Genomic DNA, 57,671 nt, shown 5'->3' with positions numbered 1-57,671 from the left:
GCCACTACTTCAGCGACGGGTCGGCGCAGGCGCTGGTGCCGGGCGTGCCCACGGAACGCGTTCTGGCGCTGGGCGCCGAGGAGAACCCGGGCATGTTCAACATGGCCCACATGGGCCTGCGGCTCGCCCAGCGCGCCAACGGCGTCTCCCAGCTGCACGGCGGGGTCAGCCGCAAGATGTTCCGCGGCCTGTGGCCGGGGTTCGGGACCGAGGAGGTCCCGATCTCGTCGGTCACCAACGGCGTGCACGGACCCACCTGGTCGGCGCGCGAGCTGGGCAAGCTGCTCGGCGAGTCCGAAATGGACAGCGGAGCCGGGCTGCGCGGCATGGAACCGGTCAGCGACTCGCTGCTGTGGGAGCTGCGCTGCTCGCTGCGGCAGCGGCTGGTCGACGAGGTCCGCCGCAGGCTGCGCCACGCCTGGCGGCAGCGCGGTGCCTCGGATCTCGAGCTGGGCTGGTGCGACTCGGTCTTCGACCCCGACGTGCTGACGATCGGCTTCGCCCGCCGGGTGCCGACCTACAAGCGGCTGACGCTGATGCTGCGCGACACCGAGCTGCTCCGGGAGCTGCTGCTCGACTCCGAGCGCCCGGTGCAGGTGGTCGTCGCGGGCAAGTCGCACCCCGCCGACGAGGGCGGCAAGGTGATGATCCAGAAGATCGTCCAGTTCGCCGACCAGGCCGACGTCCGCCACCGCATCGTGTTCCTGCCCGATTACGACATGGCGCTCGCCAGGTACCTGGTGTCGGGCTGCGACGTCTGGCTGAACAACCCGGTGCGCCCGCTGGAGGCGTGCGGCACGTCGGGCATGAAGGCCGCGCTCAACGGCGGACTCAACCTGTCGGTGCGCGACGGCTGGTGGGACGAGATGTTCGACGGCCACAACGGGTGGGCGATCCCCAACGCCGACGGCGTCACCGACCCGAACCGCCGCGACGACCTGGAGGCCGCGGCGCTCTACGAGCTGATCTCCACCCAGGTCGCCCCGGCCTTCTACGAGCGCAACACCGACGGCGTGCCGGGCAAGTGGATGTCGATGGTGCGCCACACCCTCGCCACGCTCGGGCCGCGCGTGCAGTCGTCGCGGATGGTGCGGGAGTACGTCGACCACCACTACGTGCCCGCCGCGCGCTCGGCCGCCGCGGTGGCGGTGCAGGGCTACAGCGGTGCCAAGGAGATCGCCGACTACCGCAGCAGGCTCTCGGCGGCGTGGACCTGGGTGCGCATCCGCGACACCGAGATGGCCGTCGAGGACGGCGGCACGCCGCTGCTGGGCGGTCAGGTGGTCGTGCGGGCGCAGGTCGACCTCGCAGGCCTCGACCCGTCGGACGTCAACGTCGAGGTCGTGGTCGGCAGGGTCGACGACTCCGACGAGCTGCACGACTTCGTCACCGAGCCGATGGAGCTGGCGGAGGAGGGGCACTACTCGGCGACGGTGACCCTGCCGCACGCCGGGCCCGCGGGCTACACGGTGCGGGTGCTGCCGAAGCACCCGCTGCTGTCGGGCCCGGCGGAGCTCGGCAAGGTCGTCCTCGCGGGGTCGTGAGGGCGGTTCTCGGGCTTTTCCGGGGTTTCACAGCAGGCCGAGCAGGATCGGGGCGGAGTTCGTGAGGCCGTGGACGGTGAGGATCGGCCACATCAGGCGGTGCTTGCTGTAGAGGTAGCCGAGGAACAGGCCCTGGACGCCCTGGTTGACGAACACCGAGGCGAGGTCGTCCGCCAGCGTTCCGGTGCCCTGGATGCCGACGTGCCAGGAGGCCCACAGCAGTGCGGCCAGCACGATCGCGGGCCGGCGGCCGAGGACGGCCTCGCAGGTGGACTGCAACCAGCGACGGTAGAAGACCTCCTCGAGCAAGCTGTTCACCAGGAACACGACGGCGATGGTGACCAGCAGCGTGACGGGATCGACCGTGCGGCCGTAGTCGCTGGGCGGAATCGCGAACGGGCCGGTGAAGCTGAGCGCGAACCAGGCGGCGACGGGGATCAGCGGCCCGTAGCGACGCCAGGAGGCCGTTTCCGCGTCGCCCGGCGCGGAAGCGTCAGGCTGTGGCGCTGTGTTCCGGCGGTGGCCGGGCTGCGTCGCGTCGCCCCTGCGGCGCAGCAGCCAGAACGCCACGGCCGGGACGCAGAGCAGCAGCGCGAGCTTGAGGAGCGTGTGCGCCGGTTCCCCGCCGCCGGCCAGTCGCAGCGATGCGGCGAAAGCGACGGCCGCGGTGATCAGGACCACCGCCTGCGGATAGGGCGGTGTCCGCCCTGCCGCGGGCGGCTGCGGCGTGGCCGCGCGGCTTCCGCCGGGGATCAGCAGAGCCAGGAGGAGCCCGGCGAGGGCTGGCACCCACCGGGTCCACATCGGCACCGTGCCGGTGTGGTCCGCGGAGTACCTGATGCCGGTGTTTCCGGTCAGCACCAGGTATGTCGCCGATGCCACGATCAACGCCACTCCGGTGATCAGGACGGCTCGTCCCCATCTGGCGGGTAACAGGTCGTGGGTGAGGTCGTCGGGCTTATTTCGCACAGGCGTACTGTAATGGAAATCGCACGTGTGTGCGGTGAAGATGTGGGACCACCTGGCGCGGTGCTATAAACGGCCCGTGCCGAAGCTCGTCGATCACGACCAGCGGCGGGCGGAGCTCACCCGCGTCGTCTGGCAGCTCATCGCCCGCGACGGCATCGAGGGCGCCACGGTCCGCAAGGTCGCGGAGGAAGCAGGTGTCTCCGTCGGCGGCCTGCGGCACTACTTCGACAGCCAGCGCGGCTTGCTGCGGTTCGCCGCGCAGGAGATGGGCAAGCGCGTGGCCGCCCGGGTCGCGGACCACCTGCGAGCGGAGCTGCCGGGCCAGGAGCGGGCGCAACGGGTGCTCGAGGAACTGCTTCCGCTGGATGCGGACCGCCGTCGCGAGGTGGACGTGTGGCTGGCATTCCTCGTGCGCAGCCGTGTCGACGACTCGCTCGCCGAGATGTGCCGGGCGAGCTGGAACGGTGAGCGCCACCTCTGCCGCATCGCCGTCGCCTGCTGCTGTGGTGTGCGCCCGCCGGAGGCGGTCGGCGATCAGCTGCCGGACCCCGCCCTGGAGGAGCGGTCTGCGCGCCTGCACGTGTTCATGGACGGCCTGACGCTCCAGGCGGCGGTGTTCCCCGGAGAGCTGGCGGTGGAGCGGACCCGCGAACTCGTGCGGGACGAGCTGGCGGCGATCGCGGCCGGTGCGGAGGGTTCCGGCGGTTCGGCGGACTTCCGCGGTTCGGCGGGGACTTTCGGCGGTTCGGCGGAGACGTTCGGCGGTTCGGCGGGGACTTTCGGTGGTTCGGCGGGAAGCTTCAGCTGACCTGGAGGCGTGCGCGCGTCTCGCGGACGCGGGGCCACCAAGCGGCGAGTTCCTCGGCCCTGGCGAGCGCTTCACGTGCCGCGGCGTTGTCATGCTGGGCCATGTGGGCGCGGGCCAGCGTCGCGTAGCAGTCGGCGCGGGCCAGCGGCGAGGTGTTGTGGTCCGAGCCGACGGCCGCCAGCCGGGCGGCTTCGTCCACGTCGCCCTCCACGAGTGCCAGCAGTCCCCGCGTACCGCTGAGGTCGAACGACGGGAACCCGAGCTTCACGGCGTCGTCGAGCGCCTTCTTCGACAGGGGGAGCAGGTCGTCGCCGGGCAACTGCCCGGCCTCCACGGCGGCGAAGCCCAGTCCCGCCATCCCCGCCAGCGTGTAGGACATCTCGCGCGGCGGGATGTCGGCGGCGGAGATGTGCTGGAGCAGCATCATCACGGCCTGCGCGTACTCACCGCGCGCCTCGTGCATCGAGACCCGGCACGACACCGTCGTGTTCAGCTCGGGGTGCTCGGCGGCGAGTTCGTCGGTGAGCGACTGGGCCCGGTCGAGGTCGCCCTCGCGCAACGCCTCGTAGGCGCGGGCGGCCATCGGCCCGGCGCAGAACTCCGTCCGCTTGGGTTCCGGCATGCGGGGCAGCCCGAACAGCAGCCAGCCGGTGGAGGTGGCCAGCGGAACCCGCCGGGGCCACAGCTTGTAGAGCATCAGCGGAGTCGCGGCGAGCACGAACCCGCGCCAGAACGGCCCGTCGGCCAGCAGCCACGACGCCACGACGACGCCGATGCCGGTGAGAGCCGACACCACACCCGCAAGCCAGCACCGCAGGATCACCGGCTTGCGCCACGGGCCGATCTCGGAGCCGATGGTCACCGGCAGCGCGCGGAGCGTGAACGTGATCCTGCCGACCGTCCACGAACCCAGCGACCGCATCGCCCCGAACACGATGTGGCGGACTCGCAGCCCGAAGACGAACGAGCCGGCGAGCAACCCGAGCTGGGTGGCCATCGGCAGCAGGACCACTCCCACCAGCGCCCCCAGGACACCGAGGACGTACCCGGCCGGGCCGCCGCCCGCGATCACCTCGACGACACCGACCGCGAGCAGCCCCGCGACGGCGACGACCATCCACGGCCGGACGAACCGGCGCAGCCCTTGCAACCAGGGGAGCTCTCGCAGCCCGCGGAGCCGTTGCAGTCCGGGGAGCCCTTGCAGCCTTCGCACGAGGCCAGGACTTTAGGCGATCGGGTGAGGGGGTAGGGGCGGTTTGGCGCAGGTGTGATGAGGCCGGGGTGGGGCAGTCGCACCAGGGGTGGGTTGGGATGGCGGGTCGCATTGGGGTGGTGGTGCGGGGTTTTCGGGGCGTCGCCCTGGCTTTGCGGGTCACCTTTGAGGGTGGGGGCGCAGGGGTTTTCGACGTATCCAGCGGGGTTGGCGGGTCGCTTTGAGGGCGGGGTGCGGGGTTTTCGAGGCATCCAGCGGGGCTGGCGGCTTACTTTGAGGGCGGGGACGCGTGGGTTTTCGACGTACTCACCCTGGCTTTGCGGGTCGCTTTGGGTGGGTGGTTTCTGGGGCGCTCGCCGCCCCCAGGCCCCCGGCAGGTCTCCGGGATGAGTGGGTTTTCGGGGGATGCTGCGGTGGGGCGGTTGGTGGTTCTCATCCCGTCGGCCTCCACGAGGGCTAAGGGCTGGCGCCAGGTCGACGGGATGAGAACCACGGCACCGCCCGTGTGTGGCGAAGTTGCTTGGTGGTGTTGTCAGTCGAGGTTTCCGCGTTGGGCTGTGGTTAGGAAGTGCCGCCATTGCGTGGGGGTGAAGATCAGTTTCGGGCCGTCGGGTTCCTTGGAGTCGCGGACCGCCGTCACCGTGCCTGTGAATGCGACCTCGACGCAGTTGCCGCCGCTGCCGGTGTCGCTTCGGCTGCTCTTGCGCCAGCGGGCCTGGGAGAGATCCACGGCGAACATGACCACCCACCACGCTTCCGTTTCACAACGCGTTCATCACCTCGCCGACCATGGCCGTCGAATCCGCTGGGGAGAGTGCGATGGCGCGGAGGTGCTCGAATTTGACCCTACAGGCGTGGACTTCCGATGGCTTGTCCGTGTGAATCGCTCCTAGCGTGTTCGGCGTACACGACTACGCCGTCCTCGGGGTCTGCGAAGTGCAGCATCGTGAACGGGCCGTTCAGCCCGTCATGCATTCCGGCGGTCGATGGGAGTACCCGGAAGTCGACGCTGGGTAGCGATGCCAGCTCCAAGAGCCGTTGCATCTGCCTTCGGAGGGCGCATGCGTCGCCGATGAGCTGGTGCAACGCGGAGTCGGTGGTCACGGCGTTGAGCCGAAGCGGGTTCGCCGCGTCGTGCAGTCGTCGCTGACGGTGGGCGCGCACGGTTACCTGGCTGCTTATCCACTCCTCGGAACGTCGCACGTGCGATCCCTCGAACACCGCCCTCGCGTATTCGTCGCTCTGCAGCAGGCCCGGGATCAAGGTCGCGTAGAAGCACTGGACCAGTACGGCCTCGGTCTCCAGCCCGACATAGCCCTGGTCGTTGAACCCGTGCTTGTGCCACCAGCCCTTCTGCTTGGACCTCCGCGCCATCTCGACGAGTTCGTCGTCGCGCTGGTCGTAGACGTCCATCATCGAGCGCACCCAGTGGACGTCGATGCCCTGGCCACCGGCTTCGAGGCGGGCGAGTTTGCTGCTGGAGAAGTCGAGCGCGACCGCGGCCGCTTCCAACGTGAGACCGGCGCTTTCGCGCATCGCTCGCACGCGGCGTCCGAGTTTGCGGCGCCACCAGGTCGGGCTGTTCCCGCTGCTCATGATCATCCCTGCACATCGTCGACCGCCTCACTGTCCACATGGGATCGCGAATCCGGGATCCCACGGCCGGAACGGCCGGGATCTCCCTGCCGTTGGCTTGAACATCGGTGACGATGGGGGTGAACTGAACAGAGGTTCGAGGGAATTATTCGATCAGGTGATATTCGACGGTATTGGGAACCGTGGGGCCTCCTTGGTGTTGGCGGAGGCCCCACGGTTTACGTCAGGCCCCTGCGGGGGCGGTGGTGACGGGAAGGCCGGCGGCCTTCCAGGCGCGGAAGCCGCCGTCGAGGTCGGTCGCGCGGGTCAGGCCCAGCTCGCGGGCCTGGGCGGCGGCGAGGCTGGAGGCGTAGCCCTCGTTGCAGACCAGCACGACCGGTTGGTGCGGGCGGAGCCCGGACAGCCGGTGCGGGCTGGCCGGGTCGAGCCGCCACTCCAGGACGATCCGCTCGACGGTGAGCGCCCCCGGGATCTCGCCCTCCGCGAGGCGGTTGGCGTCCGGGCGGATGTCGATGATCAGCCCGCCCTGCCGTTGCAGCTCCGCCGCCTCCTGCGGGCTCACCCGCTCCAGTTCCGTGCGGGAATCCGCCAGCAGGTGCTCGACGCCGTAGGGGCCGGTGGTGGGTGCGCTCATCGGACGACCTCCGGTTGGAACGGGTGCCGCTGCGGCGGGACCGGCGGCACGTCGGCCAGGTCGGCGTAGTGCCGCACCGGCAGCAGGGGCGGCGAGTAGGCGTGCACGCTGGCCGCGTTGACGGAGCTGACGTTGCGCACCTGGTGCGCGCGCCCGCTGCCGAAGCCCATCGCCGAGCCGATGTCGTGCCGGGCGGTGCGCACGGGTCCGCCGGGGTAGACGTAGTCCTCGCGCAGTTCGCCGAACAGCACCGCGAACGAGCCGGAGGCACCGCCGTGGTCGTGCGGCTTGGTGCCCTGCCCCGGTGCCCACGACAGCAGCCACAGCTCGACGCCCGCGGTCAGGCCGAGTCGCGCCCACCAGCGCTCCTCGTCGTCGACGCGGACGACGTCCAGCAGCAGCCCGGTGAGCTCGGAGGTGACGGCGCTGGTCAGGTCTCGCAGCTCGCGAGGTGTCCACAGTGTGCGGTCGGCCGGGACGAGGTCGCGTAGCAGGCGCACGTCGAGGTCGGGGTGCAGCTGCACCCCGCCGACGGCGGGCAGTTCTCCGGTGGGGGTGTACTGGGAGACGTGCGGGTGCACGGAGGTCATGGAAGGCTCCAGATTTCGTGTCATACCGGTGGAATCGGCGCGACACGGCACACCCATCGCGATGTGGGTGGGCGAGGTCGTGCTTGGTTCGCTGTGCCGCGCGTTGGGACCCGGAAGAGGGGTCAGCAGGACGAACGCGTCAGCGACACGCAGAGGTGACGACCATCAGCAGGTCGACCACGCGATCACGTGTGAGCAACGAACCGGACACGTCGCCGATCCTGGCACGTGCGGCTGGGCCGCGGCCACCGCTGCGGCCGGCGTCCCGGATGCTGGGCGGGGTGTGCGACCTAGATCACCCGGCCAGGTGAAACCCCGCCGCAGGCGCCCGGCGCCGAGGCGGAAGAATGGGCGGCGGAGGGGCTCGCCGGTAGCCGCGGCGGTCGCATGCGCGACGACCGGGCCGCTAGCCGCGGGCAATCACGGCTGGGAGGTAGACGTGGACGACCTGGTCATCCGGATGGATGGCGTCGGCGTCCGGCGGGGCGAGACCACGCTGGTGGCCGACGTGAACTGGTCGGTCGAGCTCGACGAGCGATGGGTCGTGCTGGGCCCCAACGGCGCGGGCAAGACGACCCTGCTGAAGATGGCGGCCGCCGAGATGCACCCGAGCGAGGGCACCGTCGACGTGCTCTCCGAACGCATGGGCCGCACCAACGTGTTCGAGCTGCGCCCGCGCATCGGGCTGTGCTCGGCCGCGCTGGCGGCGCGCGTGCCCGGCGAGGAGCTGGTGCTCGACGTGGTGGTCAGCGCGGGCTGGTCGGTGGTCGGCCGCTGGCGGGAGCAGTACGACGAGATGGACACCGACCGGGCCGCGGAGCTGCTGGACCTGCTCGGCGTCGCCCACCTCGCCGACCGCGCCTTCGGGACGCTGTCGGAGGGCGAGCGCAAGCGCGCCGTGATCGCCCGCGCCCTGATGACCGATCCCGAGCTGCTGCTGCTGGACGAGCCGGCCGCCGGGCTCGACCTCGGCGGCCGGGAGGACCTGGTCGCCCGGCTCTCGGCGCTGGCCATGGACCCCGACGCCCCGGCATCGGTGCTGGTCACCCACCATGTCGAGGAGATCCCGCCGGGCTTCACCCACGCCCTGCTGCTGCGCGACGGCTCGGCCGTCGCCCAGGGCCTGCTCGGCGACGTGATCACCGAGGACAACCTGTCCAAGACCTTCGACCAGGACCTGGAGCTGACGCGCAGCGGCGACCGCTACTTCGCCCGCAGGCGTTAGGCGCACCTGGAACAGGGCGGCTCGGCGGGTCATCGCGCCGGCTGAGATACAGAACACTGACGTTTCGGTGTGACGCGCGATAACCTGCCGCGCAAGCGGCAGTTCGACGAGGAGGTTGCGGCGTGGGCGAGTTCGTCAGGCTTGAGGTTGACGGTGCGATCGGCACGATCCGGCTGGATCGGCCGCCGATGAACGCGCTGAACAGGCAGATCGAGCGGGAACTGCACGATGTCGCGATCGAGGCCGCCGAGCGCGACGACGTCCGCGCCGTGATCGTCTACGGCGGCGAGAAGGTCTTCGCGGCGGGCGCCGACATCAAGGAGATGGCCGAGATGTCCTACGGGGACATGGCGGCCAAGGAGCAGCGCGGCCTGTCGGCGGCGATGAGCGCGGTCGCGGCGATCCCGAAGCCGACGGTGGCCGCGCTGACCGGCTACGCCCTCGGCGGCGGGTTCGAGCTGGCCCTGACCTGCGACCGCCGCATCGCCGGCGACAACGTCAAGGTCGGCCAGCCCGAGATCCTGCTCGGCGTGATCCCCGGCGCAGGCGGCACCCAGCGGCTGGCCCGGCTCGTCGGTCCCAGCAAGGCCAAGGACATCGTCTACTCCGGACGGTTCGTCGAGGCCCGGGAGGCGCTGGAGCTGGGCATGGTCGACGAGGTCGTCGCGCCCGACGACGTCTACGCGGCGGCCCGGCGCTGGGCCGAGCAGTTCGCCAACGGCGCCGCGCGAGCCCTGGCCGCGGCCAAGGCCGCCATCGACGGCGGTCTCGACGTCGACCTCGACAGCGGGCTGAAGCTGGAGACGCACCTGTTCGCGGGCACGTTCGCCACCGAGGACCAGAAGATCGGGATGCGCTCGTTCGTCGAGAACGGTCCCGGCAAGGCGAAGTTCACCGGCAAGTAGCAGCCGATCCCACGGCAATCCGCCCACCACCGACAGGAACCACCGACGTGACGACCGACCGTGACCCGGCGCCGAACCCGCACGCCACCGCAGAGCAGGTGCAGGCGGCCTACGCGGACCCCAAGCTCGCCAACGTGCTCTACCACGACTGGGAAGCGGGCACCTACGACGAGAAGTGGTCCATCTCCTACGACGAGCGCTGCATCGACTACGCGGTGGACCGGTTCCGGGTCGCCACCGGCGGCACCGGCCGCTACGGGCGGGCTCTGGAGCTGGGTTGCGGCACCGGGTTCTTCCTGCTGAACCTGATGCAGGGCGGGCTCATCGAGCGCGGTTCGGTCACCGACCTGTCGCCGGGCATGGTCGAGGTCGCGTTGCGCAACGCGAAGTCGCTGGACCTCGAGGTGGACGGCCGGGTCACCGACGCCGAGACGATCCCCTACGACGACGACACCTTCGACCTTGTCGTCGGCCACGCCGTGCTGCACCACATCCCGGACGTGCCCGCCGCGATGCGGGAGGTGCTGCGGGTGCTCAAGCCCGGCGGCCGGTTCGTCTTCGCGGGCGACCCGACGAAGGTGGGCGACTACTACGCCCGCAGGCTCGGCCGCCTGACCTGGTGGCTGACCACCAACGTCACCAAGCTCGGGCCGCTGTCGCAGTGGCGCCGCCCGCAGGAGGAGCTCGACGAGTCCTCCCGGGCGGCTGCGCTGGAGGCCGTCGTCGACCTGCACACCTTCGAGCCGTCGAAGCTGGAGGGCATGGCGCTGGGCGCGGGCGCGGTCGACGTCCGCGCGGTGACCGAGGAGCTGTCGGCGGCGCTGTTCGGCTGGCCGGTGCGCACGTTCGAGGCGGCGGTGCCCAAGGAGCGGCTGGGCTTCGGCTGGGGCATGTTCGCCTACCGGACCTGGCAGAAGCTGGCGAAGTTCGACCAGGACGTGCTGTCGAAGGTCGTGCCGCGGGACCTGTTCTACAACGTGCTGGTCACCGGCCGGAAGCCGGACGGCACGGCGGGCAGGCCCGCGAGCTGAGCCGGGCGCGGCCTCCGGCATCCCGCGGGCGGCGGTCCAGTGCCGTGCGCGGATACTGGAGGCGACCGCGAACAGGGAGGAACGCCGCAGTTGGGGTACGACTTCGACCTCGATGACGTGGCGTTCCTGCGTTCCCAGGAGGGCGCGGGCGCGGTGGCCGAGCTGTCCCGGCTGCCGCTGACCGCCTCGTCGCGGCTGGCCGACGTGGCCGCCGCGCGCAAGCTGGTCGGGGCCCGCTTCGCCGCCGCCGCGCTGGAGACCGCGGTGCTGCGGCGCAAGGCAGGGTCCAAGCTGGACGACGCGGGCGGGTGGCTGTTCACCGCCGACGCCCTGCAGCAGGCGACGGCGAGCGAGGTGGCGCGGCACCGGGCGGCCCGCCTGGCCGGCCGGGACGTCCACGACGTGACCTGCTCGATCGGTGCCGACCTGCACGAGACCGCGAAGGTCGCCGCGCGCTGCGTCGGTTCCGACCTCGACCCGGTGCGGCTGGAGATGGCACGCCACAACCTCGGCGGGGCGGCGGCGATCGTGCGGGCCGACGCGCTGCGCCCGGTCACCACGGGGACCGCGGTCGTCGCGGACCCGGCTCGCCGGGACGACGCGGGCAGGCGGCGCTGGAACCCCGCCGACCTGGTCCCGCCGCTGGACGAGTTGCTGGCCGTCTACGCGGGACGCGACCTGGTGGTCAAGTGCGCGCCGGGGCTGGACTTCGAGCAGGTGCCGCAGGAGGCCGAGGCCGAGGTCGTGTCGCTGGCCGGCCAGGTCCGGGAGGCGGCGCTGTGGCTCGGCGGGCTCGCCGGTGGCGTCCGGCGCCGGGCGAGCGTGCTCAGCACGGGCGAGACCTTCACCGACGCCGAGTCCGACGACTGCCCCGTGCTGGAGGTCGGGCAGTGGATCGTCGATCCGGACGGTGCGGTCGTGCGGGCGGGGCTCGTGCGCCACTACGCCGCACGCCACGGGCTCGCGCAGCTCGACCGCCGCATCGCCTACCTGACCGGCGACACCCCGTCGCCCGGCATCCGGGCGTTCCGCGTGATCGACCACGGCCACTACAACGAGAAGGCCCTGCGCGCGCTGCTGCGCCGCCACGACGTCGGGCGTCTGGAGATCCTGGTGCGCGGGCTCGACGTCGACCCGGACGCCCTGCGCCGCAGGCTCAAGCTCAAGGGCGCGCAGGAGGCGACCGCGGTGCTGACCAGGATCGGCGACTCCCCGACGATGGTCCTCACCCGCGCGGAGCGGGTCTAGCGCGAGCGCTTACGTCGGCCGGTCTGGTCTGCGCGGACTGCGGCTACTTGCACCTGTCAGCCGGGGAGGTCAAGCCCAGGCTGTGGGCGGTCGCGGGCGGCTACCCCGAGGGAGCCGAGTAGTCGCTGCGCCCCCGCTCAGCCGTGGCAGGGGTCGCGCAGCGTGCGTGCGCACCGGTCTTTACGCTCGGTTTCCATGTGGTCATGGCTGCGCGCGCTGGTGCGTCGTGATCCGCGGCAGGCCAGGTTCCTGACCGCGGCATCGCTGCGCTGGGTGCTGCGCCACCGCGCGTTCACGCCCTGGTACCTGCTGCGCTACTGGCGGCTGCTGAAGCTGCGCGTCACCCAGCCGCACATCGTGCTGCGCGGCATGGTGTTCCTCGGCCGCGGCGTGGAGATCACCTGCAGCCCCGGGTTCGGCCGGATGGAGATCGGCCGCTGGGCGCACATCGGCGACGGCACCGCCCTGCGCTGCCACGAGGGTTCGATGCGCATCGGCGACAAGGTGGTCTTCGGCCGGGACAACACGGTCAACTGCTGGCTCGACGTGGAGATCGGCGCGTCGACGCTGGTCGCGGACTGGATATACGTGTGCGACTTCGACCACGTCACCGAGGACGTCGGCGTGCCGATCAAGGACCAGGGCATCGTCAAGACCCCCGTTCGCATCGGTCCCGACTGCTGGCTGGGGGCGAAGGTGACGGTGCTGCGCGGCACCCGCGTCGGCCGCGGATCGGTGCTTGGCGCCAACGCGGTGGTGCGCGGCGAGATCCCGGAGTACTCGATCGCCGTGGGGTCTCCGGCCCGCGTGGTGCGCAGGCGGGCGGGTGACGACGACCACGCCGGAGCGTGATCTCGGGAATGCCGCGACGCCCCGGCCGCGTTGGGCTGCCGGCGGCCGGGTCACGGCCCGGGCCGCCCGCTGACGCGGGGCGGTGTGAGGCGGGCGAAAAGCGGAGGCGGTCGCCGCGCCGGCGACTTTATCCTGGACGGAGTATGGGCACCTCATCTGTGGAATCACCGCTCGGCGCGCTGCGCGAGCGGCTGCCGGACCTGATGCTGCACGACCAGCGGCGGCTGCGCCGCCGCATCGAGGGCGCCCGCAAGATCCGCGACGCGCAGGCGCTGGAACCGGTCGTCGCCGAGATCTCCGCCGACCTCACCGCCGCCGAGCAGCGCGTCCAGCAGCGCCGCGGCGCGGTCCCGGAGATCCGCTACCCGCGGGAGCTGCCGGTCAGCCGGCGGCGGGACGACCTGCTGGAGGCGATCCGCGACAACCAGGTCGTGATCGTGGCCGGCGAGACCGGTTCGGGCAAGACGACGCAGATCCCCAAGATGTGCCTGGAACTCGGGCGGGGCGTGCAGGGCGTGATCGGCCACACCCAGCCGCGGCGGCTGGCCGCGCGCACGGTGGCGGAGCGGGTCGCCGAGGAGCTGGGCACCGAGCTGGGCGAGGCCATCGGCTACCAGGTCCGCTTCACCGACCGCGCCGGGTCGAACACGCTCGTCAAGCTGATGACCGACGGCATCCTGCTGGCCGAGATCCAGCAGGACCGGCTGCTGCGCCGCTACGACACGCTGATCATCGACGAGGCGCACGAGCGCAGCCTCAACATCGACTTCATCCTCGGCTACCTCAAGCAGCTCCTGCCGCGCCGCCCCGACCTGAAGGTGATCATCACCTCCGCGACGATCGACCCGGAGCGCTTCTCACGGCACTTCGAGGACGCCCCGGTGGTCGAGGTGTCCGGGCGCACCTACCCGGTGGAGGTGCGGTACCGGCCCCTGGTCGACGACTCCGGGGAGGAGGACGTCGAGCGCGACCAGGTCCAGGCGATCTGCGACGCGGTCGACGAGCTGGCCGTCGAAGGCCCCGGCGACGTCCTGGTCTTCCTCAGCGGTGAGCGGGAGATCCGCGACACCGCCGAGGCGTTGCAGCAGCAGAACCTGCGCAACACCGAGATCCTGCCGCTGTACGCGCGGTTGTCGGCCGCCGAGCAGCACCGGGTGTTCCAGCGGCACGCGGGCAGGCGGATCGTGCTGGCCACCAACGTCGCCGAGACCTCGCTGACGGTGCCGGGCATCAAGTACGTCATCGACCCGGGCACCGCGCGCATCTCCCGCTACAGCTTCCGCACCAAGGTGCAGCGGCTGCCGATCGAACCGGTTTCGCAGGCCTCGGCGAACCAGCGCAAGGGCCGCTGCGGCCGGGTGTCGGAGGGCATCTGCATCCGGCTGTACTCCGAGCAGGACTTCGAGTCGCGGCCGGAGTTCACCGACCCGGAGATCCTGCGCACCAACCTCGCCTCGGTCATCCTGCAGATGACCTCGCTGGGCCTCGGCGACATCGCGTCGTTCCCGTTCATCGAGCCGCCGGACCGCAGGCAGGTCACCGACGGCGTCAACCTGCTGCACGAGCTCGGCGCCATCGACCCGGCGCAGAAGGACGTGCACAAGCGGCTGACCTCCACCGGCCGCAAGCTCGCGCAGCTGCCTGTCGACCCCCGGCTGGCGCGCATGGTGCTGGAGGCCGAACGCAACGGCTGCGTGCGCGAGACGCTGGTCATCGCCGCCGCGCTGTCCATCCAGGACCCCCGCGAGCGGCCGGCCGACAAGCAGCAGGCGGCGGGGGAGAAGCACGCGCGCTTCGCCGACAAGGAGTCGGACTTCCTGTCCTACCTGAACCTGTGGCAGTACCTGCGGGAGCAGCAGCAGGAGCTGTCCGGCAACCAGTTCCGCAAGCTGTGCAAGGCGGAGTTCCTCAACTACCTGCGGGTGCGGGAGTGGCAGGACCTCTACGCGCAGCTGCGGCAGATGACCAAGTCCATGGGCATCACGCCGAACAGCCATCCCGCCGACCCCGCCCACATCCACCAGTCGCTGCTGGCGGGCCTGCTGTCGCACATCGGGCTCAAGGACACCGACAAGAAGCAGGGTCCGCAGAATCGGGGCGGTGGCAACGAGTACCTGGGCGCGCGCAACGCGAAGTTCGCAGTGTTCCCGGGTTCGGCGCTGTTCAAGAAGCCGCCGCGGTGGGTGATGGCCGCCGAGCTGGTGGAGACCTCGCGGCTGTGGGCGCGCATCGCCGCCCGCGTCGAGCCGGAGTGGATCGAGAAGCTCGCGCAGCACCTGGTCAAGCGCAGCTACAGCGAGCCGCACTGGGAGAAGGACCGGGCCGCGGTCGTGGCCTGCGAGACGGTCACGCTCTACGGCGTGCCGCTGGTGGCCGGCCGCAAGGTCCAGTACGGGCGCATCGAGCCGGAGCTGTCGCGGGAGCTGTTCATCCGGCACGCACTGGTCGAGGGCGACTGGAACACCAGGCACGAGTTCTTCCACGCCAACCGCGCGCTGCTGGAGGAGGTCGAGGACCTCGAGGAGCGGGCGCGGCGGCGCGACATCCTCGTCGACGACCAGACCCTGTTCGACTTCTACGACCAGCGGGTCGGCGCGGAGGTCGTCTCCGGGGCGCACTTCGACTCGTGGTGGAAGAAGACCCGCCGCGAGCAGCCCGACCTGCTCAACTTCGAGAAGTCGATGCTGATCAACCAGGAGTCGGCGGCGGTCAGCGACCGCGACTACCCCGACGCCTGGCAGCAGGGCGGCCACCACCTGCCGCTTTCCTACCAGTTCGAGCCCGGTGCCGACGCCGACGGCGTCACCGTGCACATCCCGCTGCAGGTGCTCAACCAGATCGACCCGGAGGGCTTCGACCGCCAGATCCCCGGCATGCGGGAGGAACTGGTCACCGCGCTGATCAAGTCGCTGCCGAAGCAGCTGCGCCGCAACTTCGTCCCCGTCCCCGACCACGCCCGCGCGGCGCTGGCCCGGATGGATCCCGGCGCCGATCTGCTGGAGTCCCTGGAGCAGGAGCTGCGGCGGATGACCGGCGTCACGGTACCGCGCGAGTCCTGGGACTTCGACCGGATTCCCGACCACCTGCGGATGACCTTCCGTGTCGTCGACGGCAAGGGCCGCAAGCTCGCCGAGTCCAAGGACCTCGGCGCGCTCAAGCAGCGCCTGAAGCCGAAGGTGCGGGCCGAGATCTCCAAGGCGGCCGACGAGGTCGAGAAGTCCGGTCTGCGCGAGTGGGACTTCGGCGAGCTGCCGCGGACCTTCCAGACGCAGCGATCCGGGCACGCGGTCAAGGCGTACCCGGCGCTGGTCGACGAGGGCGAGAGCGTCGCGGTGCGCATCTTCGACACCGAGGAGGAGCAGCGCGAGGCGCACTGGCGGGGAACCCGGCGGTTGCTGCTGCTCAACCTGCCCTCGCCGCTGAAGTCCATCCAGCGCGGCATGGGCGGCGCCACCCGGCTGGTGTTCGGCGCGAGCCCGCACGGCGACGTGGCCGGTGTCCTCGACGACTGCCTGAAGTGCGCGGTGGACAAGCTGGTCGCCGACCACGGCGGTCCGGTCTGGGACCAGGCGTCGTTCACGACGCTGCTGGGCAAGGTGCGCTCCCAGCTCGGCAGCGCCACCGCCGACACGGTGTCCAAGGTGGAGCGGGTGCTGACGGCCCGCCAGCAGGTCGACGCCCTGCTGGCCGACCGCACGCGCCACATCCCGGCGGAGTCGATGGCCGACATCGCCGACCAGCTTTCCGGCCTGCTGCAACCGGGTTTCGTGACCGGCACGGGGTGGACGCGGCTGCTCGACGTGGTGCGCTACCTCAAGGCCGTCGAGCAGCGGGTGGACAAGCTCCAGTTCCACCCGCAGCGCGACCAGGACTGGATGTATCAGGTGTTCGAGGTGCAGGACCGCTACCGGGACCTGCTCGACGAGGTGCCGGCGGGACGGCCGGTGCCCGAGGAGCTGCGGCAGGTCGGATGGATGATCGAGGAGCTGCGCGTGAGCCTGTTCGCCCAGACCCTCGGCACCCCGCACCCCGTTTCGGTCAAGCGCGTCCACCGCGCGATGGACAAGGCGCGGAAGAAGAGCTGACGCCCGGTCTGTTGCCGAGGGCGCGATCGGCTTCGCGTCAGTTGACGCGGTCGGCGTAGCCCTCGGGCAGGTCGGCGGGGCCGACGGCGATCACGGACTCGTCGTCGGGGCCGCGGTCCTCCAGGAACGTGATGTCGGCGAACTCCGGCACGACGTGGACCGGGTAGGTCGGGCCTGCCTCGCGGTAGGCGGCCATCCGCGCCAGGTGGTCGTTCTGGAAGCAGACCGTGCGCTCGGGGTGTTCGTGCACCCAGCGCGGGAAGAAGATCACGCCGTGCAGCCGGCGGCTGCCGGGCAGCACGGTGACGCTCACCGAGGTGCCGGTGGGCTCGTTCCAGGACACCTTGTAGACGTCGTCACCGAGGCGGACCAGATCGACCTGCTGGTCGCGGACCCAGCGCCCGCCGACCATGCCGCTGTGGATCCGGTAGTCGATCGTGCCGGCGTTCTTCACGTACATCTCGTACCGCCAGCCGTTGGCGTAGGTGTAGATGAAGTGCTTGCCGACGATGCCCCGCAGCTCGTCCTGGCCGGCCGGGGTCGCGATGGTGGTCACGTGCGCACCTCCTCGCACAATTAGTTTTGCAACAAAATAACTTTGGCACAAAACTACTTCGATTGGCAAGATGGCCTGGTGGACACCGCCGCCGACCTCGGCCGCCTGCTCGGCCCGCTGCGCAGGGCGCTGCTGCGCTCGACCCGCGCCGCGGAGGAACTGCCCGACCTGCCCGAAGCGCAGATCGAAGTGCTGCGGGTACTGGCCGCCGAAGGGCCGCTGGGCACCAGCGCCGTCGCCGAGCGGTTGCGGATCTCGCCGTCGACGGTCAGCAACCTCGTGCGTTCGATGATGTCGGCGGGCCTGGTGCAGCGCCGCCGCTCGGAGTCGGACCTGCGGGCGGTGGGCCTGTCGGCCACACCAGAGGCGCTGGACCTTCTGGAGCGCTACGACCAGGCGAGCCGGGAGATCCTGCGGACGGCGATGGACCGGCTCGGCGCCGATGACCGGGCCAGGCTCGCCGACGCCGTCCCGGCGCTGGAGAACCTGGTGTCCAACCTCAGCCGCTGAACGCGGCCCGAGCGCGCTACTCGTCGCGTCCCAGGACGTTGCCGGTGGCGATCTTCGGGCGGGGCAGCTCCCGGTGCTCGCCGCGGCGCGCGCCCGCGTAGACGGCGGCGGTGCCCTCCGCGATGCGTTCCCAGTCGAAGTCGCTGCTCAGCCGGGCCTTGGCCGCCTCGGCGCGGTGCTCGGCCGCCTCCGGGTCGCAAAGCACCCGGTCGACCGCGTCGGCGAGGCCGGCCACGTCCCCCGGTGCGAACGCCAGCCCGGTACTCCCGTCGAGCACGATCTCGCCGAGGCCGCCCGCGGTGGAGGCGACCAGCGGCGCGCTCGCCGCAGCGGCTTCCAGGGCGACGATGCCGAACGGCTCGTAGCGGCTGGGCAGCACCACCGCGTCCGCGGCCGCCAGCAGGGAGGCCAGCTCGGTGTCGGGCAGGTGCCCGGTGAAGCGCGCGGCATCGGAGACGCCGTGCTCGGCGGCCTGCTCGAGGAGCCAGTCCTGGTGCGTCCCGCAGCCCGCGATCGCCACGGTCGTGCCGGGGTGGCGCTCCCGGATCGAGGGCAGCGCGGCGAGCAGGTCCTGGACGCCCTTCTCCCACTCCAGTCTGCCGAAGTAGAGCAGCAGCGGTGCGCCGTCGCGCCCGTGCGAGCGCCGCGCCGCGGCGACGTCGTCGGCGCGGACCTGCCAGGTCCGCGTCTCGATGCCGTTGTGCAGCACCGTGATCGACGCCTGATCGACGTCGAACAGCTCGGCCGCCTCGGCCCGCATCGCCGCCGAGCAGGTGATCAGCTTGTCCGCCCGGTTCGCCAGCCACCACTCGACCGAGTGGATCTGCTGGCTGTGGATCTGCGACAGCCAGCCGCTGTGCCGTCCCGCCTCGGTGGCGTGGATGGTGGCGACCAGCGGCACCTCGGCGGCGTCGGCCAGCGCGATGGCCGGGTGGGTGACCAGCCAGTCGTGGGCGTGCACGACGTCCGGCCGCCAGCCGCGCAGCAGGCGGTGGCCCGCGCGGACCATCGCGTGGCCCATCGCCAGCGTCCAGGCGACGAGGTCGCGTTCGAAGGTCAGGTGCGGCGGGTCCTCGGCGACCCGCACCAGCCGGACGCCGTCGACGACGGTGTCGCAGGCGGGGTGCGTCTCGGGGTCGGTCCCGGCGGGCTGGCGGCACAGCACGACGACGTCGTGGCCCTGCCCGGCCAGGGTGCGGGCCAGCGCGTGGACATGGCGGCCGAGCCCGCCGACCACGACCGGCGGGTATTCCCAGGACAGCATCAGCACGCGCATACGAGGCGAATCCTTCCAAAGACCCCCAGCGAGGTTACCGCCCGGTACGGTACGGCGCGGCACTTGCGCGGAGCCAGCAGGTGCCAGTGGATCTCCGCGGGCCGCGCTGGCATGCCAACGGCCCAGGTGGGCATGGCTTCGGAGATCAACAGAGTCGGTGCCCGAGGATTTGGCCGGCAGGCCACGGTCGTGCCCGTGGCCGGGGCTCAGCGGGGCAGCAGCCGGGCGTCGAGGTGGCCGAACACGCCGTCGCGCCCGCGCAGCTCGCGGGCCAGCGCGTCGGCTTCGGCGTACCGGCCCGACTCCAGCAGGTCGAGCAGCCGATGGGCGCGCGAGCCGTGGTCGTGGGCGCGCTCGCGGGCGTAGCCCGCGCCCGCGTCGTGGGTGACCATGAACGCCCAGTCGCTGGCCAGCGCGAGCACGGTCTCGCGCAGGAGCTGGTCGAGGACGTGGTCGCGCGCGGCGCCCGCCCGTGGTGCCCGGCGCAGCACGCGTTCCTGGAGGCGCTGGTTCGCGGCGGCGATGTCGGCGACCGGCTCACCTGCCCACACCCGCCAGTCGCCGCCGACGCCCCACGAGGTCTCCGGCAGCTCGACCGGTTCGCCGAGGTGGCCGACGGCCAGCGCGCCGCGCAGCGTCGTCACCCGGACACCGGCATCGGGCAGCGTGCGCAGCACCCGTTCCAGCCAGCGGGGCCCCTCGAACCACCAGTGCCCGAACAGCTCGGTGTCGAAGGCCGCGACCACGAGTCCCGGGCGGCCGGCGCGTTCGCGGTGCTCCTCCAGCCGCTGCCGCACGGCGGCCACGAAGTCGTCGGCGTGCTCGTCGGCCACCGCCGCCGCCGGGCCGAGCGCATAGGGCTGCTTGTCCTCCGGCGCGACGTCCTTGCCGGTGATGCGCGACGGCTTGAGGCCCACGGCGTGGTCGAAGGTGTGGAAGTCGCGATAGGCCGGGTGCGAGGGGTAGCCGCCGTCGGACCACACCAGGTCGCTGATCGACACGTCCCGACCGAAGCACACGATGTCGGTGCAGCCGACGGTGTGCGCGGCGGAGACGTCGTCCAGCGCGCTGCCGTCGACCAGGAAGCGCCGCACTCCCGTCGTGGCGTACTCGCGCTCCACGCCCGGGCCGTAGGCGCACTCCGGAGCCCAGATGCCCTCCGGCGCGCTGCCCAGCCGCAGCCGGGTGTCGGCCAGCCCGAGCCGGAGCGCGAACTCGCGCATCCGCGGGTCGAGCAGCGGCTGGAACGGGTGCGTGGCGGGCCCGCCGATCAGCTCGACCACGCCCGTGTCGACCAGCGGCCGCAGCACCGGCGAAGCGCCGTGGCGCCACCGCAGCTCGAACTCCTCCAGCGCTCGCGAGGCGGCGCGGCACTCGGTGGCGGCCAGCTCGTCGCCCGAGCCGCGCCAGCGCGCCGCGGCCTCCTCGGCGCGCAGCCGCCAGTTGCCGAGCCAGTGGTGGAAGCCGCGCAGGCAGTGCGGGTCGTCGAGCTGCGCGGCCAGCACCGGGGTGAGACCGAAGGTCAGCACGTCGCGGTGGCCCTCGGCGGCCAGCCGCTCCAGCATCCCCGCCACGGGCAGGTAGGAGGCGGCCCACGCCTGGTAGAGCCACTCCTCGCCGACCGGCCACCTGCCGTGCCCGGCTAGCCATGGCAGGTGGCTGTGCAGGACCAGGGCGAAGTCGCCCACCGGTTCGTTCACGTCGCGGGCGAGACGGTCACGCCGAGCGCGCCGGGACCGGCGTGCGCGCCCAGCACCGCGCTGGTCTCCTCCAGCGTGATCCGCCGGGCCTGCGGCAGCGCGTCGCGCAGGCCGTGCAGCAGCTTCTCCGCCCGCTCGGCGAACTGGAAGTGCTCGACCCCGATGTCGACCGAACCGCCGCCGGCCTTCTGGATGGCGTGGCCGAGCGCCTTCCTGAGCGCGCGGTCGGGACCGAGCGCCTTGCCGAGCTGGTCTATCACGCCGTCCTTGAGCTGCAGGACGGGCTTGATCGACAGCGTCTGGCCGAGCCACGCCTGCGCCCGCCCGATCCGGCCGCCGCGCTGGAGGTACTCCAGGGTGTCGACGTAGAGCAGCTGCGTCGTGGTGCGAAGGCGCTGGTCGAGCACGCCCATCACGCCCTGCATGGTGGCCCCGGCCCTGGCCGCCTCGGCGGCGGCGATGACCGGGAAGCCCAGGCCGAGCCCGACCAGCCGCGAGTCGACGACGTAGACCGGGATGCCGATCTCGGCGGCGGCCTTGCGCGCGGAGGCGCAGGTCTGGGACAGGCCCTCGGAGATGTGGATGGAGATGATCGCCTCGGCGCCCGCCGCGGCGGCGTCCATGTAGTTCCAGAAGAACGCCGGAGCCGGCGGCTCGGAGGTGGCCACCGGCACGCCGGAGCGCATGGCCTCGGCCATCTCGGGATGTGGAACGCGGCGCTCGTCGTTGTACTCCTCGCCGACCTTCAGCTCGAGCTGGACGATCGAGATGCCGAGCTGCTCGGCGACTTTGAGCGGGATCGAGGCGGTGGAGTCCGTCACGATGGCGACGCGTTGGCTCATGCCGGTCAGGCTACTAACCGGTATTGCCATTTCATACCGGCCCTGCTGAAGGTCGTCCGGGGCGGTTCGCGGCCGGACCGGCGCTCCCGCGCGCCCGGAGGTGAGTACTGTCACGCACGTACCCCGGTTGCGCTGGGGCTACCGGCCGGTAACATCGGCCGTGGTTGGCGTCACTGTGCTATTGCCGTACTCACGTGGCAAGGTCAACCATCCCGGTGATAAGCCGGGAGGGAACAAGCTTTCCAACGTCAGAGCCGTCAGTCCGCAGGAGGTCGAAGAGGACCCATGAACATCGTCGTCCTGGTCAAGCAGGTGCCCGACACGTGGTCCGAGCGCAAGCTCACGGACTCGGACCACACTCTCGACCGCGAGTCGGCGGACGCTGTGCTGGATGAGATCAACGAGCGTGCCGTCGAGGAGGCCTTGCTGATCAAGGAGGCCCAGGGCGGTGAGGTGACGGTCGTGGCGATGGGCCCGGACCGCACCACCGACGCCATCCGCAAGGCGTTGTCGATGGGCGCGGACAAGGCGATCCACCTCTCCGACGAGGCGCTGCACGGCTCGGATGCGGTGCAGACCGCCCGGGCGCTGGCCAAGGTCGTGGGCACCGTGGAGTCGGTCGACCTGGTCATCGCGGGTAACGAGGCCACCGACGGCCGCACCGGCGCGGTGCCGGCGATGCTGGCCGAGGTGCTGGGCCTGCCGCAGCTGACCTACGCCCGCAAGGTCGAGACCGACGGCTCGACGATCAAGGTCGAGCGGGAGACCGACGCCGGCATCGTGCACGTCGAGGCGAGCCTGCCCGCGGTGGTCTCCGTGACCGAGAAGATCAACGAGCCGCGGTACCCCTCGTTCAAGGGCATCATGGCGGCCAAGAAGAAGCCGGTGACCGTGCTGTCGCTGGCCGACGCCGGGATTGAGGCGTCCGAGGTCGGTTTGGCCAACGCCGGTTCGAAGGTCGTGGAGTCCGCGCCGAAGCCGCCGAAGCAGGCCGGTCAGCGCGTGACCGACGAGGGCGAGGGCGGCGTGCAGATCGTCGAGTTCCTGGCCGGTCAGAAGCTGGTCTGAGAAGTCCCCACTGGTTTCGCGAGGAGAAGTCGTTATGTCTGAGGTCCTGGTCCTCGTCGACCACGTGGACGGCGAGGTCAAGAAGGTCACGCTGGAGCTGTTGACCGCGGCGCGCCGCATCGGCGAGCCGTCGGCGGTGGTCGTGGGCGAGCCGGGTACGACCGGCAAGCTCAAGGACGCGCTGGCTTCCTACGGCGCGGCGAAGGTGTATGCGGCGGAGTCGGCCGAGGCCGCCCAGTTCCTGGTGACCCCGCAGGTGGACGTGCTGGCCAAGCTGGTCGGCGAGGTGTCGCCGGCGGCGGTGCTGGTACCGGCGTCGGTGGACGGCAAGGAGGTCGCCGGCCGGCTGGCGGTGCGCCTGGGTTCGGGTCTGCTGTCGGAGGTCGTGGACCTGGACGGCGAGGGTGTGGGTTCGCACTCGCTGTTCGGTGGCACCTACGACGCCAAGGCCAAGGTCGTCACGGGCACCCCGGTGATCACGGTGCTGCCGGGTGCGGTCGAGGCCGAGCAGGCCGAGGGCGCGGCGGCCGAGCAGGCCGTGGAGGTCCCCGCGGTGGATGCCGGCAAGAACGCCAAGATCACCGGTACGCAGCCGGTGGAGGCCGGTGACCGTCCCGAGCTGACCGAGGCGAGCGTGGTGGTCTCCGGTGGTCGTGGTGTCGGCTCCGCCGAGTCGTTCGACGTGGTGGAGAAGCTGGCCGACTCGCTGGGTGCGGCCGTGGGTGCCTCGCGTGCGGCGGTGGACTCCGGCTACTACCCGCACCAGTTCCAGGTCGGCCAGACCGGCAAGACCGTCTCGCCGCAGCTCTACATCGCCCTCGGTATCTCCGGTGCCATCCAGCACCGCGCCGGCATGCAGACCTCGAAGACGATCGTCGCGGTGAACAAGGACGCCGAGGCGCCGATCTTCGAGATCGCCGACTTCGGTGTCGTGGGTGACCTGTTCAAGGTCGCCCCGCAGCTCACCGAGGAGATCAGCAAGCGCAAGGGCTGATCGCGCAGTCGCGGAAGAGGCCGTGGGTCCGCCGGGCCCACGGCCTCTTCCGCGACTCAGGCTTCCTGGCGGGCCTCGTAGTGGCCCACGGCCGCTCGACGCCTCAGGGCTTCTTCGCCTCGTCGCGGCCCTTGCAGGCGAGCTTGTCGGCGCGCTCGTTCTCCGGGTGCCCGGCGTGGCCCTTGACCCACTCCCACGTGATCTCGCCGTGCCTGCCGCACTCCTGGTCCAGCCTGCGCCACAGGTCGGCGTTCTTGACCGGTTGCTTGGCCGAGGTCAGCCAGCCGTTGCGCTTCCAGCCGCGCATCCACTCGGTGATCCCCTTGAGCACGTAGGTGCTGTCGGTGTGGATCCGCACCAGCGGCACCGGGCGCGTCAGCGCGGCCAGGCCCTCGATGACGGCGGTCAGCTCCATCTTGTTGTTGGTGGTGGCGGCCTCGCTGCCGTACATCTCGCGTTCGTGGTTCCCATAGCGCAGCACGACGCCCCAGCCGCCCGGGCCGGGGTTGCCGCTGCACGCGCCGTCGGTGTAGAGGTCAACGGCGTTCTGGGCGGAGCTGTGCTGCGTCATGCCGCAAAATCTACTGCGCCAGATCTGAGCCTTCTGCCAAGCTCCCCGCTGTGCGAATTCTCTTCACGTCCGCGCCTGGTTACGGGCTGATGCTGCCCGTCGTCCCGCTGATCTGGGCGGCCAGGGCGGCCGGTCACGAGGTGCTGCTCGCAACCGCGTCGGAGATGACCGACGTGGGCGCGCGGGCGGGCCTGCCGGTGGTCGACGTGTTCCCGGACCGCGACGTCTGGCAGGAGCTGATGCGCGGCGTCGTCGGCGACGACCGCGCCGGGCTCTCCGCGGAGTACGCCAGGGCCGCCGAGTCGGGCAACCCGTTCGGCCTGTTCACCCTCACCATGACCGAGGGGACGATCGAGGCGGGCCGGGCGTTCGGCGCGGACCTGGTCGTGTTCACCTCCGACCACGCCGCGGGACGGATCACCGCGCAGGCGCTCGGGGTTCCCGGTCTGGAGGTGGGCAACCGCGTCTCCTGGTCGCTGCGCGACACCGAATTCCGCGAGAACCACAACTCCTTCGACGGCGAGCTGGAGCGCAGCGTCATGCGCGAGCTGGGCGTCGCCGACGGCGATCCGCGACTGGTCGCCCGCATCGACCCCCGGCCGGCGAGCATGGGCGGTCTCAAGGCCGACGAGCCGGACTCGCGCGACGGTGTCCCGTGGTGGCCGATGCGGTTCGTGCCGTTCAACGGTGGCGCGGTGCTCCCGGCCTGGGCGATGCGGGCCCCGCAGCGGCCGAGGGTGTGCGTGACCCTTGGGAGGGTCGTGCCGGCGATCAGCGGGACGACCAACCTCGAGATGGTGGTCGAGGCGCTCGGCGGGATGGACCTCGACGTCGTGCTCGCGGCCGGCACCGCGGACCTGACGGCGTTGGGGACGCTGCCGGAGAACGTGCGCTCGGTGGGCTTCCTGCCGCTGTCGGCGTTCCTGCCGTCGTGCTCGCTGATCGTCCACCACGGGGGCTCGGGCACCACCGCCGCACCGCTGCACTACGGCGTGCCGCAACTGGTCCTGCCCGCCTTCGCCGACAACCCGCTGTCGGCGAAGCGGGTCGCCGATCGCGGCGTGGGGTTGTCGCTCGATCCGGCGACCGCGGACGTCGCGACGGTGCGGGAGATGGTGCGCCGCCTGCTCGATGAGCCCGGGTTCTCCTCGGCGGCGGCCGAGGTCGCCGAGGAGATGGCCGGGCAGCCGAGCCCGTCCGAGGTCGTGGAACGGGTGGCGGCCGCACTGAGTTGAGTGCGCGTGGCGAGCCGCCGCCGGGCCCGGCGCGTCAGCGGGCCGGGTCGTCGACCGCGAGGCGGACGGCCAGCCCCGCGTAGACGGCGGCCGAGATCCGGTCCAGCCACCGCCGCACGCCGCGGCGGCTGACCAGCACGTCCGAAAGGCGGCCGGACGCGAAGCCGGCCAGCCCGTCCACGGTGAGCCCGACCGCGATGAAAGTCGCGCCCAGCACCATGAACTGCACCGGCACCGGCCACCCGGAGCCGGGCGTGACGAACTGCGGGAAGAACGCCAGGAAGAACAGGATCACCTTGGGGTTGGCCAGGTTCGTCAGCACCGCCATCCCGAAGACCCGCCGCAGCGAGCGCGCGGGCACCGCGTCTCCGGTCGTCCCGTGGTCGGAGCCCGGCGACCGCAACGCGTCGAACGCGAGGTAGGCCAGGAACACCACGCCGAAGATCCGCACCAGCTCCAGCATCACCGGAGCCGCCTGGAGCAGGGCGCTGAGCCCGAGCGCGGCGGCGGTGGTGTGCACCGCCAGCCCCGTGGACATCCCGACCGCCGCGACGACTCCCGCCCGCGCCCCGGACGCGATGCCGTTGGCCATGATGAAGAACATGTCGGGGCCGGGCACGATGCTGATGATCGCCGCCGCCCCCATGAACGTGACCAGAACTGCCAGGTCCACCTGCGTCTCCCGTGGCTCGAAGATCATCCCGCTGAGCTGCGAAACACCGGTCATTAACCGAAAATTCCTGCTTCGTGTCATCCTCCGGCCTTCTGGACGTTCGCCGCGCGGGGATACACCTGGCAGCATGTCCGAGTCGCAAGTGCTTGTCAGCACCGCGCCCACGGGGACGGCCGCTTCGGCCGACGTCGCCCACTACTCGCTGCTCGTAGCCCGCGACACCGACGAGGTGCGGGCCGCGCAGCGCCTGCGCTACCAGGTGTTCGCCGAGGAGATGGGCGCCACCGTCACCGGGGACCGGCCCGGCGTCGACAGCGACGCCTTCGACGACTTCTGCGATCACCTGATCGTCCGTGACGACCGCACCGGCGAGATCGTCGGCACCTACCGGATGCTGCCGCCGGAACGCGCGCAGGCCGCCGGGAAGCTCTATTCGGAGACCGAGTTCGACCTTTCCGCGCTGCACGCGCTGCGCCCCGCCCTGGTCGAGACCGGCCGTTCCTGCGTGCACCGCGACCACCGCAGCGGAGCCGTGGTGAGCCTGGTCTGGGCGGGCATCGCCCGCTACATGCTGCTGTACGGGCACTCCTGGCTGGCCGGCTGCGCCTCGGTGCCGCTGGAGGACGGCGGGCCGTTGGCCGCGCGGGTGTGGGACGAGGTGTCGGCCAAGCACTTCGCGCCGGAGGAGTACCGGGTCCACCCGTACCAGCCGTGGAACCCGGAGCCGGTCAAGCGCACCGGCCGCGGTCCGCTGCCGCCGCTGCTGAAGGGCTACCTCCGGCTCGGCGCGTGGGTCTGCGGCAGGCCCGCGCACGACCCGGACTTCGGGGTCGCCGACTTCTTCGTGCTGCTCGACCTCAAGGCCGTCGACCAGCGCTACCTGCGGTTCTTCCTGGGCGCGGCGGCATGACGCACCCGTGGATGCCGACCTCGCCGTGCGGGCCGGGCTGCCTACCGCAGCGGCCTAGCAGGGTCGCGGCGCCGCGCGTCGCGCTGCGACTCGGCCGCGCGCTGTGCGTGCTGGTGGGCGGAATCGGCATCGCGGTGGTCATCGCCGTGCTCCCCGGCCCCGCCAGGCGGCGGCTGCTCCGGGAGTGGTTCCGCGCGCTGCTGCGGGCTTTCGGCGTCCGGCTCGTCGTGCGCGGCGAGCACGGCGCGGGCGGTGCGCTGGTGGTCAGCAACCACGTGTCGTGGCTCGACGTGGTGGCCATGCAGGCGGTGTGCCCGATGCGGCTGCTGGCCAAGACCGAGGTGCGGACGTGGCCGGTGATCGGCCCGCTTGCCGGCCGGGCGGGCACCCTCTACATCGACCGCGACCGGCTCGCGACGCTGCCCGACGCGGTGCGGACCATCGCGGGCGCGCTGCGCGGCGGCGCGGTCGTCGGTGCCTTCCCCGAAGGCACCACGTGGTGCGGGCGGTCCTCCGGCGCCTACCGGCCCGCGGTGTTCCAGGCGGCGGTCGACGCCGGGGCGCCGGTGCGGCCGATGGCGTTGCGCTTCCACACCGCCGACGGTGAGCCGACCACGGCGGCGGCCTTCGTCGGGGAGGCCACCCTGCTGGAGTCCGTGCTGGCGGTGGCGCGCTTCCGCGGTCTGGTGATCGAGCTGTCGCTGCTGCCGGAACTGGACGCCGCGCGGATCACCGACCGCCGGGAACTGGCGCGCCTGGCCGAAACCTCCGTCGCGGACGCGACGACAGCGTCGACTCCGCCTGCCCCGGTCGCCGAGCCGATCGCGGCCTGAGATCCACACCGGACACCCACTCCGGCCCGCGGTCGCGGTCAGCGACCGCGGGCCGAATACGTTGTGGCGCAACGTCGTCGTGCTCGTCCGCTACTCCCGCATCAGCGAGTTCCACCGTCTCAACCCCTGGTCGGCGAAGAGCGAGTGCGGCAGTTCCTGGAGCGCGCCGTGGGACGCCCGCTGGTTCCCTTTCCGTGCGATCGCTCGCAGCACTCGCCACCACGACTCGGCGGGGAGCAACGCCTAGAGTCCGCGCCACCGCCGGTCCGGCGCCATTGCGCCGCGTCCGCCGGATCGGGGCGGATCGAACCGTTGACATGCCGGTGACCGCCGCCTACGTTTGCCGCAATTCGCTCTCGTAACAAGTGTTCGCAGTGCGAACAATGGTGAAGGGAAGTGCGATGGCAACACCGGATTGCGGCGACGGCCGCGCGACGAGGCCGCACGCCCGCCGCGCCGCGCTGGCGGCCGGCATCGGCGCGCTGGTGGACTGGTACGACTTCTTCCTCTACGGGATGATGGGCGCGCTGGTGTTCAAACCGGCTCTTCTTCCCCGAGTTCTCCTCCGCGGCGGGCACGCTGGCCGCGTTCGCCACCTTCGCGATCGGGTTCCTGTTCCGCCCGCTCGGCAGCGTCGTGTTCGGCCACTTCGGTGACAAGCTGGGCCGCAAGGCGATGCTCGTACTGACGCTGCTGCTGATGGGCACGGCCAGCACCCTGATCGGAGTGCTGCCGACCTACGGGTCCGCGGGCATCGCGGCGCCCGTCCTGCTCGTCGTCCTGCGTGCGGTGCAGGGGTTCGCCGTGGGCGGCGAGTGGGGTGGTGCGGCGCTGATGGCCGTCGAGCACGCGCCCGACGGCAAGAAGGGCCTGTACGGCAGCTGGGTGCAGGTTGGTGCTTCGGGTGGGCTCCTGCTGGCGAGCGGTCTCTACTCGCTGTCGGCCGCGCTGACCACACCCGAGCAGTTCATGGCGTGGGGCTGGCGGATTCCGTTCCTGGCCAGCGCCGTCGTCGTGGCCATCGGGTTCGTGGTGCGCAGCAAGGTCGAGGAGACGCCGGTGTTCGAGGAGGCCAGGTGCCGCGGCGACGAGCCGAAGATGCCGCTTCTGGCCGCGATCCGGGACAACCCGCGCGGGTTCGTGCTGATCTTCCTGATGCGGCTGGCCGAACTGGTCAGCTTCTACGTCGTCACCACGTTCGCCCTGTCCTACGCCACGACACACCTCGGTGTCGCCGAATCGGTCATGCTCACCGGCAACACCCTGGTCGCCGCGCTCGGGATCGTGGTGATCCCGCTGGCGGCGGCGCTGTCGGACCGGATCGGCAGGCGCCGGGTCTTCCTCGGCGGCGCGGCGGCCGGCGTCGTGCTGTCGGTGCCGCTGTTCTGGGGCATGCAGTCCGCGGTTCCCGCGCTGATCTGGCTCGCCGCCATCGGCGTGATCAACCTGTGCCACGACCCGGTGGTCAGCGTGCAACAACCGCTGTTCACCGAGATGTTCGGCGCCCGCTTCCGCTACAGCGGCGCGGGCGTGGGGTACCAGGTCGCGGGTGCGCTCGGCGGCGGGTTCACGCCGCTGGTCGCGGGGGTGCTGGTGAACGCCAGCGGCGGCGGCTGGACGCTGGTGGCCCTCTTCCTCGCGCTGTCCTGCGGCGCCTCGCTGGTCGCGGGCCTGATGATGGCCAAGGACGCGCCGGCGCGCGAGCCGGTGGTGAGCGCGGCCTGAGATCCGCACCCCCCGCGACCGCCGACGGTGGTCGCGGGCCGGGTGCGTTGCGTCATGCGGATGACTCGCCACGAACCGCTGGACTTCCACCGGGGTGGAGGTTGCAGGCTCGCCGGGTGAGCACCGAGACGAGAGCGAAGACCAGCGCCCTGTGGGCACCCGAACGCCGCAACTTCACGATCGGCCTGATCCTGATCATCACGCTCGCCGCGTTCGAGGCGATGGGGCTGGGCACGGCTCTGCCGACGATCGTCACCGAGCTCGACGGGCACCGCTACTACTCCTGGCCCTTCACGGTGTTCATGGCCGCCAGCGCCATCGGGACGGTGCTCGGCGGCCGCCTCGCCGACCGCCGGGGCCCGGCCGTCCCGCTGCTGCTGGCGCTGCCCACCTTCGCGCTCGGGCTGGTCGTGGCCGGTGTCGCGCAGGACATGCCGACGCTGCTGGTCGCCCGCGTGCTGCAGGGTCTCGGAGGCGGGACGCAGATCGTCGCGCTGTACGTGATGATCGCCCGCGCCTATCCCGAGGAGCACCGGCCGAAGGCGTTCGGGGCGATCTCCTCGGCGTGGGTGGTCCCGGCGCTGGTCGGGCCCGCGATCGCCGGGTTCCTCACCGAGTACCTGAGCTGGCGCTGGGTCTTCCTGGGCCTGGCGCCGCTGGTGCTGCTCGGCGCGGTGCTCCTCGCGCCGACGGTCCGCCGCTTCGGGGCCGGCGCGGAGGAGGGCACCGCGCCCAGGCGGAAGGGGCTGCCGCTGGCCGCGTTCGGTGCGTCGGCGGGCGTGGTCGCGCTGACCTGGTCGGCGCAGAACCCGTCGCTGTTCTCGCTCGTCCTCGGCGTGGCGGCGGTCGTCGCGCTCGGAACGTCGATCCGCGTGCTGGTGCCCGCCGGGACACTGCTCGCGCGGCCGGGGCTGCCGGTGATGGTGCTCGCGCGGGGGCTGATGGCCGGGGTCTTCTTCACCGCGCAGGCGTTCGTGCCGCTGACGCTGTCGGCGGTGCACCACTACTCGCCGACGATGGCGGGCGTGCCGCTGACCGTCGGTTCGCTCGGCTGGTCGGTCGGCGCCCTGTGGCAGGGCGGGCAGCGCGCCCTGAGCCGGGAGGCGGTGGTGGCCACCGGGCTGGTGCTGGTGGGCGCCGGAGTGGCCGGACTCACGCTGATCGCCCCGGAGTGGGGACCGCACTGGCTGGTCTTCGGGCTGTGGTTCGTCGCGGGCTCGGGCATGGGGCTGGGCATGGCGAGCACCTCGGTGCGGGTGCTGGAGCTGTCGCCCGCCGACGAGCGCGGGTTCAACTCCTCGGCGCTGCAGCTCTCCGACATGCTCGGCCAGGCCGCGATGGTGGGGCTCGGCGGTGTTCTGGTGACCTCGCTCGCCGCCTCGGGGTCCCCGGCGGCCGGGGTCGTCCCGCTGGATCTGCTGCTCACGGCCGCCGCGTGCTGCGCCGCGCCGCTGGTCCTGCGCTCGCGGCGGGAACAAATGGCCTGACCAGCGCGTTCCGCTTGCGGACCACGGCAGGCACGGCCATCCGGCTGCATTACCCTGGAACGGCGATGACTTACCTTGACCACGCTGCCACCACTCCGATGCGGCCGGAGGCGGTCGCGGTGATGAGCGAGGCGTTGGCCCGGCTGGGCAACGCCTCCTCCCTGCACACTTCGGGCAGGCGGGCGCGGCGCGCGGTCGAGGAGTCCCGGGAGGCGCTGGCCGCCGCGCTGGGCGCGCGGCCGTCGGAGGTGCTGTTCACCGCGGGCGGCACCGAGAGCGACAACCTCGCGGTCAAGGGCATCTTCTGGGCCCGTAGGGCCGCCGACCCGGCCCGCCGCCGCATCCTGGCCTCCACCGTCGAGCACCACGCCGTGCTCGACGCCGTGGAGTGGCTGGCCGAGCACGAGGCGGCCGAGGTGACCTGGCTGGAGGTCGACTCCCTGGGGCGGGTGCGGCCCGAGACGCTGGAGGCGGCGCTGCGCGCGACGCCCGGCGAGGTCGCCCTGGTCACGGTGATGTGGGCCAACAACGAGGTGGGCACGGTCAACGACATGGCCGAGCTGGCCGCGGTGGCCGACCGCCACGGTGTGCCGCTGCACACCGACGCGGTGCAGGCGGTCGAGACGCTGCCGGTGGACTTCGCGGCCTCCGGCGTCTCGGCGCTGACGATGACCGGGCACAAGGTCGGTGGCCCCTACGGCGTCGGCGCGCTGCTGCTGTCCCGCGAGGTCGCCTGCACGCCGCTGCTGCACGGCGGCGGCCAGGAGCGCGAGGTGCGCTCCGGCACCCTCGACGTGCCCGCGGTGCTGGGGTTCGCGAGCGCGGTGCGGGAGGCCGTCGACGGCAGGACCTCGCACGTGCCGGAGCTGACCGCGCTGCGCGACGACCTGGTCCGCGGTGTCCGCGAGGTGGTGCCGGACGCCGTGCTCAACGGCGACCCCGGTGACGGTGCGATCGGCGGCGGGCCGTCGCGGCTGCCGGGCAACGCGCACTTCACCTTCCCCGGCTGCGAGGGCGACAGCCTGCTGATGCTGCTAGACGCCAAGGGCATCGAGTGCTCCACCGGCTCGGCCTGCACCGCGGGCGTCGCCGAACCCAGCCACGTGCTGCTGGCGATGGGTGCCGAGCCGAAGGCGGCGCGGGGTTCGCTGCGGTTCTCCCTCGGCCACGACTCCACGGTGGCCGACGTCAAGGCGCTGACCGAGGCGATCGGGCCGGTGGTGCAACGAGCGCGCGGCGCCGGTACGGCCGGGCTGCGCAGGACTTCGGTGCGGGCGTCCGCGCCGACGGAGGTGTGAGGCGTGCGAGTACTGGCTGCCATGAGCGGCGGGGTGGACTCCGCCGTGGCCGCCGCCCGGGCGGTGGAAGCCGGCCACGAGGTGGTCGGCGTGCACCTGGCGCTGTCGGCCAAACCCGGCACGCTGCGCACCGGCGCCCGCGGCTGCTGCACGATCGAGGACTCCCACGACGCTCGGCGGGCGGCAGACATCCTGGGCATCCCCTTCTACGTCTGGGACTTCGCCGAGCGGTTCACCGAGGAGGTCATCGAGACCTTCGTCGGCGAGTACGCCGCGGGGCGCACTCCCAACCCGTGCCTGACCTGCAACGAGAAGATCAAGTTCGAGGCGTTGCTGGAAAAGGCGATGACGCTGGGCTTCGACGCGGTCTGCACCGGCCACTACGCGAGGCTCACCGCCGAGGACGGCGTGCCGGTGCTGCGGCGCAGCCGGGACGAGGGCAAGGACCAGTCCTACGTGCTGGCCTCGCTGACCGCCGAGCAGCTGCGGCACTCGATGTTCCCGCTCGGCGACTCGCTCAAGTCGCAGGTGCGTGAGGAAGCCGCCGAGCGCGGGCTCGCGGTCGCCAAGAAGCCCGACAGCCACGACATCTGCTTCATCCCCGACGGCGACACGAAGAAGTTCCTGGAGTCGAAGCTGGGGCAGAAGCCCGGGCAGCTTGTCGACGCCGAGAGCGGCGCGGTGCTCGGTGAGCACACCGGCGTGCACGGCTTCACCGTCGGCCAGCGCAAGGGCCTCGGCATCGACGCGCCCGCGCCCGACGGCCGGCCGCGCTACGTGCTGTCGCTGGAGCCGGTGTCGGGCACGGTCACGGTCGGCTCGGCCGACCACCTCGGCGTCACCGAGATCGACGCCAAGCGCCCGATCTGGCCGTCGGAGCGGGAGCTCGACGGCCCCACCGAGTGCGTCGTGCAGGTCCGGGCCCACGGCGGCACCGCGGACGCCGTCGCCGAGGTCGCCGACGGCGGCATGTCGATCAGGCTCCGCCAGCCGCTGCGTGGCGTCGCGCCGGGGCAGGCCGTCGTGCTGTACCGGCCGGAAGACGAGGGCGACCTCGTCCTCGGCAGCGCCCTGATCGCCGCGACGCGCTAGGGGCGTCCTGCGCCGTAGTCGGGAAGCTCGATCGCGTTGGCGGCGCGCTGGATTCCGCCGGAGAGCCTGCCGAGCGCGGGGAACCTCGACATGAACCGCATGACCTGGTTGCGCAGCCAGATCCGGGTCCTGCTGGCCGGCATCAGCACCTCCGCGCCCGACTCGGCGATCTTCTGGTTCTGCCGCACGTACTCACGCATCCGGTCCTCGTAGCGCGCGAACGCGGTGCGGTGGTCGCCGCCTGCCGCCCGCAGTTCGCCCGCGAGCACGTACGCGCCCACCAGCGCGAGGCTGGTGCCCTGGCCGGACAACGGCGACGGGCAGTACCCCGCGTCGCCCACCAGCGCGACCCGGCCCCGGGACCAGCGGTCCAGGTGGATCTGGCTCACCGAGTCGAAGTAGAAGTCCGGCGCGTGCTCCATCTCCTCGAGCAGCCGCGGCACCTCCCACCCCACGCCGGTGAACGCCTCGCGCAGAATCCGCTTCTGCTGCCCGGTATCGCGGTGGTCGAAGGGGATTTCCCCCGACGCGAAGCCGAGGATCGCCGTGGCACCGAGCTCACCGTCGGAGGCGTGGACGCCCGCGAGCTTGCCGGGCACGTTGTGCAGCAGCGTCCAGCGGTCCGCAGCGAGGTGGCCGCCGACGCTGAAGATCGAGATGTGGTGCCCGAGGTGGCGCCGGAACCGCGACTCCGCGCCGAAGGCCAGCGCCCGCACCTGCGAGTGCAGGCCGTCGGCGCCGATCACCAGGTGGAACCGCCGGGGTGCGGTGTGCTCGAAGGTCACGAGCACGCCGTCGTCGTCGGGTTCGAGGCCGGTGACGGAGTCGCCGAAGACGTACTCGACGCCGTCCGCGGTGGCATCGTGGAGGATGCGGCTGAGCGCTCCGCGCATGATCTCCAGGTCGCGGCCGTTGCCGCGCCCGTCGAACTGCTCGGTGCTGATCTCGGCCAGCGGCCGGTTCGAGCCGTCGACGTAGGTGATGCCGCGCATGTCGATCCCGCTGCCGCGGACCTGCGCCAGCACGCCCATCCGCTCGACGACGTCGACCGCTGCGCCGCGGACGTCCACGCCGTAGCCGCCTTCGCGCGGCGCGGGCGCCCGCTCGACCACGGTCGGGTTGAAGCCGTGCGCGCGCAGCCAGTGGGCGAGCGCCGGTCCGGCGACGCTCGCGCCGGAGATGAGGACGTCGGTGTTGTCCATGTGCTCTTCCCGTGTTCGCAGGGATGTCGTTCGGCGCCGTGAGCACGAAGGTATGAACACTACTTACCGGTCGTCAAGTAAATTACCGGTCGGCAGGCAGGTGGGTACCATGTCGCGAGCGGACGGCGAGAGGAGCAGCGGCATGCCCAGGGCCAGGACCGACACCAGGAGCGAGATCCGCCGGGTCGCCGCGGAGCTGTTCGCCGCGCAGGGCTTCGAGAAGACCAGCCTGCGCGAGGTCGCCGAACGCCTCGGCATCACCAAGGCGGCGCTGTACTACCACTACCCGTCCAAGGCGGAGCTGGCGCGCGGCATCGTGCAGCCGCTGGCCGACGACGTCGTGGCGCTGCTGTCGTCGGCGGAGTCGACGGCCGAGGTGGACCGGCGCGCGCTGCTGGAGTCCTACTTCGACGTCATGGCAGGCCACCGCGAGGTGCTGTGGATGATCCTGCGAGACGTGAGCGTGCTGGCCGACCTGGAGCTGTTCCAGGACATGCTCGACTGGCGACGCAGGCTCAACCTGCTGCTCATCGGCGCCGACGCCACGCCCGAGCAGTGGGCGCGGGCCACCGTCGCAGTCGGCGGTCTGCAGGACTGCGTCACGAACGAGGGCGACGTGAGCGTGTTCCGCACTGCTGCGGTCGATGCGGCTCACGCCGCCCTCGTGTCGGGCCCGCGCTAGCGCGGTTGCAGCGGGCCGGTGGAATGGCCTTCGGGGTCCGCCGCCCCGGGATTCGCCGTCGTTCTGGTCCATTCGGCCGCCATGTGCGGTGGACCGACCGGGCGAATCCTTTCGCGAAACGGTCTTGCCTCGTTTCGCCGCGGCTGCGGGAATTGCGATCTGGATGGGTCGAAATCGCGTCCCCCGGATGGAGGCGGCAATTCCGGGTCAATTGCTCGGTTCCGCCAGGATTCAGGTCGTGGCGTCGTACCGCGTGGGCAGCAACGCCCGGAACTCGACCCACGCTGCGCTGAGCAGCAGCCGAGCCGGGCTCGTCCGGCGTGCGGACCCGGTCCGGTGGCCGGAGATCCGCACCCCCCTGGTTCGTTCGTGTTGCTCGATCTGTCGGTCCTGGATCACAGCGCCCCTTTCGCCTGTGCCCCCCGTCCGGCCCCAGTCCGGCTGTTGTTCCGGGCGGGCGGCCCCCGACAGCCGCCCGTCCCGATACCCGCCTGGCCCCGACTCCAGGAAGGTGCCCCCCGCTGTTCCCGTTTTCCCAATTGCAGCGGTGTGGGATAGAAACATTGGGGGTTACTCGCCAGTTGCACAAGGCCCGGATGAAAAAATTTCCCGAACCGCGATCGATCTTGTCCTGCCGTTGCGAAACTGCGGCGTTCCTTTGGTGCGCAGGGAGTTCGCCCGCGGAGCAATGGATGAGTTCCTTCGGCGGACAGCGGTCTGGTGCCGGGTGCGCGGAGCCGATAGTGTCTTGCGATCACAGCGCTGTGGGAGGGTTGCGATGCTCGATCCGCGTGCCAGCACGGTGGGCGACGTGTTGCGGCGCACCGCCGCGCGGGTGCCCGGCAGGGTCGCGCTGCGGTTCGCCGACGGGTCGGGCGAGGAACGGGAGTGGACCTACGCCGAGCTCGACGACGCGGTCTCCCGTGCCGCGGGCGTGCTGCTGGCCGCCGGGGCCTCGAAGGGCGACCGGGTCGCCGCCTACGGCAGGAACTCCGACGCCTACCTGATCGGCTTCCTCGCCTGCGCGCGGGCCGGCCTGGTGCACGTGCCGATCAACTACAACCTCACCGGTTCCGAGCTCGGCTACCTGGTCGAGCAGTCCGGCAGCACCATCGCGCTGGCCGATCCGGCGCTCGCGGGCGCGCTCTCCGGCGTCGACCGCGTGATCCCGTTGCGCGGCGCGGAGAAGTCGCTGCTGGAGCTGAGCACGTCGGGTGAAGTCCCGGCGCTGCCGGGAGATGTCGCCGATGACGACCTGGTGCAGCTGCTCTACACGTCCGGCACGACCTCCCGCCCCAAGGGTGCGATGATGACGCACCGCGCGCTGCTGCACGAGTACGTCTCCTGCGTCGTGGCCCTGGACTTCACCGACGGCGACGACCCACTGCACGCGATGCCGCTCTACCACTCCGCGCAGATGCACGTCTTCCTGTTGCCGCACCTGATGATCGGCTCCACCAACCGGCTGGTGGAGGCGCCCGATCCGCAGGACGTGCTGCGCCGCGTCGAGGAAGAGCGCATCGGCGCGTTCTTCGCCGCACCGACGGTGTGGGTGGCGCTGTCCAACCACGACGACTTCGGCAGGCGCGACCTCGGCTCGCTGCGCAAGGCCTACTACGGTGCGTCCATCATGCCCGGTCCGGTGCTCAGCAGGTTGCGGGAGTCGTTGCCGGGACTGGGTTTCTACAACTGCTTCGGCCAGTCGGAGATCGCTCCACTCGCGACGGTGCTGCGTCCCGAGGAACACGACGAGCGCCCGGACTCGGCGGGCCGCCCGGTGCTGTTCGTGGAATCCAAGGTCGTCGACGAGCAGGGGAACGAGGTCGCGCCGGGCGAGCTGGGCGAGATCGTCTACCGCTCGCCGCAGCTCTGCACGGGCTACTGGGACAAGCCCGAGGAGACCGCGGAGGCGTTCCGGGACGGCTGGTTCCACTCCGGTGACCTGGTGCGGCAGGACGAGCAGGGCTACGTCACCGTGGTCGACCGGATCAAGGACGTGATCAACACCGGTGGGGTGCTGGTGGCCTCCCGGGAAGTCGAGGACGCGCTCTACACGCATCCCGCCGTCGCCGAGGTCGCCGTCATCGCGGTGCCGGATCCGAAGTGGATCGAGAGCATCGCCGCGGTGGTCGTGCGCAAGTCCGACGTGGATGAAGACGATCTGCTGGAGCACGCGCGCAAGTCGTTGGCGGGATTCAAGGTTCCCAAGCAGGTCCGGTTCGTCGACGACCTCCCGCGCAACAGCTCGGGCAAGTTGCTGAAGCGGGTGCTGCGGGAGCAGTTCGTCGAGCGTTGACCGGTTTTCCGCCGCTTTCGGGCGGAGACGCGAGTCGCCGGGCCTGTCCCTGCGGCATCTGCACGGAGAACCGCGCAGCCGAGCGTCAGCGCCACGACGCGTGTGGGACGGACTCCGGTCCCCTTGGATGTGTCGGTCCGCGCCCGTGCGCGTCCTCACCCGTCACCGGTGGCGGCCCGGTGCTGGTCGCCCCCTCTCGGCCTCCATCGCTCCCGCACCGATAATGGCCGCGTGAGCGAAGCAGCGTGGGAACCAGGAACGGCCACCGCCATCGGGTCGATGCCCGGTGCCGATCCACTGGAGGCCGCACGCACCGTCGTCGGGGAACTGCCCGGGCTGATGCCGTTCCCCGAGCTGCCCGCGCGCGGTGTCGGCGCCGACCTCATCGGACGCACGGCGGGCATGCTCGTCGGCGATCTGGCCGTCGAGGTCGTGCCCTCCGGCTACCGCGTCGCGGGGCGGCCGGGACACGACCAGCAGCGTGCCGTCGACCTGCTCAGGTGGGACCTCGACGCCGTCGAGCAGGCCGCTGCCGAGGCCGGCGCGCCCCGCGTGGTCAAGGTGCAGGCGGCAGGTCCGTGGACGCTCGCGGCGGGCATCGAGCTGATGCGCGGACACCGCGTGCTGACAGACCACGGCGCGCTGCGCGACTTCACCGAGTCGCTGACCGAGGGGCTCACCGAGCACGCCGCGCAGGTCTCCGCGCGCACCGGCGCGCGGGTCGTCGTGCAGCTCGACGAACCGTCGCTGCCCGCCGTCCTCAACGGCCGGATCCCCACGCCGTCCGGCTACGGCACCGTGCCCGCCGTTCCTGCCCCGGACGCACAGCGCAGGCTCGCCGAAGTGATCGAGAGGCTCACCGCGACCACCGGCTCCCCGGTCGTGGTGCACTGCTGCGCCCGGCGCCCACCGGTGGCCCTGCTGCGCAGGGCAGGGGCCGGGGCGATCGCGCTGGATGCCACCGGCCTGGGCGAGGTTACGGGCGAGTTCGCCGACGAGCTCGGCGAAGCCTGGGAGGAGGGCACCACCCTGTTCCTCGGCCTGGTGCCCAGCCTCGAGCGCGAGACCACCCTGCGCCAGGTGGCCCAGCCCGCGTTCGACCTCGCCGCCCGCCTCGGCTTCTCCCGGCGCACCCTCGCAGAACGCAGCGTCCCCACCCCGACCTGCGGCTTCGCCGGGGCATCCCCGGCGTGGGCCCGGCGAGCCATCGGCCTCACCCGCGACCTGGCCAGCATGTTCGCCGACGAAGCCGAAGGCTGAGACCGCACGGCGAAAGCGGCCATCGCAGCGTGATCGATCGGCTCCGGACCCTCTTGCTCAGCCTGATGTGGACGCATTCGCCCAAGGATCTCAACATCGCACTGATCAGGACCGGTGACCACACAGCGTTCCTCGGACTCGAGGACGCACCGCACGTGGTCCTCGACGCAAGCACCCGGGCGTGGGATGCACGACGCCGAGGTGCGAGCTCAGCCGCCGAACAGCTGGCTCGCGAGCTCAGCCGCCGCCGCTTCCTGCTCGCCCACGCCGACCTCCCCGACGCGAGGGCATATCAGCGCGCGGTGCGGGAGGTGGCTGAGTTGCCGCCCATGCCGACGGCGGTCATCGCGATCCACCGCTTCGGTGACGCGCTGGGGGACGAGCCGGCGCTCGCCGAACCTCTCCTCGCAGCCATGGAAGAGGGAGAGCGTCTCGGCATCCACGTGCTCCTCCAGGCTCACGGGCTTGCCGGCGTTCGGCGTCCGGAGTTCGTCCAGCGATGCGCCTTGCGGATTGTGCAATGGACCGTGGAAGCCGAAAGCTCCCGCCTCGCCATGGGCACGGACGAGGCTGCGAGGCTCCCCGAAACAGTTCCGGGAGCCGGCTTCCTCGTAGCCGACGGAGCGGCGGAAGTCCGATTCACGGCTTGGGGGCCCGGCAAGGACGACTGGCAGCCCTTGATCGAAAAGATGGTGGAGGACGCCCCGGTTCAGACAGCGCAGTGGGTTCCACCGCTTTCCACGCCCATCACTCTCGGCGACGTGCTGGGGGAGCTGGCGGCATCAGAAGAGCGTGGCTTGTCGGCAACCGGATTCGCCGGGGCTGCGGAAGTGCCCATCGGCTTGGTCGATGTACCCGAGGAAGGCCGCACGAAGCTCTTGACGGTTCCGGTCGGCGGCCCGAAAGGGAACATCGTCGTATCCGGCAACGCCGGATCGGGGAGGGCTTACGCGATCTGTTCCGCGATGCTGGCGATGGCGCTGACGCGGACACCACGTGAACTCCAGTTCTACGGTCTTTCCGTGGCCGGTGGGCCTTCCAAAGTCCATTTCCTGCGGGAACTCCCGCATCTCGGCTGCACCGCCACGAGCGGGGACCTGGTGCTGGCGCGAGCGATCGTCGACGACATCGAGTACCTGATCCGGCAGCGCACCGGGCGACGGAGAAGTGGGGCCGACGACCCGGAAGACGAGTTCGGCGTCGTCTACCTCATCATCGAGGGGTGGCCGGGACTTGCGGCGATTACGGATTTGGTGCCCCGAATTCGCGTTGTAGCGGAGAGCGGGCCCGCTTGCGGGGTGCACCTGTTCATCTCGTGCGAAAAGCACGAGGAGTTGCCGGATTGGCTGCTGGCCGGGGCCACCGAGCTCGAACTCCGAAGCCGAGATCCAGGTGTGGGCGCTGACGGTGCACACAGCTACCGGGTGGCATTGCCGTGGCTCCAAGGTGTGGAGGAAACACACCAGCCACGTCTTGCCAAGGGCGCGGACCTGGCCCGGCGCATCGCAGCGGCGTGGCCGTGGCCACCGGCGCCGGAGCCGGAGGTTCTCCCCAAGGAGGTTCCCTACCGAGCGGGCCGCGGAACCAGCAAGAACATCGCCCTCGGACCGGTGCGTCGCCAGGACGAATGGGCTGAACTCGATCTCGCTCGCACCAGGCACGTGCTGTGTCTGGGGGAACCTGGCTCTGGAAAGACCGCGCTGCTGCGCGTCGTGCTGGAGGAGATCGTGCGTCTACACCCTTCCGGGGACGCCGTGGTGGTCTTGGTCGATCCCAAACGATCGATGATCGGCGAGGCGGGAGCGCAGAACATGCGCTACCTGGCCATGCCGCACGAGTTCGAGGCTGTCGCGGAGGAGGTCGTGGCAGAGCTCCAACGCAGGACGCGCCGCAGTGCCGCTGAGGACGAAGGCGGTCCGTTCGCAGGTCGGCGGATCTTCTTCCTGATCAACGACTACGAGATGGCGCACGGCAGTCGGCATCTGTTCGACGTGCTGGAACCCTTCGTGGCGGAGGACATCGGTTTCCACCTCGTCGTCACCCGGAACTCGATCAACTCCCGAAACGCGTTGGAGCAGGGGCTGTTGCAGCGGATGCTCGCTTCCGGCTGCGCCTCGCTGGTGCTCAGCGGTGAGGAGCGTGACGGCGAACTCCTGCCAGGCGTCTGGTCCGTGCCACGCCCACCCGGAAGGGCCGTGCTCCTGCGTCCCGGCGAGGACGAAGTCGTCGTGCAGATCGCATGGGCCTCCTGAGGTTGCCCTGGAGTAAGCAAGATCAATTTTTCCCGTTCCGGCCCGGGGCGGTGCGGCGCGGTGGTAAGAAAAGTGCGTGCGCAGCAACGCCGGGAGCCATGAGGCCGAGCGGTTCGGCTGGATCCACCACAGCACGATCCAGGAAGCGGCGTGCCTGACCTTCGTTCGCGGGACCGACATCGACCCGGTGGCCGAGGCGTTCGGCGCGGTGTCGGACTACGCCCGCGAACTCGACTTCGACGAGTTCTGCGAGGAGTCGTTCGCCCACCACGAGCAGTACTCCATGATCGGCATCCAGGTCCTCGGCGAGTGGTCGCTGGTCGTGGAGGACAACGGCTGGCAGGGCACCCGCGACGAGGTGCTGCGCCGGGTCAGCGCCGGAACCGAGGCCGTCTCGGCGTTCTGGAACGTCGACCGGCTTACCCGCTTCTCCTACGCCGTCGACGGTGAGCTGTGGACGGCGTTCGAGGCGCCGCTGCCCGAGTACCGCGTCGGCAGCAGGCCCGACGCGCTGGAGGGGGTGCGCGCGGGAATGTCGTGGTCGGACGCGGAGCGGGAGTCGGGCACGGTGCCGCTGATGCTGGCGCTCGCGGCACGCGTCACCGGCCAGACCCTGACCCCGAGCCGGTTCGAGGGCGACTTCGTCACGTTCCCGGTGGCGGCCTGGCCCGACGACCTGCGTGACGTGCCGGATGCGCTGGACCGCTTGGACGGCCGGTACCCGCGTGAGCTGATCGAGGCGCTGCGCGTGGCCGACGACGCGGCACGCCGGCGCGCGGCGGTCGCCGTCGCACGGCGCGCGGTCCAGTCCGCCGAATGCCTCGACCACCCGGTGATCAGCGCGGTTCTGGCTTCGGCCGCCGACGGCGGCAGGATGGATCGGGCGGCGATCAGCGAAGCCGTGCGGGAGTGGACGTGGCTGCTGCACCTGCACCGCGCCACCAGCAAGGTCCGCAACCAGGTGCGCGCCGCCGAGGTCCTGCGCCAGGCCACCCACGACGACCCGCTGGTCGCGGTGTTCACGACGCTGTCGGCGGCCGGCCACGTCCGCGGCCTGGAAACCGGTGAGCTGGCCGCGGTCGTGGCGCGGGCGCTGGCGGATCGGCTCGACTAGCCACGGCGCAGCGGGGTCGGCCTGCACAATGGGGGCCATGCTGAAGTTCCTGCACCGCCGCAACCGTGCCGAGGACGAATCCGGGCCCGTCGACGTCGAAGCCGACGCCGCGGCCCGCGCCGAGGAGTTCTGGCGGCGCTGGGACGACCTGCTTCCCGAGGTCAGCGCCGCGCTCGGCGACAGCGTCCCGCACCGCGTCGACCACCAGCTCGCCGAGCTGGCCGCGGCGGTGCACCCCAACCTGACGATCTCCATCGAACGCGGCGAGACGGCGGTGTACGCGCTGGTCATGACCAGCCAGGCCGACCCGGAGCTGCGGCCCTACACCGATGCGTGGATCGCGGCGGCCCCCGCCGCCGACTCGCTGTTCGAGTACCACGACTCCATCCCGCCGGTGCCGGACCCGACCGAGGTCACGGTCAACCTGCGGGGCGAGAAGTACGCGCTGGCCGACGTCCGGGTCGCACCGCAGGTCGACGAGGCGGAAGGGCTGGTCGACGTCGCCGTCTACCACCCGGGCTTCGCCGCGCTGGAGGGTGAGGCGCGGGCGGCGCTGACGTTCCTGCCGCTGGACGCCACGCTCGGCGAGCGGCTGGCGGCCGACCGCATCGGCCGCGTCGAGACCGCCGACAACGAGCCGCAGGGCGCGATCGGACTGCTGGAGTTCCGAGACCTGGTGCGGGCCCTCGACAACGGCGGAGCCGGGGAGGAGGAGCCCGGCGAGTCGGGCGAGCAGGCGTAGGGCGGCGAACAGGCGTAGGGCGGCGAACCGGGGACACTCGGACGGCAGGCCGCGGACACTCGAACGGTCGGCCGGGGACACTCGGACGGCGGGCCGGGGACACTCGGACGGTCGGCCGGGGACACTCGGACGGTCGGCCGGGGACACTCGGACGGTCGGCCGGGGACACTCGGACGGTCGGCCGGGGACACTCGGACGGTCGGCCGGGGAACACCGTGTGCCGCGGGTTCAGGCGACTCATCGTGCGGCGGAATGTGGCGGACCCTCGACCGGAGGTCCCTGAACCGGGGGTCGGCTGACTGACGGTCGGCTGACGGGTGGTCGGCCGTCCCGTGGACCGCCAGCTGCGCTGGTGGACCGCTGGTGCGCTCGCGGACAGGCGAGCAGCCAGTTTGTGGGCCTGTCGTTTGGCGGGCCGATCGGCCGGCGAGCGGGGGACGCTCAAACGGTGGGCCCGGGAGCGCCGGACCGTCGACTGGTTGACCGCCGACTGGTTGACCGCCGACTGGTTAACCGCCAATCGGAGACCATCGAACGGCGGACTAGAGGCGTGCGCCCGGTCCGCACTGCATGCGCCACGGGCCCGTCGTCCGAGGGTGGCGTGCCTGAGCGTGGGCGCAGCCCAATCACCTCGCGCCCGCATCGCGGCAACACCGCCCAGCCCCCCGCCACCGCGCCCACGCCGTCGCGACGCGGCCACCGCGGCCACGCCGCCGCGGACCCCGCCGTCGCGACCTCACGGCCGCGGCCCGGCCACCGCTGCCACGCCGCCCGGCCACCGCTGCCACGCCGCCGCGCCGCCGCCCCACCTCCGTCCCCGCCCCAGCCCTGCGCGCCCGCCACCGCGACCTCACGGCCGCGGCCCCGCCCGCCCCGCCGCCGCGCCGGAGCCAGACACCGGGCGCCTGTGTCGGCCCTGCTGGTTAGTCTCGTGGGGTGACCAGCAACGACCCAGCCGACCGCGCCGAGCTCGACGACGCGTCGGTCGCCGGAATGACCAGCGAGGCCGAGGCCGGTGCGACGGCCGAGGGCGTCGAGGACGTGCCCGCGCAGGTGCGGGAGCGCTACGCCGATCTCGTCGAGCAGGTGCGCGCGCACCAGTTCCGGTACTACGTGCTGGACTCGCCGACGATCTCCGACGGCGAGTTCGACGAGCTGTTCACCGAGCTCCAGACCCTGGAGTCCGACCACCCGGCGCTGCGCGACCCCGACTCGCCGACGCAGGTGGTGGGCGGCACCTTCTCCACCGACTTCACCGCGGTGGACCACCTGGAGCGGATGCTCAGCCTCGACAACGCCTTCGACCCCGACGAGCTGCGCGCCTGGGTGGAGCGGGTCGAGCGCGAGGTCGGCTCCTCCGCGCACTACCTGTGCGAGCTGAAGATCGACGGCCTGGCCATCAACCTGCTCTACCGAGACGGCAAGCTCGAACGCGCGCTGACCAGGGGCGACGGCCGCACCGGCGAGGACGTCACGCTCAACGTCCGAACCATGGACGACGTGCCCGACCAGCTGACCGGCACCGACGAGTACCCGGTGCCCGCGCTGGTGGAGATCCGCGGCGAGGTGTTCTTCCGGGTCGACGAGTTCGCCCAGCTCAACGCGTCGCTGGTGGAGGCGGGCAAACCGCCGTTCGCCAACCCGCGCAACTCCGCCGCCGGCTCGCTGCGGCAGAAGGACCCGCGGGTGACCAAGAGCCGCCCGCTGCGGATGATCTGCCACGGCCTCGGCAAGCGCGAGGGGTTCGAGCCGAGGCAGCAGTCGGAGTCCTACGAGGCGCTGCGGGCGTGGGGCCTGCGGGTCTCCCCGCACACCAAGGTGCTGTCGACGGTGGACGAGGTGCTGGAGCACATCGACTACTGGGGCAAGCACCGCAACTCCGCCGAGCACGAGATCGACGGCGTCGTGGTCAAGGTCGACGAGGTGTCGTTGCAGCGCAGGCTCGGCGCCACCTCGCGCGCCCCGCGCTGGTCGATCGCCTACAAGTACGCGCCGGAGCAGGCCACCACCCGGCTGCTGGACATCCAGGTCGCCGTCGGCCGCACCGGACGGGTCACCCCGTACGCGGTGATGGAGCCGGTCAAGGTCGCGGGCTCGACGGTGGCCAGGGCGACCCTGCACAACGCCGACCAGGTCCGCCACAAGGGCGTGCTGATCGGCGACCGGGTGGTCATCCGCAAGGCCGGTGACGTGATCCCCGAGGTCCTTGGGCCCGTCGTCGACGTCCGTGACGGTAGCGAGCGCGAGTTCGTCATGCCGACCGAGTGCCCCGACTGCGGCACCCCGCTGGCCCACCAGAAGGAGGGCGACGTCGACCTGCGCTGCCCGAACTCGCGCAACTGCATCGGGCAGCGCCGCGAGCGGCTTTTCCAGCTCGCCGGGCGCAAGGCGTTCGACATCGAGGTGCTGGGCTACGAGGGCGTGTCGGCGCTGCTGTCGGCGGGCGTGGTCTTCGACGAGGGCGACCTGTTCGACCTCAACGAGGAGGCGCTGCTCAAGACCACGCTGTTCCGCACCGACGACGGCAGCCTGTCGGTCAACGGCGGCAAGCTGCTGGCCAACCTGGAGTCGGCGAAGCAGCAGCCGCTGTGGCGGGTGCTGGTGGCGCTGTCCATCCGGCACGTGGGACCGATCGCGGCGCGCGTGCTGGCCCGCGAGTTCGGCTCGCTCGACCGCATCCAGGAGGCGTCGGAGGAGGAGCTGGCCGCAGGCGAGGGCGTCGGCCCGACGATCGCCACCGCCGTGCGCGAGTGGTTCGACGTCGACTGGCACCGCGAGATCGTGCGCAAGTGGAGCGAGGCCGGCGTCCGGATGGCCGACGAGCGCGACGAGTCGATCGAGCGCCACCTGACCGGCCTGTCGATCGTGGTCACCGGGTCGCTGGAGGGCTTCTCCCGCGACGAGGCCAAGGAGCTGATCATGGCGCGCGGTGGCCGGGCCGCCGGCTCGGTGTCGAAGAAGACCGCGTTCGTGGTCGTCGGTGAGGCGCCCGGCTCCAAGTACGACAAGGCGATGCAGCTGAAGGTGCCGGTCCTGGACGAGGACGGCTTCCGCGTCCTGCTGGAGCAAGGCCCGGAAGCGGCCGCCGAATCGGCGTTGCCCGCCGAGTGAGGCCGCCGATGACGACGCCGCCTTCCACGATCACGGTCCGGCCCGTCGGGCCGGACGACTTCGAAGCGGTCGCCGACCTGACCGCTCGCGCCTACGTCGACGGCGGGCACCTGTCCGCCGACGACGGATACGTGCGCAGGCTGCGCGACGTGGCCGACCGGGCGCGGCGCGCGGAGCTGCTGGTCGCCGTCGAGGGCGGCCGGGTGCTCGGCTCGGTCACCCTGGCCAGGGGCGAGGGCGACTACGCCAACATCGCCAGGCGGGGCGAGATGGAGTTCCGGATGCTGGCCGTCGCGCCCGAAGCCTCGGGGCGCGGCGTCGGCCGGGCGCTGGTGCGGGCGGTGGTCGATCGCGCGCGCGTCGAGGGGCACGAGCGGGTCGTGCTCACCAGCCAGGCGTCGATGACCGTCGCGCACGGACTCTACGAGCGGTTCGGTTTCCGGCGGGCGCCCGACCGCGACTGGGAGCCGGAACCCGGGCTGCACCTGATGGCCTACGTCCTCGAGCTGAGCTGAGCCGGACGCCCTGGAGCGCCTACGGCCCCAGCCGGGCGCCGCCGCTGCGGGGCGCCATCGGCCCATTTCGCAGGACTGGAGTGAAGGCGGTCTCTCCGGGACGGGAACGAAATCGTTCAGGCGACGCGCGGAAGCCCGGTTCCGGCTGGCCAACGCCTGGCCGCCAGAACGCATCGCCCACGGCCGGGTCCGGCGATCCGACGCCTGCCGTGGGGGCGCGAGAGCGGCCTGTGGCCGGTCCGGAATCAACGCTTGGTCACTTGGGCGAAGCAAGCTGCCCGGCCGGGTCCGGCGATCCGACGCCCGTCGCCAGGTCCCGAGAGCCGCCCGCGCCCGGGCGGCCCCGAGGTCAGCCGTCGAGGACCACCGAGACAATGCCGGCCAGGTGGGCGAGCCTGGCCACCTCGGCGGCGCGGAACATCGGCCCGCCCGGCCGCCCGGCCAGCAGCACCCGGTCGGGCTTGCCGATCGGGGTGGCGGCCAGCTCGGTGCCGAGCTCCTGCCAGGTCTCGGGCACCCACGGCTCGTCGCCGTCGAGGATCGTCGCCCTGGGCAGCGGCAGCCACGGCAGCTCCAGGTAGCCCTCCTGCGGGGCCGAGGTGCTGGCGGCGAGCTGCTCGGCGCCACCGGAGCGGTGCCCGAACACGACCGCCCAGCCGGAGCGGATGATGCGCGGCACGCCCTCGGCGAAGATCTGCAGGCCCCGCGCGGGCTCGGCGGCGATCTCCTCGACCAGCTCCAGCTCCCGGTGGGTGTCCAGGACCCCGGCGTAGGGGCGCACCGCGTCGACCTCCACGCCCGCGACCGACTCCGCGGCGGTGATCAGCACGTCCGGGAGACGTCCGGAGGGCAGCTCCACCACCATGTCGTCGATCGCCATGTCGTTGCCGCGCTCGACGACATCGACGCTGAGGATGTCGGCACCGATCTCGCCCAGCGCGCTCGCCACCGCACCGAGCGTTCCCGGGCGGTCCGGAATCTGCACCCGGATCAGGAAGGACACCGGACTCAACGCCTCCAGCTTCTTGCGCGGCACCTTGCCGTCCGCGCTCCTCGCGATACCCGTTCGGATCGCGTTCAAGTCGCACTCAAGCCGCCACCGCGCAAGGCGCAGGCGATGAAATTGTGTCAGACCCGCGGCGCGTGGCGTCGCCAGGCGCGCAGCCATGACCGCCGGCGCGTGCAGGCGATGGCCCGTCGCGCCCTCCCGGCGGGACGAGGTCCACCTGCCGCGCCGGGTGAGGGACTCACCGGGCCTTCCGCAAGGCGGGCGCGGGCACCCGGATGTGGTTCTCCGGGCTCCGGCGCGGTGGTCGTGGCCACCGTCCGCGCCGGATCGGGGTCCTCGCGGCCTCGCTTTCCACGGCCGGCCGATGACCCCCGCGCCACCGTGCGGAGCGGCGAGCCTATGCAGTCTCCGCGCGCTCCCGCAAGGTCGTTCTATCGCGTTGTTACCCCGAGTCGTTACACCGAAACCGATCGGAGACCCGCGCCGCCGGCGCTCGCGCGGCTCGGGTGCTCCGGTGGCGGGAGTGGCGCATGGGGCGCGGCCCGGAGGTCGACGGCACCGGCCCGCGACCGGCGCCGTCGAGCGCGGTGAGGCCCTCAGCCCCCTCGGGACCGCCACCGGTGGCCGCCATAGACTTGAGCGTTGATGACGGGGGACACCCGTGAACCGGACATGACCAGGGAGCCTTCGCAAGTGTCCAAGATCTCCCGCGACGAGGTCGCGCACCTCGCCGGCCTGGCCAGGCTGGCGGTCACCGAGAAGGAACTCGACACCTTCGCCGGGCAGCTCGACCAGATTCTGGACGCGGTGGCCAAGGTGGGGCAGGTCGCCGCGGAGGACATCCCGCCGACCTCGCACGCGGTGCCGGTGACCAATGTCTTCCGCGAGGACGTGGTGCGGCCCGGGCTGTCGCGCGAGCAGGCGCTCTCCGGCGCGCCCGCGGCGGAGGAGAACCGCTTCCGCGTCCCGCGGATTCTCAGCGAGGAGGCGTGATGACCACGACCGGTGGTCGCTCGGAACTGACCGGACTGACCGCGGCCGAGCTGGCAGGCAGGCTGAGCGCGGGTGAGGTGTCGTCGGTCGAGGTGACGCAGGCGCACCTGGACCGCATCGCCGCCGTGGAGCCCGTCGTGCACGCTTTCCTGCACGTGGACTCCGAGGGCGCGCTCGCCGCCGCCCGCAAGGCCGACGAGGACCGCGCGGCCGGACAGGTCGCCTCGCCGCTGGCGGGTGTGCCGCTGGCGCTCAAGGACGTGCTCGCCACCAGCGACATGCCCACCACGTGCGGCTCGAAGATGCTGGAGAACTGGAGGCCGCCCTACGACGCCACGGTGACCCGCAGGCTGCGCGAGGCCGGGATCGTCGTCCTCGGCAAGACCAACATGGACGAGTTCGCGATGGGCTCCTCCACCGAGAACTCCGCCTACGGCCCGACCCGCAACCCGTGGAACACCGACCGGATCCCCGGCGGCTCCGGCGGCGGGTCCTCGGCGTCACTGGCCGCCTTCGAGGCGCCGCTGGCCATCGGCACCGACACCGGCGGCTCGATCCGCCAGCCCGGGGCGGTCACCGGCACGGTCGGCGTCAAGCCCACCTACGGCGGGGTGTCGCGCTACGGGCTGGTCGCGTTCTCCTCGTCGCTGGACCAGCCGGGGCCGTGCGCGCGGACGGTGCTCGACGCCGCCCTGCTGCACGAGGCCATCGCCGGGCACGACCCGATGGACTCCACCTCGATCGACCAGCCGGTGCCGCAGGTCGTGGCCGCGGCCCGGGAGGGCGCGGGCGGCGACCTCAAGGGCGTGCGGGTCGGCGTGGTCCGCGAGTTCTCCGGCGACGGCTACCAGCCGGGCGTGCAGCGGTCCTTCCAGAAGGCCGTGGAGCAGCTCGCGGCGCTGGGCGCGGAGGTCGTCGAGGTCTCCTGCCCGCACTTCGACTACGCGCTGCCCGCCTACTACCTGATCGCGCCGAGCGAGGCGTCGTCGAACCTCGCCCGCTTCGACGCGATGCGCTACGGCCTGCGCGTGGGCGACGACAGCACCCGCAGCGCCGAGGAGGTCATGTCGCTGACCCGCGAGGCCGGTTTCGGCCCCGAGGTCAAGCGCCGCATCATGCTCGGCACCTACGCGCTGTCGTCGGGCTACTACGACGCCTACTACGGCCAGGCGCAGAAGGTCCGCACGCTGATCACCCGCGACTTCGACGCGGCCTTCGCCCAGGTCGACGTGCTGGTCTCGCCGACGACGCCGACCACGGCGTTCGAGATCGGCGCCCGGGTCGACGACCCGATGGCGATGTACCTGGCGGACCTGTGCACCATCCCGGCCAACCTGGCGGGCAACGCCGCCATGAGCGTCCCGAGTGGACTGTCCGATGAGGACGGGCTGCCGGTGGGCCTGCAGATCATGGCCCCGACGCTGGCCGACGACCGGCTCTACCGGGTCGGCGCGGCCTACGAGACCGCCCGCGACGCCGCGCAGGGCGGTCCGCTGATCGATCGTGTTCCGGAGTTGGAGGTAGCGTGAAGATGAATCCCAAGATGAAGGCGGTCTTCCAGCTCGTCTCCGTTCTTTCGGCGGTCTTCGGGCTGCGCGCCAGCTTCCGCGACGCGCGCGCGAACAAGGACAAGCTGGCGCTGGCCGACACCGTCATCACCACCCTCGGTCTGATCACCGGAACCGCGCTGGCCGTGCGCACGCTGCGCCGGGGAGAGGACGCCGAGAAGTGACCGCGGTAGCCGAGATCATGGATTACGACGAGGTGCTGGCCCGGTTCGACCCGGTGCTGGGCCTCGAGGTCCACGTGGAGCTGTCCACGGCGACCAAGATGTTCTGCGGCTGCGCCAACGCCTTCGGCGCCGAGCCCAACACCCAGGTGTGCCCGGTGTGCCTGGGTCTGCCGGGCGCGCTGCCGGTGGTCAACGGCAAGGCCGTCGAGGCGGCCATCCGCATCGGCCTGGCGCTGAACTGCCAGGTCGCGGAATGGTGCAGGTTCGCGCGGAAGAACTACTTCTACCCGGACATGCCGAAGAACTTCCAGACCTCGCAGTACGACGAGCCGATCGTCTTCGACGGCTACCTCGACGTCGTGCTCGACGACGGCGACACCTTCCGGGTGGAGATCGAGCGGGCGCACATGGAGGAGGACACCGGCAAGTCGCTGCACGTCGGCGGCGCCACCGGCCGCATCCACGGTGCCGAGCACTCGCTGCTGGACTACAACCGCGCGGGCGTGCCGCTGATCGAGATCGTCACCAAGCCGATCACCGGCGCCGGCGAGCGCGCGCCGGAGGTCGCCCGCGCCTACGTCACGGCGCTGCGCGACCTGCTGCGCTCGCTGGACGTCTCCGACGTCCGGATGGACCAGGGCTCGCTGCGCTGCGACGCCAACGTGTCGCTGATGCCCAAGGGCGCCGCGGAGTTCGGCACCCGCACCGAGACCAAGAACGTCAACTCGCTGCGCAGCGTGGAGCGGGCGGTGCGCTACGAGATGCGCCGCCACGCCGCCGTGCTGGCCTCCGGCGGGTCGATCGTGCAGGAGACGCGGCACTTCGACGAGTCCACCGCGAGCACTTCGGCCGGTCGTCCCAAGGAGACCTCCGAGGACTACCGGTACTTCCCGGAGCCCGACCTCGTGCCGATCGCGCCGTCGCGGGAGTGGGTCGAGGAGCTGTCCGGGACGCTGCCCGAGCTGCCGTGGGAGCGGCGCAAGCGCGTGCAGGAGGAGTGGAAGCTCTCCGACGAGGAGCTGCGCGACCTGGTCAACGCCGGTGCGCTGGAGCTGGTCACCGAGACCGTCGACGCGGGCGCCCCGCCCGCGGAGGCGCGTTCATGGTGGGTGGCCTACCTGACGCAGCAGGCCAACACGCGCGGCGTGGAGCTGCCGGAGCTGGCTATCACGCCGAAGCAGGTGGCCCGGGTGATCGAGCTGATCGCCGAGGGCAAGCTGACCAACAAGCTCGCCCGCCAGGTCGTCGACGGCGTGCTCGACGGCCAGGGCGAGCCGGACGAGGTCGTCGCGGCCAAGGGCCTGGAGGTCGTCTCCGACGACTCCGCGCTTCAGGCCGCGATCGACGAGGCGCTGGCCGCGCAGCCGGACGTGGCGGACAAGATCCGCGGCGGCAAGGTGCAGGCCGCGGGCGCCATCGTCGGCGCCGTCATGAAGGCGACCAAGGGCCAGGCCGACGCCAAGCGCGTCCGCGAGCTGGTTCTCGCCGCCTGCGGTCAGTGACCACGGGCCTTCCGGTCGCCGTGCGGGCGGCGGCCGGAAGGCCCTGACCCCCGCACGGCGTCAGGACGCGACCAGCTCGCGGAAGTCCGCCGGTAGCTGCGAACGCACGTCCTCCAGCTCGCCCTCGGACACGAACTTCGCGATGGTTCCCAGCACGGCGCGGGCGTGGGCCCGCCCGATTTCCGGCTCGCCACCGCGACCTTCGCGTTCGGCGATGCGCCGGAAGAACTCGTCCGCGCCGAACTTCTCGGCCTCACCGGTGTGCTTGATCAAGGGCTCCTTCAGCTCGGGCGGAAGCTGGCCGGCGAGATCGGCCGGTTCCTGGCCTTCCAGGCGGCTTCCCAGTTCCTCGAGCACGATGGTGCTGACCCGGTCCGGGGTCTCGATGCCGTCCTTTTCTTTCAGGTGCTTGAGAAATTCGTCGTAACGCATGCCGTCGTCCTACCCGGGGGCCGCGCGGCTTACACGTTCACGCGCCTGCCGCCGGGGCTCCTGCGCGGCTTGGGCCTTGCGCTCCATCAGGTGGTAGGTGGTGCGCAGCACGTCCGGCACGATCTGCCGGTGCTTCCTGGACGTCGGCTCCCACACGCGTCGCGCGAGCGGGCGGGCGTAGCGGATGAACGTCGTCAGGGACACGTGGTCGTCGCCGGCTTCCAGGACCAGGTTCGCGGTCATGAGCCAGGAACTCGCCTCGAGCCGAACCCAGCCGTCCCCTCGACCACCGATCCGCCATCCCGCCACCCGGTCCGGCGACGCCTTGAGCCGCAGGCCGAGGAGGCCGCGCCACAGCAGTTGAGCCTGGCGCCCCAGCACGTCTTCGGTCGCCGTGCGAGCCCACTGCTCCGGGGACGTGCCCGGTAGGCCGGCGGCCATCGTGAACTGGTCGACGTAGTCGGGATCGCTGATCGAGCTGAGGGAGCGGGTCGACTCGGCGACGGGGTGCTGCTGGTGGACGGCCGGCTCGAAGCTCGGCTGGTCCTGGTGGGGGCTGCTCTCTGCCATTTCCCTGACTCCTCCCGGCGAGGCGTGGCGCCATGGCCTACGGCCACATTACATACAGGCGTGTATGTACGTAAGCTGATGCGGTGGAATCGAGACCCTCCCGCCGGACCCAGGCGGACCGGCGCGCGCACACCAGGAACGCCCTGCTGGAAGCGGCGGCGCGCGGGCTGTCCCGGTACGGGTACAACAACCTCGGGCTGGAGCGCGTGGCCGCCGACGCCGGCTACACGCGCGGGGCCCTGTACCACCTGTTCGCCAACAAGGAAGAGCTGGCGCTGGCGGTGGTGGAGTGGGTCGTGCGGACCTGGGGCGAGGACGTGGGCAGCCTCGGCGACGGCGCGGACCCGCTGGACGCGCTGATCGCGGTCGCGCGGGGCCACGTCGCCTACTGCCGGCGCGACGTGGCCCGCGTGATGATGACCCTGCACATCGAGTTCGCCGGGCAGGACCACCCGGTCGGCCGGGCCGTGACCGCGGTCGCCGACCGCTTCGTCGCCACCACGGCCGAGCGCATCGAAGCCGCCCGGGCAGGCGGCGAGCTCCCGCCGGGACCGCCGCCCCGCGAGACGGCGCTGGCCTACCTCGGTGCGGTCCACGGGCTCGGCATCCACCTCGCCGGCGCCGCTCCGCATGACGTCGAGCTCGCCGAGCGAGCGGTTCGCGGCGTGCTCGGTCTGCCGCCCGTGGCAGGCGGGGAAACGGGACAGGCGGAGCCGTTGCCGCGCAAGGAGGTCCGGTGACCCGCGCGGGTGTCCTCGGGTCCTGGGACGTGTTTCAGGGGCTTGCGTAGCTGGGCGCTTGACGGGTGGTCGGGCTGAGTCCCGCACCGAAAGAGGCTCCGCCGCTCGTGAACACAGAACCTAGTCGGGCTCGCCGTGCTCGCCGAACCAGCGGGCGAGCTTGCCGCGGCGGCTGATCGCGCGCAGCCGCCGCTCGGTGTCCTCGCGGTGCGCGCTCGTGGTGACGATGATCAGGGTGTCGCCGCCGAGCAGCCGGGTTTCGGGCTGCGGCACGAAGGTGCGGCCCTCGCGGATGACCAGCGTGATCACGCTCGGTCCGGGGAGCCGGAGCTCGAGCACGCTGACGTAGTGCAGCCCGGACTGGTCCGGGATGGCCAGGGTGAGCATCTCGGCGTCGAGCACGTCCAGCGGCGCGGACTCCACGTGGACCTCGCGCGCGGTGTCGGCCCGCACCAGACCCAGTGACCGGGCCAGCGCGTGCAGGCTCGGGCCCTGCACGAGGGTGAAGACGACCACCAGCACGAAGACGATGTCCAGCAGCCGGGCGCTGCCCGGCACGCCCTGCACGATCGGGAAGGTCGCGAGCACGATCGGCACCGCGCCGCGCAGTCCGGCCCACGACAGGAACGCCTGTTCCCGCCAGGGGACCCGGAACGCCGCCACGCTGGCCGTCACCGACAGCGGCCGGGCGATCAGCAGCAGGACCAGGCCGATGACGAGGGCGGGCAGCACGGCGCCGGGCAGCTCGCTCGGCGTGACCAGCAGGCCGAGCAGGACGAACAGCCCGATCTGGGCCAGCCAGCCCACGCCTTCGGCGAACGAGCGGGTCGCCGACCGGTGCGGCAGGCCGGCGTTGGCCAGCACCACGCCGGCGAGGTACGCGGCGAGGAAGCCGCTCGCGTGCGCCGCGCCGCCGGCGGCGAAGGCGACCATGCCCAGGCCGAAAGTCGCCAGGGGATAGAGCCCGGAGGCGGGCAGCGCGATCCGGTGCAGGGTCATCGCGCCGAACTTTCCGATGACCAGGCCGACGGCGGCGCCCAACCCCAGCTCGTAGACGATGCCCGCGGCGGTGGCCAGCCCGTCGAACCGCAGCGGTACGGCGCTGAACAACAGCACCAGCAGGACGGTCGGGGCGTCGTTGAACCCCGACTCGGCTTCGAGCAGCCCGCGGATGCGCTGCGGCAACGGCAGGGTCCGCAGCACCGAGAACACGGCGGCCGCGTCGGTCGACGCCACGATCGCGCCGAGCAGCAGCGCGAGCTGCCAGTCGAAGCCGAGCAGCAGATGCGCGCCGAGCGCGGTGGCCACGACGCTGACGACCACGCCGACGGTGGCCAGCGCGGTGGCCGGGGCGACGAGCCTGCGCACGTCCGGCCACCTGGTCGTCAGGCCGCCCTCCACCAGGATCATCGCGAGCGCCGCGGTGCCGAGGTTCTGCGCGAGCAGCGCGTCGTCGAACTGCACGCCCAGCCCGTCCTCGCCGATGAGGACGCCCAGGGCGAGGAAGACCAGCAGGCTGGGCAGGCCCGCGCGGGAGGTGAAGCGGGTCGCGACGATGCTCGCCAGCAGCACCACGCCGCCGGCGAGCAGTGCGAGGTACAGCTCGTTGAGGCTCATGGTGCCCTTGGTCGTCGGTCCTGGTCGCGGTCCCTGCCTACCGGGTGCCTACGAGTTCACCACGCAGGGGAGCGCGGTGTCGGGTCACCGCGCCGGGGAGACCGCCGCCGGCCCGGCACACCGGGCCGTCTTCGGGCCTCCCGGAGCAGATCCTGGCACGGCTTCCGCCCGGTCCGTCAGAGCGGACATACGTCGGTCGGAGATTCCGGAGCGAGAAGGCGGCTGAGTTCCGCCAAGCGCCCACTTACGCACGCCACATCTGAAACTCGTCCTGGGGTTCCTGCCAGATCCGGCCGATGTAGCCGTCGGGGCGGACGAGCACCAGGGTGCCGTCGGTGACGTCGTAGGCGCGCCGTGCGTGGCCGTCGACGTCCACAATGGAGCCCGGCAGGCGGTCGTGGTCCACCCGGTGGGCGCGGACGGACGAATCGGCCTGCGGCGGTTCGGCACCGAACGCCAGCAGGGTCCAGTGGGTGCCGCGGAAGAGGTCGAACAGCCGTGCGGGGTGTCCGTCGGCGTCGAGCACGGGGGAGTCGGGTGCGCGGTCGCCGGCGCGGACGGCGCCGGGCTCGGTGCGCTCCTCGCGCGACAGCGGGCTTTCGCGGTAGCCGATCCCGAGCTGCCGGGTCTCGGCGCCGCGGCGGTACGCGTCCGCGTCGCCCTTGGTGTGGCGGCGCAGGATCTGAGCGCTCAGCCCCAGGACGGCGGCGGCCACAGGCCTGCGTTCGGCCTCGTAGCTGTCCAGCAGTCCGGGCTCGCCGTCGAGCTTCCAGCCCAGGTTGTAGGCGTCCTGCACGCCGGTGTTGAGGCCCTGGCCGCCGGTAGGCGGGTGCACGTGCGCGGCGTCCCCGGCGAGCACGACACGCCCCACCCGGAACCGTTGCGCCAGCCGGGCGTTCGGACGCCAGATCGCGGACCAGCCCATCTCGAGCAGCTGGCCCCCGGCGCCGCCCGACAGCTCGTCGAGCAACCGCTGGAGCGCGGGCAGCGTCGGCTCGAAGCCGTCCGCGGCCGGCACGCTGACCTGGAAGTACCCGGTCCCGGGCAGCGGCGCCAGCGCGATCCCCCTCGCTGGCTCGTCGGCGGTGGCGAACCAGTGCCCGCGCGCCGGGTCGAGCCCGTCGGCGCGGACGTCGGCGATGAGCATGCGCAGGGATTCGTCGGTGTGGCCGGGGAATCCGACGCCGAGCGCCTTGCGGACGGTGCTGCGCCCGCCGTCCGCGCCCACCAGGTGTGCCGCGCGCACGGTGCCGGAGCTCAGCTTCGCGGTCACACCGTCCCGGTCCTGTTCGAAACCGACCAGCCCGGTCGCCCACTCGACGTCGGCACCCAGCTCGGTCAGACGCGACCGCAGGATCCGCTCGGTGCGCCACTGCGGGACGACCCACGGGTTCGGGTAGGGCACGTCCGGGGTCTGTTCGGCCGGTTCGGCGATCCGCCGCTCGCCGGCGTACTGGCCGCCGATGGTGGCCCGCAGCGGCGCCGGTGGCGCCCCGGCCGCGAGCACCTCGTCGATGACACCCAGGTCGTCGAAGACCTCCAGCGTCCGTGGTTGCAGCCCGTCCCCGCGCGAGCCCCCGAACGGCTCCGCGGCCGCGTCGACGATGCGGAACGCCACGCCGCGCCGGGCCAGTTGGATGCCCAGCGCCAGTCCGGTGGGCCCGGCACCGGCGATCAGCACCTCGACGTCCATCCGCACTCCTCGATGAATCATAATTCAGTGAATTTGAATTCATCTTTGAGGGCGTGGCGCCGTGCTGTCAAGGCGAGTGCAAAGCAGAGCCGAGACCAGGCGTTCGTGGACGTTCCCGGGCACCACCGCGTCGCTAACATGCACCGGTGACGTCGACGCCCACACCCGGGAGCCCGGGAACGACCCCCGCGGCAGGCACCCGCAAGGCCAGGGCCGCCGAGACCGAGGCCGCGCTCAAGGCGGCGGCCAAGCGGGTGTTCGCCAGGGCCGGCTACCTCAACGCCAGGATCACCGACATCACCGCCGAGGCGGGCCGGTCAGCGGGCTCGTTCTACAACCACTTCGCGGACAAGGAAGCGCTGCTGGAATCCCTGCTCGCCGACGTGCTCGCCGAGACCGACCGGGCGGTGGCGGCAGACCCCGGCCACGACCAGGACTTCTCGCGGCGACAGTCGATCCGCTGGCACGTCGCCAGGTTCTGGGAGTTCGCCCGCGCGCATCGGGTCGAGCTGGTCGCGCTGCGGCAGGCGGCGCTGGTCGACGCGCGCTTCGCCGACCGGCTCACCGCGCTGCTGGAACCGGACCTGCGGCACCTCGCCCAGCACCTGCGAGGGATCGGCGGCCTCCCGGCCGAGCCCGAGGCCGTCGCGCTGGCGATCTCCGGGCTGTGGTGGCAGTTCGCCAGCGCGCGGCTGGTGGACGAGGCCCCGCTGGCCAGGTCCATCAGCGACGAAGCGGC

At 71.7% G+C, this 57,671-nt stretch carries 50 protein-coding genes (2 of these 50 cut by a window edge); 32 read left to right on the top strand and 18 right to left on the bottom strand.

The window, feature by feature from the left end; translation table 11 throughout:
- Positions 1–1,544 carry the 3' portion of an alpha-glucan family phosphorylase gene (gene glgP / locus HUO13_RS31150; RefSeq protein WP_211898492.1) on the top strand. It extends 1,012 nt beyond the left edge of the window, so the window shows 1,544 of its 2,556 coding nt (coding positions 1,013–2,556); its start codon lies beyond the left edge, outside the window; it ends in the stop codon at positions 1,542–1,544.
- A gap of 27 nt (positions 1,545–1,571) precedes the next feature.
- Here glgP and HUO13_RS31145 read toward each other — a convergent pair whose 3' ends face one another.
- Complete coding sequence (locus HUO13_RS31145; RefSeq protein WP_249124206.1) at positions 1,572–2,513, bottom strand: CPBP family intramembrane glutamic endopeptidase; 942 nt, start codon at positions 2,511–2,513, stop codon at positions 1,572–1,574.
- 76 nt (positions 2,514–2,589) lie between these two features.
- Between HUO13_RS31145 and HUO13_RS31140 the strand changes: the two genes are divergently transcribed.
- Positions 2,590–3,321 carry a TetR/AcrR family transcriptional regulator gene (locus tag HUO13_RS31140; protein ID WP_211898491.1) on the top strand — a complete coding sequence of 244 codons (732 nt, stop codon included), beginning with the start codon at positions 2,590–2,592 and terminating at the stop codon, positions 3,319–3,321.
- Here HUO13_RS31140 and HUO13_RS31135 read toward each other — a convergent pair.
- The 5 genes from HUO13_RS31135 to HUO13_RS31115 form a co-directional block, all read right to left on the bottom strand.
- Entirely contained in the window at positions 3,314–4,534 is a 1,221-nt protein-coding gene (locus tag HUO13_RS31135; protein WP_249124205.1) for a tetratricopeptide repeat protein, read from the bottom strand. The genes HUO13_RS31140 and HUO13_RS31135 overlap by 8 nt on opposite strands.
- Positions 4,535–5,066: 532 nt before the next feature.
- Positions 5,067–5,273 (bottom strand): DUF397 domain-containing protein, encoded by a 207-nt coding sequence (locus tag HUO13_RS31130; RefSeq protein WP_211898490.1) that lies wholly within the window; start codon positions 5,271–5,273, stop codon positions 5,067–5,069.
- A gap of 107 nt (positions 5,274–5,380) precedes the next feature.
- Positions 5,381–6,130 carry a helix-turn-helix domain-containing protein gene (locus HUO13_RS31125; protein ID WP_249124204.1) on the bottom strand — a complete coding sequence of 250 codons (750 nt, stop codon included), beginning with the start codon at positions 6,128–6,130 and terminating at the stop codon, positions 5,381–5,383.
- 223 nt (positions 6,131–6,353) lie between these two features.
- Positions 6,354–6,764, bottom strand: coding sequence for a rhodanese-like domain-containing protein (locus tag HUO13_RS31120; protein ID WP_211898489.1), 411 nt, complete (start codon positions 6,762–6,764; stop codon positions 6,354–6,356).
- Entirely contained in the window at positions 6,761–7,354 is a 594-nt protein-coding gene (locus HUO13_RS31115) for a cysteine dioxygenase (RefSeq protein WP_211898488.1), read from the bottom strand. Before HUO13_RS31115 ends, HUO13_RS31120 begins: the two co-directional genes overlap by 4 nt.
- Before the next feature lie 460 nt (positions 7,355–7,814).
- Here HUO13_RS31115 and HUO13_RS31110 point away from each other — a divergent pair, with 460 nt between their 5' ends.
- The 6 genes from HUO13_RS31110 (at position 7,815) to hrpA (ending at position 16,700) form a co-directional block, all read left to right on the top strand.
- Positions 7,815–8,579: an ABC transporter ATP-binding protein gene (locus HUO13_RS31110; protein WP_211903288.1), complete on the top strand. Its 765-nt coding sequence runs from the start codon at positions 7,815–7,817 to the stop codon at positions 8,577–8,579.
- Positions 8,580–8,701: 122 nt separating this feature from the next.
- Positions 8,702–9,484: an enoyl-CoA hydratase/isomerase family protein gene (locus HUO13_RS31105; RefSeq protein WP_211898487.1), complete on the top strand. Its 783-nt coding sequence runs from the start codon at positions 8,702–8,704 to the stop codon at positions 9,482–9,484.
- Positions 9,485–9,531: 47 nt separating this feature from the next.
- Complete coding sequence (locus HUO13_RS31100) at positions 9,532–10,515, top strand: class I SAM-dependent methyltransferase (protein ID WP_211898486.1); 984 nt, start codon at positions 9,532–9,534, stop codon at positions 10,513–10,515.
- Between the two features lie 90 nt (positions 10,516–10,605).
- Positions 10,606–11,763 (top strand): THUMP-like domain-containing protein, encoded by a 1,158-nt coding sequence (locus HUO13_RS31095; RefSeq protein ID WP_211898485.1) that lies wholly within the window; start codon positions 10,606–10,608, stop codon positions 11,761–11,763.
- Between the two features lie 195 nt (positions 11,764–11,958).
- A complete protein-coding gene (locus HUO13_RS31090; RefSeq protein WP_211898484.1) occupies positions 11,959–12,615 on the top strand; it encodes an acyltransferase in 657 nt (218 codons plus the stop codon).
- Between the two features lie 143 nt (positions 12,616–12,758).
- The gene (gene hrpA / locus HUO13_RS31085) at positions 12,759–16,700 is read left to right on the top strand and encodes an ATP-dependent RNA helicase HrpA (RefSeq protein ID WP_211898483.1); all 3,942 of its coding nucleotides are present in this window, start codon (positions 12,759–12,761) and stop codon (positions 16,698–16,700) included.
- Between the two features lie 37 nt (positions 16,701–16,737).
- Here the strand turns inward: hrpA and HUO13_RS31080 are convergent, their stop codons facing one another.
- Positions 16,738–17,256, bottom strand: a complete 519-nt coding sequence (locus HUO13_RS31080; protein WP_282975136.1) for a phenolic acid decarboxylase — start codon at positions 17,254–17,256, stop codon at positions 16,738–16,740.
- A gap of 78 nt (positions 17,257–17,334) precedes the next feature.
- On the opposite strand from HUO13_RS31080, the gene HUO13_RS31075 reads away from it, so the two are divergent.
- Entirely contained in the window at positions 17,335–17,766 is a 432-nt protein-coding gene (locus HUO13_RS31075) for a MarR family winged helix-turn-helix transcriptional regulator (protein ID WP_249124203.1), read from the top strand.
- 16 nt (positions 17,767–17,782) lie between these two features.
- On the opposite strand, the gene HUO13_RS31070 is transcribed toward HUO13_RS31075, so the two are convergent.
- The 3 genes from HUO13_RS31070 to HUO13_RS31060 all read right to left on the bottom strand — a co-directional run bounded on the left by HUO13_RS31070 (position 17,783) and on the right by HUO13_RS31060 (position 21,584).
- The gene (locus HUO13_RS31070; protein WP_211898481.1) at positions 17,783–19,042 is read right to left on the bottom strand and encodes a glycosyltransferase family 4 protein; all 1,260 of its coding nucleotides are present in this window, start codon (positions 19,040–19,042) and stop codon (positions 17,783–17,785) included.
- A gap of 206 nt (positions 19,043–19,248) precedes the next feature.
- On the bottom strand, positions 19,249–20,742 hold the full coding sequence (locus HUO13_RS31065; RefSeq protein ID WP_211898480.1) for a 1,4-alpha-glucan branching protein domain-containing protein: 1,494 nt from the start codon (positions 20,740–20,742) through the stop codon (positions 19,249–19,251).
- Positions 20,739–21,584, bottom strand: coding sequence for a DegV family protein (locus HUO13_RS31060; RefSeq protein WP_211898479.1), 846 nt, complete (start codon positions 21,582–21,584; stop codon positions 20,739–20,741). Before HUO13_RS31060 ends, HUO13_RS31065 begins: the two co-directional genes overlap by 4 nt.
- Before the next feature lie 285 nt (positions 21,585–21,869).
- On the opposite strand from HUO13_RS31060, the gene HUO13_RS31055 reads away from it, so the two are divergent.
- Complete coding sequence (locus tag HUO13_RS31055; RefSeq protein ID WP_211898478.1) at positions 21,870–22,652, top strand: electron transfer flavoprotein subunit beta/FixA family protein; 783 nt, start codon at positions 21,870–21,872, stop codon at positions 22,650–22,652.
- A gap of 34 nt (positions 22,653–22,686) precedes the next feature.
- The gene (locus HUO13_RS31050) at positions 22,687–23,646 is read left to right on the top strand and encodes an electron transfer flavoprotein subunit alpha/FixB family protein (RefSeq protein ID WP_211898477.1); all 960 of its coding nucleotides are present in this window, start codon (positions 22,687–22,689) and stop codon (positions 23,644–23,646) included.
- Between the two features lie 103 nt (positions 23,647–23,749).
- Here the strand turns inward: HUO13_RS31050 and rnhA are convergent, their stop codons facing one another.
- Entirely contained in the window at positions 23,750–24,217 is a 468-nt protein-coding gene (rnhA, locus tag HUO13_RS31045; protein WP_211898476.1) for a ribonuclease HI, read from the bottom strand.
- A 50-nt stretch (positions 24,218–24,267) separates the two neighbouring features.
- Between rnhA and HUO13_RS31040 the strand changes: the two genes are divergently transcribed.
- Positions 24,268–25,452 (top strand): nucleotide disphospho-sugar-binding domain-containing protein, encoded by a 1,185-nt coding sequence (locus HUO13_RS31040; RefSeq protein WP_211898475.1) that lies wholly within the window; start codon positions 24,268–24,270, stop codon positions 25,450–25,452.
- A 34-nt stretch (positions 25,453–25,486) separates the two neighbouring features.
- On the opposite strand, the gene HUO13_RS31035 is transcribed toward HUO13_RS31040, so the two are convergent.
- Positions 25,487–26,179, bottom strand: a complete 693-nt coding sequence (locus HUO13_RS31035; RefSeq protein ID WP_249124202.1) for a LysE family translocator — start codon at positions 26,177–26,179, stop codon at positions 25,487–25,489.
- A 73-nt stretch (positions 26,180–26,252) separates the two neighbouring features.
- On the opposite strand from HUO13_RS31035, the gene HUO13_RS31030 reads away from it, so the two are divergent.
- The 6 genes from HUO13_RS31030 to mnmA all read left to right on the top strand — a co-directional run bounded on the left by HUO13_RS31030 (position 26,253) and on the right by mnmA (position 33,470).
- The gene (locus tag HUO13_RS31030) at positions 26,253–27,035 is read left to right on the top strand and encodes a GNAT family N-acetyltransferase (protein WP_211898474.1); all 783 of its coding nucleotides are present in this window, start codon (positions 26,253–26,255) and stop codon (positions 27,033–27,035) included.
- The gene (locus HUO13_RS31025) at positions 27,032–27,868 is read left to right on the top strand and encodes a lysophospholipid acyltransferase family protein (RefSeq protein ID WP_249124201.1); all 837 of its coding nucleotides are present in this window, start codon (positions 27,032–27,034) and stop codon (positions 27,866–27,868) included. The genes HUO13_RS31030 and HUO13_RS31025 overlap by 4 nt, the downstream gene beginning before the upstream one ends.
- A 579-nt stretch (positions 27,869–28,447) precedes the next feature.
- A complete protein-coding gene (locus HUO13_RS31020; protein ID WP_211903284.1) occupies positions 28,448–29,593 on the top strand; it encodes an MFS transporter in 1,146 nt (381 codons plus the stop codon).
- 116 nt (positions 29,594–29,709) lie between these two features.
- Positions 29,710–31,080 (top strand): MFS transporter, encoded by a 1,371-nt coding sequence (locus HUO13_RS31015; protein WP_211898473.1) that lies wholly within the window; start codon positions 29,710–29,712, stop codon positions 31,078–31,080.
- Positions 31,081–31,145: 65 nt separating this feature from the next.
- Complete coding sequence (locus HUO13_RS31010) at positions 31,146–32,378, top strand: cysteine desulfurase family protein (RefSeq protein ID WP_211898472.1); 1,233 nt, start codon at positions 31,146–31,148, stop codon at positions 32,376–32,378.
- A gap of 3 nt (positions 32,379–32,381) precedes the next feature.
- On the top strand, positions 32,382–33,470 hold the full coding sequence (gene mnmA / locus HUO13_RS31005; RefSeq protein ID WP_211898471.1) for a tRNA 2-thiouridine(34) synthase MnmA: 1,089 nt from the start codon (positions 32,382–32,384) through the stop codon (positions 33,468–33,470).
- On the opposite strand, the gene HUO13_RS31000 is transcribed toward mnmA, so the two are convergent.
- Positions 33,467–34,672 (bottom strand): FAD-dependent monooxygenase, encoded by a 1,206-nt coding sequence (locus HUO13_RS31000; RefSeq protein WP_211898470.1) that lies wholly within the window; start codon positions 34,670–34,672, stop codon positions 33,467–33,469. The genes mnmA and HUO13_RS31000 overlap by 4 nt on opposite strands.
- 142 nt (positions 34,673–34,814) lie before the next feature.
- Between HUO13_RS31000 and HUO13_RS30995 the strand changes: the two genes are divergently transcribed.
- From HUO13_RS30995 to HUO13_RS30960, 8 genes are all read left to right on the top strand, one after another.
- A complete protein-coding gene (locus HUO13_RS30995; protein ID WP_211898469.1) occupies positions 34,815–35,354 on the top strand; it encodes a TetR/AcrR family transcriptional regulator in 540 nt (179 codons plus the stop codon).
- 778 nt (positions 35,355–36,132) lie between these two features.
- Entirely contained in the window at positions 36,133–37,650 is a 1,518-nt protein-coding gene (locus HUO13_RS30990) for an acyl-CoA synthetase (RefSeq protein ID WP_211898468.1), read from the top strand.
- Between the two features lie 231 nt (positions 37,651–37,881).
- Positions 37,882–38,910 carry a methionine synthase gene (locus tag HUO13_RS30985; protein ID WP_211898467.1) on the top strand — a complete coding sequence of 343 codons (1,029 nt, stop codon included), beginning with the start codon at positions 37,882–37,884 and terminating at the stop codon, positions 38,908–38,910.
- Between the two features lie 29 nt (positions 38,911–38,939).
- Positions 38,940–41,162: an FtsK/SpoIIIE domain-containing protein gene (locus HUO13_RS30980; RefSeq protein ID WP_211898466.1), complete on the top strand. Its 2,223-nt coding sequence runs from the start codon at positions 38,940–38,942 to the stop codon at positions 41,160–41,162.
- 76 nt (positions 41,163–41,238) lie between these two features.
- A complete protein-coding gene (locus tag HUO13_RS30975) occupies positions 41,239–42,276 on the top strand; it encodes a DUF6461 domain-containing protein (protein ID WP_211898465.1) in 1,038 nt (345 codons plus the stop codon).
- 37 nt (positions 42,277–42,313) lie between these two features.
- The gene (locus HUO13_RS30970) at positions 42,314–43,018 is read left to right on the top strand and encodes a hypothetical protein (RefSeq protein ID WP_211898464.1); all 705 of its coding nucleotides are present in this window, start codon (positions 42,314–42,316) and stop codon (positions 43,016–43,018) included.
- Between the two features lie 936 nt (positions 43,019–43,954).
- Positions 43,955–46,129 carry an NAD-dependent DNA ligase LigA gene (gene ligA, locus HUO13_RS30965; protein ID WP_211898463.1) on the top strand — a complete coding sequence of 725 codons (2,175 nt, stop codon included), beginning with the start codon at positions 43,955–43,957 and terminating at the stop codon, positions 46,127–46,129.
- A gap of 8 nt (positions 46,130–46,137) precedes the next feature.
- On the top strand, positions 46,138–46,644 hold the full coding sequence (locus tag HUO13_RS30960; protein ID WP_211898462.1) for a GNAT family N-acetyltransferase: 507 nt from the start codon (positions 46,138–46,140) through the stop codon (positions 46,642–46,644).
- Between the two features lie 349 nt (positions 46,645–46,993).
- On the opposite strand, the gene HUO13_RS30955 is transcribed toward HUO13_RS30960, so the two are convergent.
- Positions 46,994–47,647 carry an amino acid-binding protein gene (locus tag HUO13_RS30955; RefSeq protein ID WP_029621463.1) on the bottom strand — a complete coding sequence of 218 codons (654 nt, stop codon included), beginning with the start codon at positions 47,645–47,647 and terminating at the stop codon, positions 46,994–46,996.
- 699 nt (positions 47,648–48,346) lie between these two features.
- Here HUO13_RS30955 and gatC point away from each other — a divergent pair.
- Genes gatC through gatB form a run of 4 tightly spaced genes read left to right on the top strand, consistent with a single transcriptional unit; the run spans position 48,347 to position 51,880 of the window.
- Entirely contained in the window at positions 48,347–48,646 is a 300-nt protein-coding gene (gene gatC / locus HUO13_RS30950; protein ID WP_211898461.1) for an Asp-tRNA(Asn)/Glu-tRNA(Gln) amidotransferase subunit GatC, read from the top strand.
- Positions 48,646–50,175: an Asp-tRNA(Asn)/Glu-tRNA(Gln) amidotransferase subunit GatA gene (gene gatA / locus HUO13_RS30945; protein WP_211898460.1), complete on the top strand. Its 1,530-nt coding sequence runs from the start codon at positions 48,646–48,648 to the stop codon at positions 50,173–50,175. The genes gatC and gatA overlap by 1 nt, the downstream gene beginning before the upstream one ends.
- A 2-nt stretch (positions 50,176–50,177) precedes the next feature.
- On the top strand, positions 50,178–50,378 hold the full coding sequence (locus HUO13_RS30940; RefSeq protein ID WP_249124199.1) for a hypothetical protein: 201 nt from the start codon (positions 50,178–50,180) through the stop codon (positions 50,376–50,378).
- Positions 50,375–51,880 carry an Asp-tRNA(Asn)/Glu-tRNA(Gln) amidotransferase subunit GatB gene (gene gatB, locus HUO13_RS30935; RefSeq protein WP_211898459.1) on the top strand — a complete coding sequence of 502 codons (1,506 nt, stop codon included), beginning with the start codon at positions 50,375–50,377 and terminating at the stop codon, positions 51,878–51,880. Before HUO13_RS30940 ends, gatB begins: the two co-directional genes overlap by 4 nt.
- Positions 51,881–51,940: 60 nt before the next feature.
- Here gatB and HUO13_RS30930 read toward each other — a convergent pair whose 3' ends face one another.
- Positions 51,941–52,312, bottom strand: a complete 372-nt coding sequence (locus tag HUO13_RS30930; RefSeq protein ID WP_211898458.1) for a DUF2267 domain-containing protein — start codon at positions 52,310–52,312, stop codon at positions 51,941–51,943.
- Between the two features lie 9 nt (positions 52,313–52,321).
- Positions 52,322–52,882 (bottom strand): hypothetical protein, encoded by a 561-nt coding sequence (locus HUO13_RS30925; protein WP_211898457.1) that lies wholly within the window; start codon positions 52,880–52,882, stop codon positions 52,322–52,324.
- Positions 52,883–52,965: 83 nt separating this feature from the next.
- Here HUO13_RS30925 and HUO13_RS30920 point away from each other — a divergent pair, with 83 nt between their 5' ends.
- Positions 52,966–53,622: a TetR/AcrR family transcriptional regulator gene (locus HUO13_RS30920; protein ID WP_211898456.1), complete on the top strand. Its 657-nt coding sequence runs from the start codon at positions 52,966–52,968 to the stop codon at positions 53,620–53,622.
- Positions 53,623–53,742: 120 nt separating this feature from the next.
- Here HUO13_RS30920 and HUO13_RS30915 read toward each other — a convergent pair whose 3' ends face one another.
- Together HUO13_RS30915 and HUO13_RS30910 are read right to left on the bottom strand one after the other, a co-directional pair.
- Positions 53,743–55,239, bottom strand: coding sequence for a potassium/proton antiporter (locus tag HUO13_RS30915; RefSeq protein ID WP_211898455.1), 1,497 nt, complete (start codon positions 55,237–55,239; stop codon positions 53,743–53,745).
- Between the two features lie 244 nt (positions 55,240–55,483).
- Positions 55,484–56,932: an FAD-dependent monooxygenase gene (locus tag HUO13_RS30910; protein WP_211898454.1), complete on the bottom strand. Its 1,449-nt coding sequence runs from the start codon at positions 56,930–56,932 to the stop codon at positions 55,484–55,486.
- A 146-nt stretch (positions 56,933–57,078) separates the two neighbouring features.
- Between HUO13_RS30910 and HUO13_RS30905 the strand changes: the two genes are divergently transcribed.
- On the top strand, positions 57,079–57,671 hold the 5' portion of the coding sequence (locus HUO13_RS30905) for a TetR/AcrR family transcriptional regulator (RefSeq protein ID WP_211898453.1). 55 nt of this gene lie beyond the right edge of the window; 593 of the gene's 648 nt are visible here — the first part of the coding sequence; the start codon lies at positions 57,079–57,081; its stop codon lies beyond the right edge, outside the window.

The organism is Saccharopolyspora erythraea (genome assembly GCF_018141105.1).
GTDB lineage: Bacteria > Actinomycetota > Actinomycetes > Mycobacteriales > Pseudonocardiaceae > Saccharopolyspora_D > Saccharopolyspora_D erythraea_A.
This window is presented reverse-complemented; position numbering and strand designations above follow the sequence as displayed.

Bases quoted from the DNA above. Each gene is read 5' to 3' on its own strand.
- HUO13_RS31130 (WP_211898490.1), bottom strand. From the start codon at position 5,273: ATGTTCGCCGTGGATCTCTCCCAGGCCCGCTGGCGCAAGAGCAGCCGA.
- HUO13_RS31125 (WP_249124204.1), bottom strand. From the start codon at position 6,130: ATGAGCAGCGGGAACAGCCCGACCTGGTGGCGCCGCAAACTCGGACGC.
- HUO13_RS31120 (WP_211898489.1), bottom strand. From the start codon at position 6,764: ATGAGCGCACCCACCACCGGCCCCTACGGCGTCGAGCACCTGCTGGCG.
- HUO13_RS31115 (WP_211898488.1), bottom strand. From the start codon at position 7,354: ATGACCTCCGTGCACCCGCACGTCTCCCAGTACACCCCCACCGGAGAA.
- HUO13_RS31110 (WP_211903288.1), top strand. From the start codon at position 7,815: ATGGATGGCGTCGGCGTCCGGCGGGGCGAGACCACGCTGGTGGCCGAC.
- HUO13_RS31090 (WP_211898484.1), top strand. From the start codon at position 11,959: ATGTGGTCATGGCTGCGCGCGCTGGTGCGTCGTGATCCGCGGCAGGCC.
- hrpA (WP_211898483.1), top strand. From the start codon at position 12,759: ATGGGCACCTCATCTGTGGAATCACCGCTCGGCGCGCTGCGCGAGCGG.
- HUO13_RS31070 (WP_211898481.1), bottom strand. From the start codon at position 19,042: ATGCGCGTGCTGATGCTGTCCTGGGAATACCCGCCGGTCGTGGTCGGC.
- HUO13_RS31060 (WP_211898479.1), bottom strand. From the start codon at position 21,584: ATGAGCCAACGCGTCGCCATCGTGACGGACTCCACCGCCTCGATCCCG.
- HUO13_RS31055 (WP_211898478.1), top strand. From the start codon at position 21,870: ATGAACATCGTCGTCCTGGTCAAGCAGGTGCCCGACACGTGGTCCGAG.
- HUO13_RS31050 (WP_211898477.1), top strand. From the start codon at position 22,687: ATGTCTGAGGTCCTGGTCCTCGTCGACCACGTGGACGGCGAGGTCAAG.
- rnhA (WP_211898476.1), bottom strand. From the start codon at position 24,217: ATGACGCAGCACAGCTCCGCCCAGAACGCCGTTGACCTCTACACCGAC.
- HUO13_RS31035 (WP_249124202.1), bottom strand. From the start codon at position 26,179: ATGACCGGTGTTTCGCAGCTCAGCGGGATGATCTTCGAGCCACGGGAG.
- HUO13_RS31030 (WP_211898474.1), top strand. From the start codon at position 26,253: ATGTCCGAGTCGCAAGTGCTTGTCAGCACCGCGCCCACGGGGACGGCC.
- HUO13_RS31025 (WP_249124201.1), top strand. From the start codon at position 27,032: ATGACGCACCCGTGGATGCCGACCTCGCCGTGCGGGCCGGGCTGCCTA.
- HUO13_RS31010 (WP_211898472.1), top strand. From the start codon at position 31,146: ATGACTTACCTTGACCACGCTGCCACCACTCCGATGCGGCCGGAGGCG.
- HUO13_RS31000 (WP_211898470.1), bottom strand. From the start codon at position 34,672: ATGGACAACACCGACGTCCTCATCTCCGGCGCGAGCGTCGCCGGACCG.
- HUO13_RS30995 (WP_211898469.1), top strand. From the start codon at position 34,815: ATGCCCAGGGCCAGGACCGACACCAGGAGCGAGATCCGCCGGGTCGCC.
- HUO13_RS30990 (WP_211898468.1), top strand. From the start codon at position 36,133: ATGCTCGATCCGCGTGCCAGCACGGTGGGCGACGTGTTGCGGCGCACC.
- HUO13_RS30970 (WP_211898464.1), top strand. From the start codon at position 42,314: ATGCTGAAGTTCCTGCACCGCCGCAACCGTGCCGAGGACGAATCCGGG.
- HUO13_RS30960 (WP_211898462.1), top strand. From the start codon at position 46,138: ATGACGACGCCGCCTTCCACGATCACGGTCCGGCCCGTCGGGCCGGAC.
- gatA (WP_211898460.1), top strand. From the start codon at position 48,646: ATGACCACGACCGGTGGTCGCTCGGAACTGACCGGACTGACCGCGGCC.
- HUO13_RS30940 (WP_249124199.1), top strand. From the start codon at position 50,178: ATGAATCCCAAGATGAAGGCGGTCTTCCAGCTCGTCTCCGTTCTTTCG.
- HUO13_RS30930 (WP_211898458.1), bottom strand. From the start codon at position 52,312: ATGCGTTACGACGAATTTCTCAAGCACCTGAAAGAAAAGGACGGCATC.
- HUO13_RS30925 (WP_211898457.1), bottom strand. From the start codon at position 52,882: ATGGCAGAGAGCAGCCCCCACCAGGACCAGCCGAGCTTCGAGCCGGCC.
- HUO13_RS30915 (WP_211898455.1), bottom strand. From the start codon at position 55,239: ATGAGCCTCAACGAGCTGTACCTCGCACTGCTCGCCGGCGGCGTGGTG.
- HUO13_RS30910 (WP_211898454.1), bottom strand. From the start codon at position 56,932: ATGGACGTCGAGGTGCTGATCGCCGGTGCCGGGCCCACCGGACTGGCG.